The sequence below is a fragment of the Bradyrhizobium sp. UFLA05-112 genome (assembly GCF_053572325.1).
Map to the genome: position 1 here is coordinate 1 of NZ_JBANBK010000002.1, position 56,461 is coordinate 56,461.

At 64.5% G+C, this 56,461-nt stretch carries 52 protein-coding genes; 29 read left to right on the forward strand and 23 right to left on the reverse strand.

The window, feature by feature from the left end; all coding sequences use genetic code 11:
* Positions 1-468 precede the first annotated feature (468 nt).
* Positions 469-819 (forward strand): hypothetical protein, encoded by a 351-nt coding sequence (locus SO180_RS01225; protein WP_449377023.1) that lies wholly within the window; start codon positions 469-471, stop codon positions 817-819.
* 122 nt (positions 820-941) lie between these two features.
* Here the strand turns inward: SO180_RS01225 and SO180_RS01230 are convergent, their stop codons facing one another.
* The gene (locus tag SO180_RS01230) at positions 942-1,211 is read right to left on the reverse strand and encodes a hypothetical protein (protein WP_449377024.1); all 270 of its coding nucleotides are present in this window, start codon (positions 1,209-1,211) and stop codon (positions 942-944) included.
* A 280-nt stretch (positions 1,212-1,491) separates the two neighbouring features.
* Positions 1,492-2,475, reverse strand: coding sequence for an AraC family transcriptional regulator (locus tag SO180_RS01235; RefSeq protein ID WP_449377025.1), 984 nt, complete (start codon positions 2,473-2,475; stop codon positions 1,492-1,494).
* Between the two features lie 247 nt (positions 2,476-2,722).
* Between SO180_RS01235 and SO180_RS01240 the strand changes: the two genes are divergently transcribed.
* The 4 genes from SO180_RS01240 to SO180_RS01255 all read left to right on the forward strand — a co-directional run bounded on the left by SO180_RS01240 (position 2,723) and on the right by SO180_RS01255 (position 7,105).
* Positions 2,723-4,411 carry a hypothetical protein gene (locus SO180_RS01240; RefSeq protein ID WP_449377026.1) on the forward strand — a complete coding sequence of 563 codons (1,689 nt, stop codon included), beginning with the start codon at positions 2,723-2,725 and terminating at the stop codon, positions 4,409-4,411.
* 22 nt (positions 4,412-4,433) lie between these two features.
* A complete protein-coding gene (locus SO180_RS01245; RefSeq protein ID WP_449377027.1) occupies positions 4,434-5,147 on the forward strand; it encodes an outer membrane protein in 714 nt (237 codons plus the stop codon).
* A 222-nt stretch (positions 5,148-5,369) separates the two neighbouring features.
* Complete coding sequence (locus tag SO180_RS01250) at positions 5,370-6,887, forward strand: CYTH and CHAD domain-containing protein (protein ID WP_449377028.1); 1,518 nt, start codon at positions 5,370-5,372, stop codon at positions 6,885-6,887.
* Positions 6,884-7,105 carry a hypothetical protein gene (locus SO180_RS01255; RefSeq protein WP_449377029.1) on the forward strand — a complete coding sequence of 74 codons (222 nt, stop codon included), beginning with the start codon at positions 6,884-6,886 and terminating at the stop codon, positions 7,103-7,105. The genes SO180_RS01250 and SO180_RS01255 overlap by 4 nt, the downstream gene beginning before the upstream one ends.
* A gap of 57 nt (positions 7,106-7,162) precedes the next feature.
* Here SO180_RS01255 and SO180_RS01260 read toward each other — a convergent pair whose 3' ends face one another.
* The 9 genes from SO180_RS01260 to SO180_RS01300 form a co-directional block, all read right to left on the reverse strand.
* Entirely contained in the window at positions 7,163-8,368 is a 1,206-nt protein-coding gene (locus SO180_RS01260) for a mandelate racemase/muconate lactonizing enzyme family protein (RefSeq protein ID WP_449377030.1), read from the reverse strand.
* A gap of 51 nt (positions 8,369-8,419) precedes the next feature.
* Complete coding sequence (gene garD, locus SO180_RS01265; RefSeq protein WP_449377245.1) at positions 8,420-9,961, reverse strand: galactarate dehydratase; 1,542 nt, start codon at positions 9,959-9,961, stop codon at positions 8,420-8,422.
* A gap of 126 nt (positions 9,962-10,087) precedes the next feature.
* Entirely contained in the window at positions 10,088-11,536 is a 1,449-nt protein-coding gene (locus SO180_RS01270; protein WP_449377031.1) for an aldehyde dehydrogenase family protein, read from the reverse strand.
* Positions 11,537-11,614: 78 nt separating this feature from the next.
* Positions 11,615-12,958 (reverse strand): glucarate dehydratase, encoded by a 1,344-nt coding sequence (gudD, locus tag SO180_RS01275; protein ID WP_449377032.1) that lies wholly within the window; start codon positions 12,956-12,958, stop codon positions 11,615-11,617.
* 26 nt (positions 12,959-12,984) lie between these two features.
* A complete protein-coding gene (gene kdgD / locus SO180_RS01280; protein ID WP_449377033.1) occupies positions 12,985-13,929 on the reverse strand; it encodes a 5-dehydro-4-deoxyglucarate dehydratase in 945 nt (314 codons plus the stop codon).
* A 188-nt stretch (positions 13,930-14,117) separates the two neighbouring features.
* Positions 14,118-15,023, reverse strand: a complete 906-nt coding sequence (locus SO180_RS01285) for a LysR family transcriptional regulator (RefSeq protein WP_449377034.1) — start codon at positions 15,021-15,023, stop codon at positions 14,118-14,120.
* A 125-nt stretch (positions 15,024-15,148) separates the two neighbouring features.
* The gene (locus SO180_RS01290; RefSeq protein ID WP_449377035.1) at positions 15,149-16,501 is read right to left on the reverse strand and encodes an MFS transporter; all 1,353 of its coding nucleotides are present in this window, start codon (positions 16,499-16,501) and stop codon (positions 15,149-15,151) included.
* A 303-nt stretch (positions 16,502-16,804) separates the two neighbouring features.
* On the reverse strand, positions 16,805-18,751 hold the full coding sequence (locus tag SO180_RS01295) for an SGNH/GDSL hydrolase family protein (protein ID WP_449377036.1): 1,947 nt from the start codon (positions 18,749-18,751) through the stop codon (positions 16,805-16,807).
* A 112-nt stretch (positions 18,752-18,863) separates the two neighbouring features.
* Positions 18,864-19,946: a lysylphosphatidylglycerol synthase transmembrane domain-containing protein gene (locus SO180_RS01300; protein ID WP_449377037.1), complete on the reverse strand. Its 1,083-nt coding sequence runs from the start codon at positions 19,944-19,946 to the stop codon at positions 18,864-18,866.
* Positions 19,947-20,371: 425 nt separating this feature from the next.
* On the opposite strand from SO180_RS01300, the gene SO180_RS01305 reads away from it, so the two are divergent.
* From SO180_RS01305 to SO180_RS01315, 3 genes are all read left to right on the forward strand, one after another.
* The gene (locus tag SO180_RS01305) at positions 20,372-20,878 is read left to right on the forward strand and encodes a YciE/YciF ferroxidase family protein (protein ID WP_449377038.1); all 507 of its coding nucleotides are present in this window, start codon (positions 20,372-20,374) and stop codon (positions 20,876-20,878) included.
* Positions 20,879-21,177: 299 nt separating this feature from the next.
* Positions 21,178-22,578, forward strand: coding sequence for an MFS transporter (locus tag SO180_RS01310; RefSeq protein ID WP_449377039.1), 1,401 nt, complete (start codon positions 21,178-21,180; stop codon positions 22,576-22,578).
* 121 nt (positions 22,579-22,699) lie between these two features.
* On the forward strand, positions 22,700-25,096 hold the full coding sequence (locus tag SO180_RS01315; protein ID WP_449377040.1) for a putative bifunctional diguanylate cyclase/phosphodiesterase: 2,397 nt from the start codon (positions 22,700-22,702) through the stop codon (positions 25,094-25,096).
* 3 nt (positions 25,097-25,099) lie between these two features.
* On the opposite strand, the gene SO180_RS01320 is transcribed toward SO180_RS01315, so the two are convergent.
* A complete protein-coding gene (locus SO180_RS01320) occupies positions 25,100-25,534 on the reverse strand; it encodes a hypothetical protein (protein WP_449377041.1) in 435 nt (144 codons plus the stop codon).
* Between the two features lie 75 nt (positions 25,535-25,609).
* Here SO180_RS01320 and SO180_RS01325 point away from each other — a divergent pair, with 75 nt between their 5' ends.
* A complete protein-coding gene (locus SO180_RS01325) occupies positions 25,610-26,209 on the forward strand; it encodes a hypothetical protein (RefSeq protein ID WP_449377042.1) in 600 nt (199 codons plus the stop codon).
* An 87-nt stretch (positions 26,210-26,296) separates the two neighbouring features.
* Positions 26,297-26,869, forward strand: coding sequence for a YdcF family protein (locus SO180_RS01330; protein WP_449377043.1), 573 nt, complete (start codon positions 26,297-26,299; stop codon positions 26,867-26,869).
* 12 nt (positions 26,870-26,881) lie between these two features.
* Here the strand turns inward: SO180_RS01330 and SO180_RS01335 are convergent, their stop codons facing one another.
* The gene (locus SO180_RS01335; protein WP_449377044.1) at positions 26,882-28,225 is read right to left on the reverse strand and encodes an aminotransferase-like domain-containing protein; all 1,344 of its coding nucleotides are present in this window, start codon (positions 28,223-28,225) and stop codon (positions 26,882-26,884) included.
* 185 nt (positions 28,226-28,410) lie between these two features.
* On the opposite strand from SO180_RS01335, the gene SO180_RS01340 reads away from it, so the two are divergent.
* A complete protein-coding gene (locus tag SO180_RS01340) occupies positions 28,411-28,647 on the forward strand; it encodes a DUF1127 domain-containing protein (protein WP_449377045.1) in 237 nt (78 codons plus the stop codon).
* A 12-nt stretch (positions 28,648-28,659) separates the two neighbouring features.
* On the opposite strand, the gene SO180_RS01345 is transcribed toward SO180_RS01340, so the two are convergent.
* The 3 genes from SO180_RS01345 to SO180_RS01355 are packed head-to-tail and all read right to left on the reverse strand — an operon-like array spanning position 28,660 to position 30,167.
* Positions 28,660-29,121 carry a hypothetical protein gene (locus SO180_RS01345; RefSeq protein WP_449377046.1) on the reverse strand — a complete coding sequence of 154 codons (462 nt, stop codon included), beginning with the start codon at positions 29,119-29,121 and terminating at the stop codon, positions 28,660-28,662.
* A 33-nt stretch (positions 29,122-29,154) separates the two neighbouring features.
* Positions 29,155-29,580: a universal stress protein gene (locus SO180_RS01350; RefSeq protein ID WP_027528656.1), complete on the reverse strand. Its 426-nt coding sequence runs from the start codon at positions 29,578-29,580 to the stop codon at positions 29,155-29,157.
* Positions 29,581-29,627: 47 nt separating this feature from the next.
* Positions 29,628-30,167 (reverse strand): SixA phosphatase family protein, encoded by a 540-nt coding sequence (locus tag SO180_RS01355; protein ID WP_449377047.1) that lies wholly within the window; start codon positions 30,165-30,167, stop codon positions 29,628-29,630.
* 92 nt (positions 30,168-30,259) lie between these two features.
* Here SO180_RS01355 and SO180_RS01360 point away from each other — a divergent pair, with 92 nt between their 5' ends.
* From SO180_RS01360 to SO180_RS01400, 9 genes are all read left to right on the forward strand, one after another.
* The gene (locus tag SO180_RS01360; RefSeq protein WP_449377048.1) at positions 30,260-31,717 is read left to right on the forward strand and encodes an NAD(P)/FAD-dependent oxidoreductase; all 1,458 of its coding nucleotides are present in this window, start codon (positions 30,260-30,262) and stop codon (positions 31,715-31,717) included.
* A gap of 97 nt (positions 31,718-31,814) precedes the next feature.
* Positions 31,815-32,327, forward strand: a complete 513-nt coding sequence (gene msrB, locus SO180_RS01365; protein WP_449377049.1) for a peptide-methionine (R)-S-oxide reductase MsrB — start codon at positions 31,815-31,817, stop codon at positions 32,325-32,327.
* Positions 32,328-32,506: 179 nt separating this feature from the next.
* Positions 32,507-34,285 carry a flagellar hook-basal body complex protein gene (locus tag SO180_RS01370; protein ID WP_449377050.1) on the forward strand — a complete coding sequence of 593 codons (1,779 nt, stop codon included), beginning with the start codon at positions 32,507-32,509 and terminating at the stop codon, positions 34,283-34,285.
* 38 nt (positions 34,286-34,323) lie between these two features.
* Positions 34,324-36,192 carry a flagellar hook-associated protein FlgK gene (flgK, locus tag SO180_RS01375; protein ID WP_449377051.1) on the forward strand — a complete coding sequence of 623 codons (1,869 nt, stop codon included), beginning with the start codon at positions 34,324-34,326 and terminating at the stop codon, positions 36,190-36,192.
* Positions 36,193-36,212: 20 nt separating this feature from the next.
* The gene (locus tag SO180_RS01380; protein ID WP_449377052.1) at positions 36,213-38,096 is read left to right on the forward strand and encodes a flagellin; all 1,884 of its coding nucleotides are present in this window, start codon (positions 36,213-36,215) and stop codon (positions 38,094-38,096) included.
* 71 nt (positions 38,097-38,167) lie between these two features.
* Positions 38,168-38,947 carry a hypothetical protein gene (locus SO180_RS01385; RefSeq protein ID WP_449377053.1) on the forward strand — a complete coding sequence of 260 codons (780 nt, stop codon included), beginning with the start codon at positions 38,168-38,170 and terminating at the stop codon, positions 38,945-38,947.
* A gap of 9 nt (positions 38,948-38,956) precedes the next feature.
* Positions 38,957-40,537: a hypothetical protein gene (locus SO180_RS01390; protein ID WP_449377054.1), complete on the forward strand. Its 1,581-nt coding sequence runs from the start codon at positions 38,957-38,959 to the stop codon at positions 40,535-40,537.
* A gap of 1 nt (position 40,538) precedes the next feature.
* Complete coding sequence (locus SO180_RS01395; RefSeq protein WP_449377055.1) at positions 40,539-41,789, forward strand: ATP-grasp domain-containing protein; 1,251 nt, start codon at positions 40,539-40,541, stop codon at positions 41,787-41,789.
* Entirely contained in the window at positions 41,786-43,288 is a 1,503-nt protein-coding gene (locus SO180_RS01400) for a pyridoxal phosphate-dependent decarboxylase family protein (protein ID WP_449377056.1), read from the forward strand. Before SO180_RS01395 ends, SO180_RS01400 begins: the two co-directional genes overlap by 4 nt.
* 75 nt (positions 43,289-43,363) lie before the next feature.
* Here the strand turns inward: SO180_RS01400 and flbT are convergent, their stop codons facing one another.
* Positions 43,364-43,789, reverse strand: a complete 426-nt coding sequence (gene flbT / locus SO180_RS01405) for a flagellar biosynthesis repressor FlbT (RefSeq protein WP_449377057.1) — start codon at positions 43,787-43,789, stop codon at positions 43,364-43,366.
* Positions 43,790-44,116: 327 nt separating this feature from the next.
* Here flbT and SO180_RS01410 point away from each other — a divergent pair, with 327 nt between their 5' ends.
* The 4 genes from SO180_RS01410 (at position 44,117) to SO180_RS01425 (ending at position 48,615) form a co-directional block, all read left to right on the forward strand.
* Positions 44,117-45,724, forward strand: coding sequence for a flagellin N-terminal helical domain-containing protein (locus tag SO180_RS01410; RefSeq protein WP_449377058.1), 1,608 nt, complete (start codon positions 44,117-44,119; stop codon positions 45,722-45,724).
* A 246-nt stretch (positions 45,725-45,970) separates the two neighbouring features.
* Entirely contained in the window at positions 45,971-47,581 is a 1,611-nt protein-coding gene (locus SO180_RS01415; protein WP_449377059.1) for a flagellin N-terminal helical domain-containing protein, read from the forward strand.
* 290 nt (positions 47,582-47,871) lie between these two features.
* Positions 47,872-48,240 (forward strand): flagellar biosynthesis regulator FlaF, encoded by a 369-nt coding sequence (flaF, locus tag SO180_RS01420; protein WP_449377060.1) that lies wholly within the window; start codon positions 47,872-47,874, stop codon positions 48,238-48,240.
* A 9-nt stretch (positions 48,241-48,249) separates the two neighbouring features.
* Positions 48,250-48,615 (forward strand): hypothetical protein, encoded by a 366-nt coding sequence (locus SO180_RS01425; protein ID WP_449377061.1) that lies wholly within the window; start codon positions 48,250-48,252, stop codon positions 48,613-48,615.
* Here the strand turns inward: SO180_RS01425 and SO180_RS01430 are convergent.
* From SO180_RS01430 to SO180_RS01445, 4 genes are all read right to left on the reverse strand, one after another.
* A complete protein-coding gene (locus SO180_RS01430) occupies positions 48,612-48,974 on the reverse strand; it encodes a hypothetical protein (RefSeq protein ID WP_449377062.1) in 363 nt (120 codons plus the stop codon). The genes SO180_RS01425 and SO180_RS01430 overlap by 4 nt on opposite strands.
* A gap of 157 nt (positions 48,975-49,131) precedes the next feature.
* A complete protein-coding gene (locus tag SO180_RS01435; protein WP_449377063.1) occupies positions 49,132-49,665 on the reverse strand; it encodes a hypothetical protein in 534 nt (177 codons plus the stop codon).
* Between the two features lie 12 nt (positions 49,666-49,677).
* Positions 49,678-50,043 carry a flagellar assembly peptidoglycan hydrolase FlgJ gene (gene flgJ, locus SO180_RS01440; protein ID WP_449377064.1) on the reverse strand — a complete coding sequence of 122 codons (366 nt, stop codon included), beginning with the start codon at positions 50,041-50,043 and terminating at the stop codon, positions 49,678-49,680.
* Positions 50,043-51,167: a flagellar basal body P-ring protein FlgI gene (locus tag SO180_RS01445; RefSeq protein ID WP_449377065.1), complete on the reverse strand. Its 1,125-nt coding sequence runs from the start codon at positions 51,165-51,167 to the stop codon at positions 50,043-50,045. The genes flgJ and SO180_RS01445 overlap by 1 nt, the downstream gene beginning before the upstream one ends.
* Before the next feature lie 270 nt (positions 51,168-51,437).
* Here SO180_RS01445 and SO180_RS01450 point away from each other — a divergent pair, with 270 nt between their 5' ends.
* Complete coding sequence (locus tag SO180_RS01450; protein WP_449377066.1) at positions 51,438-51,851, forward strand: flagellar assembly protein FliX; 414 nt, start codon at positions 51,438-51,440, stop codon at positions 51,849-51,851.
* A gap of 185 nt (positions 51,852-52,036) precedes the next feature.
* Here SO180_RS01450 and SO180_RS01455 read toward each other — a convergent pair whose 3' ends face one another.
* Positions 52,037-52,408, reverse strand: a complete 372-nt coding sequence (locus tag SO180_RS01455; RefSeq protein ID WP_027526331.1) for a winged helix-turn-helix transcriptional regulator — start codon at positions 52,406-52,408, stop codon at positions 52,037-52,039.
* A 130-nt stretch (positions 52,409-52,538) separates the two neighbouring features.
* Between SO180_RS01455 and SO180_RS01460 the strand changes: the two genes are divergently transcribed.
* Together SO180_RS01460 and dksA are read left to right on the forward strand one after the other, a co-directional pair.
* Complete coding sequence (locus SO180_RS01460; RefSeq protein ID WP_449377067.1) at positions 52,539-53,150, forward strand: NAD(P)-dependent oxidoreductase; 612 nt, start codon at positions 52,539-52,541, stop codon at positions 53,148-53,150.
* Positions 53,151-53,364: 214 nt separating this feature from the next.
* On the forward strand, positions 53,365-53,730 hold the full coding sequence (gene dksA / locus SO180_RS01465; RefSeq protein WP_085966600.1) for an RNA polymerase-binding protein DksA: 366 nt from the start codon (positions 53,365-53,367) through the stop codon (positions 53,728-53,730).
* Positions 53,731-54,010: 280 nt separating this feature from the next.
* Here the strand turns inward: dksA and SO180_RS01470 are convergent, their stop codons facing one another.
* A complete protein-coding gene (locus SO180_RS01470) occupies positions 54,011-54,412 on the reverse strand; it encodes a winged helix-turn-helix transcriptional regulator (RefSeq protein ID WP_449377068.1) in 402 nt (133 codons plus the stop codon).
* 94 nt (positions 54,413-54,506) lie between these two features.
* Here SO180_RS01470 and SO180_RS01475 point away from each other — a divergent pair, with 94 nt between their 5' ends.
* On the forward strand, positions 54,507-55,535 hold the full coding sequence (locus tag SO180_RS01475; RefSeq protein ID WP_449377069.1) for an SDR family oxidoreductase: 1,029 nt from the start codon (positions 54,507-54,509) through the stop codon (positions 55,533-55,535).
* Between the two features lie 88 nt (positions 55,536-55,623).
* Positions 55,624-56,403: a 2-keto-4-pentenoate hydratase gene (locus tag SO180_RS01480; RefSeq protein WP_449377070.1), complete on the forward strand. Its 780-nt coding sequence runs from the start codon at positions 55,624-55,626 to the stop codon at positions 56,401-56,403.
* Positions 56,404-56,461: the final 58 nt, after the last annotated feature.

The window sequence follows — 56,461 nt, forward strand, 5'->3', positions numbered from 1 at the left end:
GCGCGCGCCATCTTCACACTCCAACGGTCGGGACGAAGAGCTGGCCTGCAATCGAACAAAGAGCTGACCAACCACCTTGACACACCAACTCCCCATGTGAGCAATCCAGAAATGCATCCGTTGAGATAATCTGGATTGCTTCGCTGAGCTCGCAATGACGGCGAAAGGTCCGCCATCGCATCTTCCAATCTACATTTCCAATCGCAGACGTGCAGTCTCGTTTTCGCGGCCTAGCCGCGTGATGGGAATGCAGTCCTGTTTGACTGCGGGCACATGAGTCCAAAGACGCATGCCGTCGATGTCCCCAACAGTAGTTCCCCGGAATGCGCTTTGGCGCCGGTTTTGCATAGTGGTCGGGAAAGCTGCTGGGGGAGCGAATCGCTATTTCTCCACGTCTGCCGCGGTTCGTGGCGGACGAATAGCGGCGCTTGCGCCCCGCGGCGGACACCGACCCGCGGAGACGAAGGAATGTTTGCAAGACATTGTACCGCACTCGTGCTTGGCGTGATCACGCTCGCCACGTCGGCGTTCGCGCGCGACGACGGGCGTTATGCCCATTCGCCGCTCAAGCCCTGGTTCGAGAGCCTGCACAGCCAATACGGGCAATGCTGCTCGGACGCCGACGGCTACGTCATCGCCGACGTCGATTGGGAATCCGACAACGGCCATTATCGCGTGCACATCGACGACGAATGGGTCGTGGTGCCTGACGGTGCCGTCATCACCGAGCCGAACAAGATCGGCAGGACCATGGTGTGGAAGCACTATGTCGACGGCCATCCGCGCGTCCGCTGCTTCATGCCGGGCAGCATGACCTGAGCATGGAACGCGCGGTGATGCGTCGTTTCCGGGGTGACGCGGGAACGCGGACCCCGGAATCCGGAGAAGTGAGGTGAGAGTCGGGATCGCGATTCGCGAGCCGCGGAATGAAAGCGTGTGAGTTAGCGCTGCTCGCTCGTCGCGGTCGCGCTCGCGAGCACCTTGACGCGCGGCGACAGCACGGCGATCTGCGCAGGCGAGGCGGGCATGCCTTGGACGGTTAGCGTCGGCGTGGAGGTCTGCTCCTGAACGTCGGCGGCGCCGAGCACCTGGACCTGCGTGGCCGAAATCGGAAATGACTTCACTTCGTAGGAGGGAAGCTCGCCGGCAAATGCTCCGGCGGTGCTGGCGATCGTCATGCCGGCAACGGCAATCATCGAAAGAATCCGCATACCCATTCTCCTTGGGAAGATAACCAATCGGAGGATTGGTCGCGATGACACCGGTGCAGGTTCGCAGATCTGCCAAACGTGAGCCAAGATATTTGGTTGCGCATACGAAGCGCGACGAAGCGATTCGGAAACGCTCCGCTGTTATGTTTCAGGACTGTTTCGTGAAGCCGCTCGCGAGCGAACAGGCTTCGGCTTCATCATGCGTTCCGCGCCAAGTCTCTACTTTTCGCACCGTCATGTCGGCATGAGGTCATCGCAATCCCTCACGGGAAGTCTCGCATCAGCGTCCCCGCAACGCCGCCATGCGGATGTCGGACGGCGTCGCTCCAAAGGCGCGTCGGAAGGTCCGGTTGAAATAGGAGATGTCGGAGAAGCCGCACTCGAAGGCGATCGCGCTGATCGTATGTGACGCAAATGCAGGATCGCGCAGCATCTGCAATCCGCGCTCGAGCCGGCGAGCGAGCAGGAATTCCGAGAACGTGGTGCCGTCGCGCTCGAACAGCTTCTGGACGTAGCGCGGTGTCACGCCGTGCCGCAAGGCCAGCGCCGCAACCGAGAGATCGCCGTCGCCGAGATGCTTGCGGATCTCCGCCTTGATCGATTGCAGCCGCGCGGCTGCAACACCGCGTTGCTGCGCCTCATGCGCCGCATCGGCATTGGCGCCGATCGCAAGCGCAGCGAGATCGACGATGTGGTTCGCTGCGACCTTCGCCAGTCCGACATCGTCGAGCGGGCCATTCTCATACAAGGTCTGCACGTAGCGGATCAGGAGCAGTAGCGCGCCGTTCTCGGCGGGGATCTGTCGCGCATAGGCCGCGCCGAGATCCGGGACCAGGGCCGAGACCTCCGGCCGTGGCAGCACGATGGTGATAAAGCTGCCGAAGCTGTGCATCGTGTTCGCGGATGGATCAGTACCCGATATCACCGAAGCGCTGCCGGGCCGGCCGATGATTTCGCGACCGAGTTGCTGTGTCGTGGCGGCTCCACTCATCAGCATGGACAATGCGAAGCCGTCCCTCGCACGGGCAAGGTGTTGCCGCGTGACGTGATAATGCGCAGGCGATCGCGATCCCGAGACCAACCCGACGCCGGGTAGGCCCTGGAACGTCACGCTGGCATGAAATGGTTGGTCGCTGATGGTCTCGATGTCGACGTTGGCGATGTTGCGGCCGTATATCTCGCGCCACATCGAAAGACGCTGGCGGGCCGGAAATGCATCAGTCGATGCCTGAACGGGAGAGAAGGACGGAGGAGGCGAGGTCATGCTGCGTAGTCGTGATCTACCGTCCGGCAGTTCGATGGCTTGGCCGCGTTGATAACGAATTCCGGCGCCATTTCAATCGCGATGGTCAGTGTGGCCGCAATACATCGTTTGTCACCAAAGCGTCAGATGAGTTCGCATCAGTCCCAACCAGTTCTCTCCAGTCCGAGCACGTGACGGCCTCGTGCGGATAGCTGTTCGCTCTCGCGTCGACGTTGACGCGATCGAAGCTGATTCTGGAGGAGTTGGAATGAGGTTGGGGCTCGGGATTCGCAAGGCGCTGCTGACGACGACGGCGGTCGCCGCGTTTGCTGCGTGTGGCGACACATCCGTCATGGCCGGCGATACCGAGGCCCTGCTCTCGCTGCTTGCCAGCAAGGGCGTGATCTCATCGAGCGAGGCGAGGGCGGTTACCTCCGCGCCACCTGCCGAGCAGGGCGATCGCCTGGTGGCAATCCTGCGCAAGAAGGGGGTGCTTGCCGACGGCGACATGCAGGCGCTGAAATCGAGGACGCGGCCGGTGAGCGTGGCCGCAACGGACGCCCGCCCAGCCGCGGCGTCCGTCGTGCCGCCGCCGGCCGCGACGCCTGCCGGCTCTGCGCCGATGCCGCGCAAGGCGGCGGCGTTCGAGGTCGGCGGCTTCGAGATCGCGCCCGTCGGCTACCTCGCTTTGACGGGCGTCAGCCGCAATACAAATACCGGCAATGCGACCACGACCAATTTCGGCGCGATTCCGTTCAACAACACCGTCAGCGGCAACAACACCGAGACGCGGCTGTCGGCGCAGAACACCGTGCTCGGTCTGCGCGCGCACGGCAACATCAGGGGTGTCGATCTCACCGGCTATTTCGAGGGCGATTTCAACGGCAACGACCCGGCGAACACGTTCGTCAATTCGAACAGCCACACCTTTCGGATGCGGCTAGCCTATGCCGACGTGAAGGCGGGCCAGTTCGAGACGAGTTTTGGCCAGACCTATAGCTGGCTGACGCCGAACCGCCACGGCATGGGTCCCGATCCCTCGGACATTTTCCTGACCAACAATATCGACCAGAGTTTCCAGGTCGGCCTACCCTGGGCGCGCCAGGCGGCGGCGCACTTCGCGTGGCACGCGACACCGAATTTCACCATCGGTGCCGGTATCGAAAATCCGCAGCAGTACGTTGGTAGCAACGAGGTGGTCTACCCGTTCGCTTTCAATGCGCAACTCGGCAATCAGTTCGACACCGGCGCAATTCCCGGCACGCCGAACCGGATGCCGGATGTGGTCGCCAAGGCAGCCTACGACAGCGACGTATGGTCCGGGACGCGGCTGCATCTCGAGGCAGCCGGCATGTGGCGGCATTTCCGGGCGAACAGCCTGGAGCAGAGTATCTCAAATTGGGTCTGGCACGATACGAATGGCTGGGCGGCAACGGTTGCGGGCAATCTCGAATTCTTCAAGACCTTTGCACTCGTGGGCAACGCGTTCTGGAGCGATGGCGGTGGCCGTTACCTTGGAGCGCTCGGCCCTGACCTCGTGCCGACAGTGACCGGTAGCGGCCCGGCGACGTACTCTGCCGCGCTTTCGACGGTTCGCTCGTACGGCTATCTTGCTGGCTTCGAGTGGCGCGTGCTGCAGCCAACAGTCCTGTCGGCCTATTACGGTCAGGCGTTCTTCGAGAACAACTACTTCCTGGATCCCACCAACCCGTCGCCCAATCGCTATGCCGGCTTCGGCTATCCGCAATCGTCGAATGCCGCCAACAAGCAGATCGAACAGTGGACGCTTGATCTCAAGCACACCTTCTGGGCTGACCCGCAATACGGCGCTATCACGGGCCTTGCGCAATACTCCTATCTGCGGCGTGAGCCCTGGTTCGTAGCCAACGGCGCGCCGCCTGAGGCGCATACGCACCTGTTCTTCACCGAGCTGCGCTACCAACTCCCCGGCAATTAGGCGAAATACGAGGATGAGACCAATGATCAAGCATGTAATTGCCCTCGCTTCGCTGTTGGGCCTGATCGCCGGCCAAGCCGCGGCGGCCGATCTCGCGGCGGTGCCCTATGCGCAGGTCGCGACTGTCGCACCACGGACCGGATTCCATGTCGGCGTCGCCGGCGGCTGGGGTCGCGGAACCTCGCGCCATGAGCAGACAAACTTCACGTTCGGCGGCGGCTTTGGTGATTCCGGGGATTTCGGTCAGACCGGGTGGATCGCCGGTGCCACGGTTGGATACGATTGGCAGTTCGGCTCATTCGTCGTGGGCGTCGAGGGTGACCTCTCGGCGGCCGACATCGACGGCAATACGTCGAAAGGTGGTTGCGCAGGTCCAATTCCGTGCCGGACGAGAATCACGTGGCTGCACACGGGCCGCGGCCGTGTGGGTGTGGCATTCGGCCAGTTCATGCCCTACATCACCGGCGGCATTGCGTTCGCCGGACTCAAGGCCAACAATTCTGTCGCAGAGAACTCCCAGACGGATGGTGTGCGGGGCGCGGTGGTCGGCGGCGGCCTGGAATGGATGTTCCTGCCGCAATGGTCGGCGAAGGCGGAGTATCTCTTCATCCCCTCGTTCACGACGACGACGCCGTCGGATTTGTACGGCACGCTGACCGAACGCAATGTCAGCCTGGTGCGGTTCGGCGTGAACTACCATTTCGGCTCGGACGGACCAGTGACGGCGCGATACTGATTGCAAGACGCGCAGGCCTGACTCGTATTGAAATGCCGGTAGCAAAATCTTGCTGCCGGCATTTCGCTCGATTGAGCAATCGTCCGAGACGGAACAGATTCGGACCGGCTCGATTATCCGACTTGCGGCAATTTTTTGTGCGTGCCTGCATGGCCGCGCATTTCGAGCGGGACTTAACCGCTTGTCGTCCGTTACCTGTCGCAGCGTACGGGTCCGAACAGGATGGCTGTCGAGACGGAACTGAAATTCCGCGTGCCGGTGCGCCATTGCAAGGCATTGGCGAACGGGCGCATGGCTGGCGGCAAGATCGGACCGCGATCCGAGAACGATCTGGTGTCGACCTACTTTGATACCAGAAAATACAAGCTGAAACGGCATGGCCTCACGCTTCGCGTGCGTGATGACGGTGATAAGCACATCCAGACCGTCAAATCGGCCAACGGTGCGCAGTTCGGCCGCGGCGAATGGGAGACGGAGATCAAAAACGGTGCGCCGAACCTCGACAAGGTGCAGGGCACTCCGCTCGAGCCGTTTGCATCCGGGAAGTTGCGTCGCAAGCTGAAGCCCGTGTTCGAGACATCGGTGCACCGCATCACGTTGCCGCTTCGTACCAGGAGAAGTGAGATCGAACTCGCCATTGATCGCGGACATATTGTCGCTGCGCAGCGCTCCAGCCCGGTCGAGGAGCTTGAACTGGAACTCAAGAGCGGCCGGCTCGTTGATTTGTTCCGCGTCGCAAGGTCGATCGAACGGAAATCGCAAGCCGAACTCGATCTGCGATCGAAATCGGATCGCGGTTATGCTCTGGCGCGCGGCGAGGAACATCCGGTTCTGTCCGCCGAAAGTATCGCCTTGAATGCCGACCTGAGGGCCGGCGAAGCCTTCCGGACCATCGGTCGCGCGACGGCACGCCATTTCTCGGGCAATGCCGACGCTGTCCGCAATGGCGATCCGGAAGGAATCCACCAGATGCGAGTGGGATTGCGCCGCCTGCGCGCGGCCATCTCATTGTTCTCGAACATCCTGTCCGGGACGGGCACGAACAGGATCAAGCAGGAACTGAAGTGGCTGACCAACGAACTCGCGCCCGCGCGTGAGCTCGATGTCTTCGTGACGGAGAATATCGAGCCTGCCACGCGCGATCTGTTGCTGCGCAGGGGCGGCAAGGCCATCAAGAAAGAGTTCCGTGCCAGGCGCGAGCGCGCCTTCGCGCGCGCAAGAGAAGCCGTCAATGCGCCGCGCTACCGGTCCCTGCTGGTCGATACGCTGCAATGGATCGAGGCCGACCAAACGATTGCGACAAAAGATGCCAAGGCGCCGATCGGCAAATTCGCCGGCAACCTGCTGCATCGCCGCATCAGGAAGCTGCGCAAGCAGGGTCGGCATCTCGACGAGATGTCTGCCCGGGAACGGCACAAGCTGCGCATCAGGGCCAAGAAGATCAGATATGCGCTCGAGTTCTTCGAAAGTCTTTTTCAGTCCAGGCGCGAACGGAAGCAGATGGCAGGGCTGTCCAGGCATCTGAAGAAGATTCAAAACGCGCTTGGCTCGCTCAACGATTTCGTCGCGCATCGCGACTTGGCTGTCGACGCAGCGCTCAAGGCGCGGGCGCCACGCCATGAGGGGCGCGCGCGTGCATTTGCTTCGGGCGTGGTACTCGGCCGGGAGGATCAGGCGGTCAAGCCGCTGGTGAAGGTTGCGGAAAGGGAAGTGCGGGGGTTGGAGCCGATCAGCGGATGAACTGGTTCGGCACTTCGCGGGCGCGCGTCGGCTATTCGGTTGGCTCCTCGCTGGTCTACCTGACCGGCGGTGTCGCCTACGGCAATGTCAGGACCACCCTTGTCGACACCAACAATTTCGGTCTGTTCGTGTTTGCCCACACCAGCCAGCTCCAGGAGCACATCTTCCGCTCCGGGCTGAACTATCATTTCAACACGCCGGTGGTGGCGAAATACTGAGACGACGCCATCGCGCATCCTGACTGCGCCTCGGACAGAGGTACGGTCGCGAGCCGATCACGCGCCGAGTTTGGACTCGCGTACCGTCGCGTCCGGCCTCTCGCGCAAGTCGGGATTGAGCGCGAGCCCGAGGCCGGGACCGCGCGGCGCCGACACCATGCCGTTGCGGACGACGGGAAGCTCCGTCACGAGATCGCGATACCAGGTGGAGAGGGTCGCGCGGACGACCTCCTGGAAGATCGCGGTTGGCGCATGGAGGGCGAGATGCAGGCCCGCCATCAGCGCAACCGGGCCGGTGCAATCGTGCGGCGCGACCGGCTTGTTGTAGGCCTCTGCAAGTGCCGCGATCTTGCGCGCCTCGCTCAGGCCCCCGCACCAGGCGATGTCGAGCATCACCACGTCGAGCGCTTCCGACGCAAGCAGGTTGCGGAAGCTTGCGGCACCCGCAAGCGTCTCGCTGCCGCATATCGGCGTCTTCACCCGGCGCCTGAGATCGGCGAGGCCCTGCGCGTCGTCCATCTTGCAGAGCGGATCCTCAACCCAGAACACGCCGTAATCTTCGAGCGCGCGGCAGATGCGTTCGGCGGTGTGGGCACCCCACAGGCTGTGCAGCTCGCACATGATGTCGATGCGGTTGCCGACGGCAGCGCGGACCTTGCGGAACGGCTCGAGGCCGGTCTTGAGATCGGTCAGCGTGATCGAGTGGCCACCATTGGCGGCGAAGGGATCGAATGGCCAGATCTTCATCGCGCCGTAGCCTTCACTCACGAGGCTCTCGGCGAGCGCGCCGGCGTCGCGCATGAAGGCAATCTGGTCGTCATAGGGGCCGAGTGCGGCATCGTCAGCGCCGATCTCGCGGCGTTTCGCGCTCTTGGTATTGTAGGCATAACCCGCGCAGGTGTTGTAGGCGCGAATCTCCAGCCGGCTCGCGCCGCCGAGCGCTTCGTGCACGGGAATGCCGTGGCGCTGGCCCTTGATATCCCACAGCGCGATGTCGATGGCGCTCGCCGCGCGGACCTCTGCGCTGACGCTGTGAAAGCCGAGATAGGGCGTTAGCAACTGGCGGGAGATCGCCTCGATCCGCCGGGAGTCTTGGCCGAGCACCAGGGGCGCCGCAAGCTCATGCACGGCTGCCTCGACCGCCTGCGCTCCGCGAAAGCTCTCACCGAGGCCGGTAAGCCCTTCGTCGGTCTCGACCTCGACCCAGATCAAGTTCGGCCGCTCGTCGATGCGGATGGTGCGCAAGGCGGTGATACGGGACATTGAGAGTCCTCTTGATTGTTGCTGTCCTGTCGCCGGCGCGACGCGGCGGTGTCACGTCACGGGCGCGGGATTGAACAGCGTCAGGTCGTTGTGGATGCCCCAGCGATCCGACCACGGCTTCGTGCGGCCGCTGGCGACGTCGAGGATCAGGCGGAACAGGTCCCAGCCGGTTTCCTCGATGGTCTTCTCGCCGGTGGCGATGCGACCGGCGTCGAAGTCGATCAGATCCTTCCAGCGCCGCGCAAGCTCGCTGCGCGTCGCGACCTTGATCACGGGGGCGGCGGCGAGGCCGTAGGGCGTGCCGCGGCCGGTGGTGAAAACCTGCAGGGTCATGCCGGAGGCGAGCTGAAGCGTGCCGCAGATGAAGTCGGAGGCGGGCGTTGCCGCGAACAGCATGCCCTTCTGCGTCGCCTTCTCGCCGGGCGAGAGCACGCCTGCGATTGCACTCGAACCGGACTTGACGACCGAGCCGAGTGCCTTCTCGACGATGTTGGCAAGGCCGCCCTTTTTATTGCCGGGCGAGGTGTTGGCGCTGCGGTCGGCGCCGCCGCGGGCGAGGTAAGAGTCGTACCAGGCCATCTCGCGCACCAGCGCGCGGCCGACGTCCTCGTTGATGGCGCGGCGGGTGAGGAGCTGGATGGCGTCGCGCACCTCGGTGACTTCCGAGAACATCACGGTGGCGCCGGCGCGCACCAACAGATCCGCGGCGTAGCCGACGGCAGGATTGGCGGTGACGCCGGAGAATGCGTCGCTGCCGCCGCATTGCAGGCCGATGACGAGATCGGAGGCGGGGCACGTCTCGCGCTTGCGGGTGTTGAGGATTTTCAGGCGCGCCTCGGCCTGCGTCATGATCGCACCGACGATCGCACCGAAGCCGTCGAAGGCTTCATCCTGCATGCGCACGATGGCGTCGTTTACGCCCTCTGGCACCAGCCGCTCGGGCGCAAGCTTCTCGCAACCCAGGCTAATAACGAGAATCTCGCCGCCGAAATTCGGGTTCAGCGCGAGGTTTTGCAGCGTGCGGATCGGCACGACAGCGTCCGGCGCGGCGATGGCGACACCGCAGCCATAGGCGTGGGTGAGGGGAACGACGTCGTCGACGTTTGGGTATTTGGGCAACAGCTCGGCGCGGATGCGCTTCACCGCATATTCCATCGTGCCCTTGACGCATTGCACGGAGGAGGAGATGCCCAGAATGTTCTTGGTGCCAACCGATCCGTCCGGATTGCGATAGCCTTCGAAGGTATAGCCTTCGAGCGGGGGAAGCGGAGCGGGGACGGCGGTCGAGATTTCCAGCTTGTCGAGCGCAGGGGCTTCCGGCATGCGGATGCGCGCCTCATCGACCCATTCGCCGGCTGATATCGGCGAGAGAGCGTAGCCGATCACCTCGCCATAGCGGACGATTGGCGCGTCTTGCGCGATATCGACCAGCGCCGTCTTGTGGCCTTGCGGCACGAAGGCGCGCAGCGTCAGCCCGCAGGCAAAGCGGGAGCCGGCGGGGAGCCCGAAATCATTGACCACGATCGCGACATTGTCGCGCTCGTTGAGCTTGACGTAGAGAGGCTGTTCTTTCGCTGCGACTGACTGGTCCATCTGCTCTTGCCTCATGAACTGAAATCGTAGGGTGGGCAAAGGCGCGACGCGCCGTGCCCACCATGCTTCACCCCGAACATAAGCGGTGGGCAAGCTTCGCTTTGCCCACCCTGCGACGATGGCCTATCAGCCAGGGAACGTGTAGCCGGTCTTCACCGTGGTGTAGAACTCGCGGGCGTACGAACCCTGCTCGCGCGCGCCGTAGCTCGAGCCCTTCCGGCCGCCGAACGGCACGTGATAGTCGACGCCGGCGGTCGGCAGGTTGACCATCACCATGCCGGACTCGCTGTTGCGCTTGTAATGCGTGGCGTATTTCAGGCTGGTGGTGCAGATGCCGGAGGCAAGGCCGAACTCGGTGTCGTTGGAGATCGCCAGCGCCTCCTCGTAGTTCTTGGCGCGGATGACGGCGGCGACGGGGCCGAAGATCTCCTCACGCGCGATGCGCATGTTGTTGTTGGCCTCGGTGAACAGCGCCGGCTGGAGATAATGGCCCGGGGTCTCGCGCTTGAGCAGCTCGCCGCCCCAGGCGAGCTTGGCGCCTTCGTCCTGGCCGATCTTGATATAGCGCAGGTCCTGATCGAGCTGGCTCTGATCGACCACCGGGCCGATATGGACACCAGCCTTGAGTGCGTCGTCTACCGACAGGCCGTTCAGGCGCTCGGCCACCGCCGCGACGAAGCGGTCGTGGATGCCTTCGGTGACGATCAGGCGCGAGGAGGCCGTGCAGCGCTGGCCGGTCGAGAAATAGGCGCCGTTGACGGCGACCTCGACGGCGGTCTTGAGGTCGGCGTCGTCGAGCACGACCAGCGGATTCTTGCCGCCCATCTCGAGCTGGAATTTCTTCATGGGGTTGGAGAGCACGCAGGCCTGCGCGATCTTGCGTCCCGTCTGCACCGAGCCGGTGAAGGAGATCGCGGCGACGTCCGGATGATCGAGCAGCGTCTGGCCGACCACGGAGCCGGAGCCGACGACGAGGTTGAACACGCCTGCCGGAATGCCGGAGCGGGTGATGATCTCGGACAACGCATGGCCGGAGCCCGGCACGAGTTCAGCGGGCTTGAACACGACCGTGTTGCCGTAGCAGAGCGCGGGCGCGATCTTCCAGGCGGGGATCGCGATCGGGAAGTTCCAGGGCGTGATCATGCCGATGACGCCGACGGGCTCGCGGGTGATCTCGACCTCGAGGCCGGGACGGACAGAAGCGCCTTTCTCGCCGATCAGGCGCAGCGCTTCACCGGCGAAGAACGCGAAGATCTGGCCGGCGCGGGCGACCTCGCCGATGCCTTCGGGCAGGGTCTTGCCTTCCTCGCGGGCGAGCAGGCGGCCGAGTTCTTCCTTGCGGGCGAGGATTTCGGTCGAGATCTTGGTCAGCGCGTCATAGCGCTCCTGCGGCGTCGAGCGCGCCCAGGCCGGGAAGGCGGCCTTGGCAGCCGCAATCGCTTTCTCGGTCTGCGCCTTGTCGGCCTTGGCATATTCGCCGACGACGTCGTTGGTGTTGGAGGGGTTGATGTTTTTGGTGATGCCGGAGCCGTCGACCCATTCACCGCCAATGAAATTCTTCAGGATCGCAGTCATCTTTTTCCTCCATACTTAAGGGGCATGATCCTCATCGGAAAACCGGTGTCCACTTTTCCGGGATCATGCCTGAAGTTTTTAGCGCACGAGGCAAGGACGCTTGTCGTCGAACGTCCAGCCGGGGATCAGGTACTGCATGGCAATAGCGTCATCCCGGGCACCGAGTCCATGCTGCTTGTAGAGGCCATGCGCGGCTTCGATGGCTGCCCGGTCGATTTCGATGCCCAGGCCCGGTTTGTCGGGAATGGCGATCTTGCCGCCCTTGATCTGGAGCGGCTCCCTGGTGAGCGCCTGGCCGTCTTGCCAGATCCAGTGGGTGTCGATGGCGGTGACCTTGCCGGGCGCGGCGGCGCCGACATGGGTGAACATGGCGAGCGAGATGTCAAAATGGTTGTTGGAGTGCGAGCCCCAGGTCAGTCCGTTGTCGCGGCAGGTCTGGGCAACGCGCACCGAGCCTTGCATGGTCCAGAAATGGGGGTCGGCCAGCGGGATATCAACCGCGCCGAGTCTCAATGCGTGAGACAGCTGGCGCCAGTCGGTGGCGATCATGTTGGTTGCCGTCGGCAGTCCGGTGGCACGGCGGAACTCGGCCATGATCTCGCGGCCGGAGAAGCCGGCTTCGGCGCCGCAGGGGTCCTCGGCATAGGCAAGGATGCCGTGCATGTTCTTGCAGAGGCTGACCGCCTCATCGAGCGACCAGGCGCCGTTCGGATCAAGCGTGACGCGCGCATTGGGAAAACGCTTGGCGATCGCGGTGACGGCCTCGATCTCCTGCTCGCCGCGCAAGACGCCGCCCTTCAGCTTGAAATCGGCAAAGCCATAGTGATCGTGGGTCGCTTCCGCGAGCCGCACGATTGTCTCGGGCGTCATCGCTTCCTGATGGCGCAGGTTGAACCAATCCGGCTTGCCGCTCTCGCCTTCGACATAGGCGAGGCTCGTCTTGCGGCGGTCGCCGACGAAGAAGAGATAGCCGAGCGTCTCGACGCTCTTGCGCTGCTCACCCTCGCCGAGCAGCGCTGCGACTGGCAGGCCCAGATGTTGGCCGAGCAGGTCGAGCAGCGCGGATTCCACCGCTGTCACGGCGTGGATCATCACGCGCAGGTCAAAGGTCTGCTTGCCGCGGCCGCCGGCGTCACGGTCCGCAAAGGCGGTGCGGATGTCGGCGAGGATGTTGTTGAGGGCGCCGACCGTCTTTCCAACCACGAGATCGCGGGCGTCTTCCAGCGTCTTGCGGATCTTTTCGCCGCCCGGCACCTCGCCGACGCCGGTATGTCCGGAGTTGTCGGTGAGGATGACGATGTTGCGGGTGAAGAACGGCGCATGCGCGCCGCTCAGATTGAGGAGCATGCCGTCGCGGCCGGCGACCGGGATCACCTGCATCGACGTGACGATTGGCGCGCCGGAAATTCCGCTCTCGACCATCTTCTGCTCCTCCCTTTTGTCTTTCGTTATTCTGCTGCCTGTTGTGCCGATTGCGCGGCGGGCAGGTTTTGCACGAGCGCGGTGAGTTCCGCCATCTCCTGCTCGTTGAGATCAGTGAGCGGCGGACGGACCGGACCGGAGTCGCGGCCGATCACCTTCATGCCGGCCTTGATGATCGAGACCGCATAGCCCTTCTTGCGGTTGCGGATCGCGATCAGCGGCAGGATGAAGTTCTTCAGGCCTGCATTGATCGTCTCGTGATCGCGCTTGCGCACGGCTGCGTAGAACTTGGTCGCAAACTCCGGCACGAAGTTGAACACGGCCGATGAATAGGTGGTGACGCCCATGTCGAGATAGGGCAGGGCGAAGGTCTCGGCTGTCGGCAGGCCGCCGACATAGGTCAGGCGGTCGCCGAGCTTGGTGTAGACGCGGGTCATCAGCTCGATGTCGCCGATGCCGTCCTTGTAGCCGACGAGGTTCGGGCAGCGCTCGGCGAGGCGGGCGAGCGTGTCGGGCTGGAGGATGGCATTGTCGCGGTTGTAGACGATGACGCCGATCTTCACGGAAGCGCAGACCGCCTCGACATGGGCGGCGAGGCCGTCCTGCTCGGAATGGGTGAGATAGGGCGGCAGCAGCAACAGGCCGTCGGCGCCGGCCTTTTCCGCGCCGATCGCGATCTCGCGCGCGGTTGCGGTGCCGTAGCCGGTGCCGGCGAGCACGGGCACGCGGCCCTTGGTCTCGTCGACGGCGACCTTGACCACCTGCGGAACCTCGGCCGGCGTCAGCGAGAAGAACTCGCCGGTGCCGCCGGCGGCGAACAGGCCAGCGACGTCATAGCCGCACAGCCAGTCCATGTTGGCGCGGTACGTCGCCTCGTCGAAGGAGTAGTCCGCCTTGAACGGCGTGACGGGGAAGGACAGGAGGCCGGAGCCGATCTTCTGGGCCATCTCCTGCGGGGTCATCTTGCTCATGGGCGCTGCTCCCTCTGGGTTTTGAAGGCGGCGCGCGGACCTGCGCGCCGGATGTTTTGGAGGACGCGCGGTGTGGCGTCCGATGTCTCGGAGGTCGCGCTGTAGACGCGCGTCCATGGGCCGTTACTTAAGAGACCGTTCGATGCGCGTCCAAGCCAAATCCTATATCGAATGATACAAATTCAGCATCAATCTTCCATGGTCTCCGACGCGGCCAATTCGCCTGCGATTTTCACCAGTGCCGACAGCAGCGGGTTCTCGTCATCGCGCCGCCAGACCATGAAGAGCTCGACCGGAATGCGCGTGCGGAGTTTGAGCGGCCGCAGGCGGACGTCGGAGATCTTCAGGCTCGCGGCCGCCGCCGGCACGATGGCAAGCCCGAGCCCCGCGCGCACCATGGCGAGGATCGAGTGGATCTGGCTCAAGTGCTGGACATAGCGTGGCAGCACGTCGGCGCGGGTGAAGAGCGCGACCAGCAGGTCGTGGAAATAGCGGCTCTCATAGGGCGAATACATCACGAAGGGCTGGTCGTCGAAGTCCTTGATGGTGACGCTTTCGGCATTCGCCAGCGGGTGCTTCTTCGGGATCGCGGCGAGCAGGGGCTCGGCGACGACGCGGCGGCTCGCAAGCTCCGGCCGCGCGATCGGCGGCCGGAGCAGGCCGGCATCGATCTGGCCCGAAGCCAGCGCCTCGAACTGGTCGCCCGAGACCATCTCCTTCAGCGAGAAGTCGACTTCGGGGAGTTTTGCGCGGCAGGCGGCGACGAGCTCGGGCAGGAAGCCGTAGGCGGCCGCGGCCGTGAAACCGATCTTCACCGAGCCGGTCTTGCCGAGCGCGATGCGGCGGGCGACCTGCGAGGCGCTCTCCGCGAGCTTCAGAATACGCCGCGCTTCAGGCAGGAAGCTGCGTCCGGCCGGCGTCAGGCGCACCGAGCGGCTGGTGCGCTCCAGGAGCGGTGCGTCGATGATGTGCTCGAGCACCTGGATCTGCCGCGACAGCGGCGGCTGGGTCATGTTGAGCCGCGCGGCGGCGCGGCCGAAATGCAATTCCTCCGCCACGGTGACGAAGCAGCGGAGTTGGTTGAGGTCGAACATCGATACTGGCCTTAGATGGATAAGGCGTTTCCCCGGCACTTCTAGCATCGATGACCTCCGAAACAAAGACGGCGGCCGTGAAGCCGCCGTAAGTTGCCTGGTCTGCTCCGCTTTTGCCGGAGCGCTCAGGAGGAACGCTTGAGCACGACCCGCTGGATCTGGCCGACGACCACGAGATAGGCGAACGCTGCGACCAGCGCGTTGACGCCGACGAAGACGAGGGCGCCGTTGAACGAGCCGGTTGCGGCCACGATGTAGCCGATCACGATCGGGGTGGTGATCGAGGAGAGGTTGCCGAAGGTGTTGAACAGGCCGCCGGAAACGCCGCCGGCTTCCTTGGGCGAGGTGTCGGAGACGACCGCCCAGCCGAGTGCGCCGATGCCCTTGCCGAAGAAGGCGAGCGCCATGAAGCCGATCACCAGCGCCTGGCCATCGACATAGTTGCAGCCGATGATCGCCATCGACAGCAGCATGCCGCCGACGATCGGGATCTTGCGCGCCATGGTCAGCGAGCCCGTCTTGCGCAGGATCGCATCCGAGATGATGCCGCCGAGCACGCCGCCGATGAAGCCACACAAGGCCGGCAGCGTCGCGACGAATCCCGCCTGCAGGATCGACAGCCCACGCTCCTTGACGAGGTACACCGGGAACCAGGTCAGGAAGAAATAGGTCAGCGTGTTGATGCAGTACTGGCCGAGATAGACGCCGAGCATCATGCGGTTGGAGAGAAGCTGGCGGATGTGGTCCCATTTCGGGCCCGAGTCCGGTGCGCGCTCGTCTTTCAGATCGTCCTTGGGCGCGTCGAGATCGACCAGCGCGCCGCCTTCCCTGATGTAGTCGAACTCGGCCTCGTTGATGGAAGGGTGCTCCTTCGGGCCGTAGATGGTCTTGATCCAGACCAGGCCCATGACGACGCCGAGCGCGCCCATCACGAAGAACACGTAGCGCCAGCCGTAATCATGGGCGATCCAGCCCATCAGAGGCGCGAAGATCACGGTTGCGAAATACTGCCCGGAATTGAAGAAGGCCGATGCGGTGCCGCGCTCATTGCCCGGGAACCAGGCCGCCACGATGCGGGCGTTGGCAGGGAAGGAGGGCGCCTCCGCGATGCCGACCAGAAAGCGTAGCGCGAACAGCATGGCGACCGCGGTTCCAGCGCCGAGGAAGCCGACCCAGCCCTGCATCAGCGTGAACAGCGACCAGACGATGATGCTGAAGGCATAGACGATGCGCGAGCCGTAGCGATCGAGTAGCCAGCCGCCCGGCACCTGCGCGATCACATAGGACCAGCCGAAGGCCGAGAAGATGTAGCCCATGGCGACGGGATCGAGATGGAGCTCCTTGGAGAGTGCGGGACCTGCGATCGACAGCGTCGCGCGGTCGGCATAATTGACGGTGGTGACCAGGAACAACATGGTCACGATGAACAGCCTGACGCGGGACCTCTTCACGTCCGCTGCGGACACCACTGCGCTCATGCGCGCGCCTCCTCGAATTTGAATGTTTCCTCGAGAGGATTCCTAGAGTGGCGCCCACGAAAGTGCCAAGTTGAAGGGAGTATCGATTGATACCGTTTTTGGATTGATCGAACGGCAGGGCCGCGGAAACGAAGGCGTCGCGGGCGAGAGATCGTAGCCACACGCACTGCTGTCATTCCCGGCGAAAGCTACGCCTCGGCTTATCCGCGTTCGTCACGGCCTCTGGAATACTGGATCGTCCGCCCCAGTGCGCAAGTGCGCACAAAGGCGGACGATGACACCGAGAGTGTGCTTGCAGTGCGCCTACCGCTGCAGGCCTGGCAGCAACGGCGCCAGCAGGCCGCGGGTGAAGCCGGGAGGCACGGCGTCGAGGCCGAGCACGGTGCTTGCGGCAGGCAGGGCCGCGTCCGCCATCGCGGCGTGGCCCTCTGCGGACGGATGCACCGCGCCGCCATAGACGGCGGAGAGCACGCCCCAGGCGGCGTCGTGAATGTCGTTCGGCTGGCTCGCGGCGGGCAGGCCTTGCGGATAGGTCATTGCGGCGAAGTAGCTGTCATTGGCGTCGCGGATCCAGCGGGCGCGCGGCAGGTAGGCGCGATATTCGGAGGCGCCGCGGCCGCACAGCATCGGCTGGCTCGCAGCGGTGACGATGTCAGGGTTAAAGCTCTGGCCGTTCTCGGCAAAACAGGCGCGGTCGAATTCGGGGTCGGAGCCTGAATGCGCGCAGAAGCCATGGTCGGCGAACAAACCTTGGTGCGTATCGACGAAGGTCATGCGATCGGATTCGGGATCGCGGCACAGCGCGCCTTGCGTGCAGGTCGCGAGTCCCTTGAGCTGCGGCAGGAATTCGGTGTCGACATAGGTCGAGACCCGGGCGAGCCGCTGCGGATCGGCGTTGAAGGCCGGATGGATGTCGAAGCCGGCGCGGCCGCCACGGCACGGCACGCCGCCGTCCGCGAGCGCCGGATTGGCGTAGGAGACATAGACGACGTGCGAGAGGTCGCCGTCGACCAGCGGCTTCAGGGCCTCGCGCAGCTTGACGAAATTCCTGGGCAGCTCGCGCGCGAGCGCATCGCGTGAATCGTCGACACCAGCCATCACGCCGGAGCGCGTGAACAGCGCGCGTTCCGTCGCGGTGTCCACGATCACGTCGGCGACGAGGCCGGAGAAATAGACGTCGTTGGCGCCGATCGAGAGCAGCACGAGGTCAAGCCTGCGGTCCGGCTGGCGTTTCCTCGCCGCAGTGAGTGCCTCGCGCAACTCGGCCACTTGCGCATTGACGCTGGTTTGGCAGGTGCCGCTCTTGCCGGGCGGGCATTCGCGCGCACGCTGCGAGCCCAAGAGCCCGTCGCTGATGCTCGCGCCGGTGCAGGCGAGCGGCAGATAGGTCACGGCGATGTGGGGATAGCGGACCGCAAGCGCGAGCGCGGTGCGGCTCTGGTAGCTGTAGAGCGAGCGATGGCAGGCGGCGTTGAACCAGAGTGCGCCGTAGCGCTGCCAGTTGGCGAGCGTGTCCGGCGCCTCGCAGGCTCGCCCGCCCTTGAAGCCGGCGCGGCTCGGCCGGTAGTACTGTCCGCCGGAGGTGCCGAGATAGGAGCGGAAGCAGAAACCGTCGTCGGACAGCGCGATGGGGCGGTCCGGATTACCCTCGCCGGAGGCGATGCTGTCGCCTAAGCCCGCAACGAAGATGTCGCGGACCTGGATCTCGGTCTGGATGCGTTGGGTCGGGTCGGAGCCCGAGGAGACGTCGACGGTCGCCACCGTCTGCTTGCCGTAGCGGACGCGCAGGTTCACCGGCTCGGCGCAGTCGAAGGTCGAGGCCTGCGGCCCGTCGCCGTCGTCGAACGACCAGGCGCAGGTGGCGCCGACCGGCACGGCGCCGGTCAGGCGCACGGTCACCGGGTGGTCGATCGGGGTGATGTAGTTCTCTTTGACGTTGTCGCGGGTGCAGGGCTGGTTGACCCTGCCCTGGAGGTCGATGCAGAGGCGGTTGACCATGTTGCGGGCCCAGCCGCGGCCCTCGCTTTGCATCTCCAGCGACTGCTCGGCGGCGAGGATGCTGCGGTTGCGGGCGTTCTCGACGTGGAGAAGGAAGTCGCGCTCCTCCCGGAACAGGCGGAAGCGGTTGCGCACCTCCCAGGTGATCTGGAGGCTGCCGTCCTGCGCGGCAGCGCGTTCAGGCGGCAAAGCGCCTAACATCCCGGCAAGCAGGGCGCCGGCGAGGAAGGTGCGGAGGTTGGCTCGGATCATAGCCCGCGCTTTCAACGTCAAAGTTGAGGCGGAAATAAGAGAGGCTTCCTCGCCCCGCCTTCGACGTTTGTCTGACCGGTTTAGCTCTTGCCGTCCAGGGTTTTGCCTCCGTCTAGCGCTTGCTGGCCTGCCGCAGCGACCGTTCGCGCTCCATCTGCGTCACCTGCTTGGGCAGGTTGGCCTGCGCGCAGGCCTCAGCCAGCCGCCGGCGCTCCTGCCACGGCTCCACGACGTTCATCCAGAGTTCGCGCGCTCCCATGATGGAAATGGCGAGGCCGAACGGGATCATGAAATAGAGGATGCGGAAGACCAGGAGGGTCGCGAGCAACTGCTCGCGGCCGAATTCGGGGAGCGCTACCAGCATGGCGGCGTCGAATACGCCGATGCTGCCGGGGGCGTGGCTGGCAAAGCCCAGCAGCGTCGCCAGGATGAACACCACCGCGAGCGACATGAAATCGATCGGCGGGGTGGACGGCACCAGGAGGTACATCGCCATGGCGCAGAAGCCGAGATCGACCACGCCAATCAGGATCTGCACGAGCGTCAGCGGCGCCGACGGCAGCACCACCTTCCAGCCCTTCTGACCGAGCTCGCGGCGCTTCTCCCCCATCGACAGCCATACGAGGTAAGCGGTGATCGAGGCGAGGCCGCCAAAGGCGATCAGGCGGTTGATCGCGGAGGGGAGCTGGTCCATCGCGGACGCGGCATCGGGGTGGATCGCCATGCCGATCGACAGCACGAAGATGTTACCGAGCCAGAAGGTGAGTCCGGAGAGGAAGCAGATCTTTGCAACGTCGATCGCATTCAGCCCGTAGTCCGAATAGATCCGGAAGCGGATCGCCCCACCGGTGAAGACGGTCGCGCCGATGTTGTGGCCGATCGAATAGGAGGTGAAGCTGGACAGCGCTGCGATGCGGTAGGGGACGTGCTTCTTGCCGATCGTTCGCAGTGCGAAGAAGTCGTAGAAGGTCAGCGTACAGAAAGCGAAAAAGACGCAGAGCGCCGCAAGGCCGATGTTGCCGCGGGGGATCTCGGTTAACGCGGTCAGGATGACGCCGGTGTCGATGCCCTTGAGGGTGCGCACCAGCGTGGTGATCGCGAAGGCGATGATCATGACGCTCGCGGCAATGCCGAGCCGACGCCAACCGATCCATCTCTTGAAGCCGCGTTTCATCGCGGGCAGCACGTCCTGCATTCATCCTCCCGGCGGGGCACACTTAACCATAAAGCCTACCCAATCGAGCTGGGAGCTGATCGAGTGCGATCGCGCCCGAAGGTTGGCACTGATCGCAAGGCATATCCTAGTTCCTTAAGGCAAAAACAGCGCTTTGTGCAGCCCTTGACAACGGAAGCTTCTGCGCTGGGATAGCCCTTTTTGTCATACGTCCTACACATTGCCGCGCGTTAAGGATTACGAGTCGCGACATTGCCGTATCGTTGCCAGCATTTTGCCAAACCGCAGCGCGGTTCGCCTTGTTCCAGCTCAAGGTTTTCAATCCCTTCGGAACGTCCCTCGTGTGTCTCGGTTAGCGCCGTATCAACAACCGAACACGGCGCGATGGCGGCCTGTACGCACGCAGGCGGGCGCCGCTCTGTTCCCGAAGCGCAAGGATTGGAACGATGGGACTGTTCACCAAGGACATCAAGAGCATGAACGACCTGTTCGTGCATCAATTGCAGGACATCTATTACGCCGAGCAGCAGCTCACCAAGGCGCTGCCGAAAATGGCAAATAAGGCGACCGATCCGCAGTTGAAGCAGGGCTTTTTGACGCACCTCGATGAAACCAAGCAGCATGTGAAGCGGCTGGAAGAGGTGTTCAAGATGCATGGCGTCGAGGTGAAGGCGATCGATTGCCCGGCGATCGACGGCATCATCGAGGAAGCCAATGACACCGCCGGCGAGGTCGCAGACAAGGCGGTGCTGGATGCGGCCCTCATCAATGCCGCGCAGGCCGCCGAGCACTACGAGATCGTCCGCTACGGCAGCCTGATCGCCTGGGCCAAGCAGCTCGGCCGCAATGACTGCGCGGCGGTGCTCGCCAAGACGCTGGAGGAAGAGAAGGCGACCGACAAGAAGCTGACCATGATCGCCGAGACCAAGGTGAACCTGCGCGCGGCGAGCTAGGCCCACGTCGTCGCGACAGCGCCGCAGAAGTCGAGCGCGGCGTTTTCGCGAGATGTCTCCCCGCGAGGGCGAGGGCGGGGGATCCAGTATGCCGCGGCGCCTCAGTATACCGCACCGCCTCTGGAATACCGGATCGCCCGCCCCAGTGCGCAAGCGCGCATAAAGGCGGGCGATGACACCGAGAGGTGGCGAATTCGTTCCTCAAGCGAATAACTCAGCATTCATAATTCGACCTGTATCGAATCATGCTTGGGGCTAGACCTGTATCCTTCGCATGGGGCTGCAATCGGGATGGCAGCATGCGGACCAATATAGCCCATACCAATATCGACTACGCGTCCTCGGGAAACACGCAGCGCTCGCGCCTTGCCACCTCGCTGACACTCGCGGCTATGAGTCTTGGCTATGGCGTGGTGCAGCTCGACGTCACCATCGTCAACACCGCGCTTCATGCCATGGGTACCGCGCTTGGCGGCGGGGTCGCCGAGCTGCAATGGGTGGTGAGCGCCTACACCATCGCCTTTGCCGCCTTCATCCTGACCGCCGGCGCGCTCGGCGATCGCGTCGGCGCCAAGCGCGTCTTCATGGCGGGTTTCGCCCTCTTCACCGCGGCCTCGCTCGCCTGCGCGCTGTCGCCGAATGCCATCGTCCTGATCGGCGCGCGGCTGATCCAGGGATTGGCGGCGGCGATCTTGGTGCCGAATTCGCTAGCCCTGCTCAACCACGCTTATCCGGACGAGAAGCAGCGCGGCCGCGCCGTCGCGGTCTGGGCCGCAGGCGCCAGCCTTGCCTTAACCGCAGGGCCGTTCGTCGGCGGCGGCCTGATCACGCTGGTCGGCTGGCGGGCGATCTTCCTGGTCAACCTGCCGATCGGGCTGGTCGGCCTCTGGCTGACCTGGCGCTACACCGATGAGACCACGCGCTCGCTCGCGCGCGAGATCGATCTGCCCGGCCAGTGCGCGGCAATCGGCGCGTTAGGCGCGCTCGCCGGCGCGATCATCGAAGGCGGCGCGAAGGGCTGGTCGCATCCTGCCGTGATCGCGGCCTTCGTCGCGGCCGCCGTCCTGGCCGTGCTGTTCGTCTGGCGCGAGCAGCGCACGGCGCAGCCGATGCTGCCGCTGTCGCTGTTTGGCAACCGCATGTTCGCGCTGACCTCACTCGTGGGCCTGCTCGTGAACGTCGCGATCTACGGCCTGATCTTCGTGCTCAGCCTCTACTTCCAGGAGGTCAACGGACTGTCGGCCTGGTGGACCGGGCTTGCCTTCGTCCCGATGATGGGCGCGGTGCTGCCGGTGAATCTGCTGGCGCCGCGCATTTCCGAGCGCATCGGAGCCTGCAGGACCATGATCGTGGGCGCGGGCGTCTCGGCGCTGGGCTGCCTCGGCATGCTCGGCATGACTCCCGACACCAGCTATTGGGCGATCGCCGTGCAGATGATCGCGATCAGCGGCGGCCTCGGCCTTTTGGTGCCACCCCTGACCTCGACGCTGCTCGGCAGCGTTGAGAAGGCCCGCTCGGGCATCGCGGCCGGCGTGCTCAATGCGACCCGGCAGACCGGCAGCGTGCTCGGCGTTGCGCTGTTCGGCTCACTGGTTGCGGGGAACTTCATGACCGGCCTGCACGCTTCGCTGATCATTGCGGCAACTGTCCTGCTGCTGGCCGCGACGGCGATATGGCATAGCGCGGCAGCCGATGGTTAACCCTGAGTATGCTGCCTGCGCTCACAGCTTTCGTTCACCATGAGCCGAACCGGCATGTAGCCGGTTACCGACTGTCCATCTCTCGTCTCTTTAATGCAGGTGCCGAAAATGGACCTGCGATATGTACCAAGTTCTTTACTGTCTGACGGATCAGCATGACTGGGGCCTGGTCGCGCTGGGCGGCGCGGTCTGCTTGCTCGCCAGCGCGGCGGCGATCAGCCTGTTTCATCGGGCGCGCGCCACACAGGGCTCTGCGCGTCTGGTCTGGCTTGCGCTCGACGCCATCGTCAGCGGTTGCGGCATCTGGGCAACGCATTTCATCGCGATGCTGGCCTACGGGCCGGGCGCCGGTGCGGCCTACAACATTCCCGTGACGGTCCTGTCGCTGATCTTCGCGATCTCCGTGACCTTCGTGGGCCTGAGCATCGCGGCGTCATCGACGCGCACGCCATGGATACTTCTCGGCGGTGCCATCGTCGGCGGCGGCGTCGCGGCCATGCACTATACTGGCATGGCGGCGCTGGAGATGCCCGCGCACGTCGGCTGGGTGAGCGGCACGGTGACCGCCTCGATTCTGTTCGGAATCGTGTTCGGCGCGGCTGCCATCTATGTCGCGGCGCGGCGCGATGACCTCTCGCATGCTCTGAGCGCCACCGGCTTGCTCACGCTCGCCATCGTCTCGCATCACTTCACGGCGATGGGCGCCGTCGAGCTGACGCCGGATCCGACGCTCGCCACCAGCGGGTTGTCGATTGCGCCGGCGACGCTCTCCTTGCTCACCGCGAGCGCCGCGGCCGCCATCATCGCCATCGCACTCGTCGCCGCGATCCTCGATCGCCGCGCCAAGGGCCAATTGGGGCGCCAGCAGGTCGTGCTCGACACCGCGCTCGAGAACATGTCGCAGGGGCTGTGCATGTTCGACGGGGACGGCAGGATCCTGCTATTCAACGAGCATTATGCCTCGATGATGGGCCGGACCGGCATGACGTTGATCGGGCGTACGCTGCTCGAGGTCCTCGTGGAACAGAGGGCGATGGGCAAGTGGGAGGGCAACCCGGAGGAGTTTTTCGGCCGGCTGGTCGCCGACGCCCGCGAAAGCCGCGGCACCACCATGATCGTCAATCGCTTTGGCCGCTCGATCCGCGTCGTCAACCAGCCGATGCAGGGCGGCGGCTGGGTCGCGACCTTCGAGGATATCACCGAATGGCTGGCGGCGCAGGAGAAGATCTCCCACATGGCGCGCCACGACGCGCTGACCAATCTGCCGAACCGCGTGCTGTTCCACGAGCAGCTCGAGCAGGGCCTGCGCCTCGCCAGGCCCGGCGACCAGCTCGCGGTGCTTTGTCTCGACCTCGATCACTTCAAGGACATCAACGATTCACTCGGGCATCCGATCGGTGACGCGCTGCTCAAGGAGGTCGGCCGCAGGTTAGCTGCCTGCGCCGGCGAGAGAGACACCGTGGCGCGGCTCGGCGGTGACGAGTTCGCCGTGGTCCAGCTCGGTAAGGAGGAGGCGGCGGCGACCGCGCTCGCCGGACGCCTGGTCGAGGTGATTTCCGCGCCCTATGAGATCGCCGACCATCAGATCATCATCGGCGTGTCGATCGGCATCTCGCTGTCGCCACAGGACGGCAGCAATCCGGACGAGCTGTTGAAGAACGCCGACCTCGCGCTGTACCGCGCCAAGGCCGATGGCCGCGGTACCTATCGCTTCTTCGAGACCGGCATGGATGCCCGCGCGCAGGCGCGGCGGCTGCTCGAAATGGATTTGCGGGCGGCGCTAAGCAGGAACGAGTTCGAGGTCCACTACCAGCCGATCCGCGACGTTGCCAGGGACCGCGTCGTGGCCTTCGAGGCACTGAGCCGATGGAATCACCCGCAGCGCGGCCTGATCTCGCCGGCCGCCTTCATTCCGCTCGCGGAAGAGACCGGCCTGATCGTGCAACTCGGCGAGCAGGTGCTGCGCAACGCCTGCGCCGATGCGGCCACCTGGCCCGAGGAAATCTGCGTCGCCGTCAACCTGTCGCCGGTGCAGTTCAAGAACCCGAACCTGGTCGCTTCGGTGACCGAGGCGCTGACCGCCTCGGGGCTTGCTGCCGGGCGCCTCGAGCTCGAGATCACTGAATCCGTGCTGCTCCAGAACAGCGAGGCAACGCTTGCGATCCTGCATGAACTACGCGCGCAGGGCGTGCGGATCTCGCTCGACGATTTCGGCACCGGCTATTCCTCGCTCAGCTACTTGCGCAGCTTCCCTTTCGACAAGATCAAGATCGACCGCTCCTTCGTGTCCGAGCTCTCGACGCGCGAGGATTCCATGGCAATCGTCCGTGCCGTCACCGGCCTCGGGCGCAGCCTCGGGATCGCGACCACGGCGGAGGGCGTCGAGAACGATGCGCAGCTCGAGCTCCTGCGGCGCGAGGGCTGTACCCAGGCGCAAGGCTATCTGTTCAGCGCGCCGCGGCCGGCGTCCGAGGTTGCGATGATGCTGGCGAAGCCCCGCCTGCGTGCCTCAGCCTGAACGTCAGGCCTTGCGGAGCGCGAAATGCGCGCCGCAGAACGCCATCACTGCGCCGAGGCACAGTGCGGCAAGGCCTGCAAGCACGCCGGAGATGGTCGGGATCGGGCTGGGTGCGGAGGCCGCCTGTCCGGCGCCGGCGAGCAAGAGCACGCCGACCGCGATCAGGAACTGCCGCATCCTTTGCGGGATCTGGCCCGAAACGGCGCTCTGCATCAGTGTCGCGGTGAAGTAGCCGCCCGAAAAGCCGACGGTGGCGATCAGCCACCACGCGATCGCCGCACCCGCGGGCATGAACTCATGCGTGTCCGAGCGCCAGAGCCCGCCGAGGTCGAGCCCGTAGCGCGCGCCCAGCATATGCACCGCGAGCGCGAGCAGCACGCCCGAGATCATCGCGCCGCCGAGAATCAGGTGACGGGGAAAAAAGATCGTCTCAGCCATGCCTGGTTTGTAGAATGGGCGAGGGGGGCGTGCAAGCCGATCAGGCCGAGCGCAGAGTTGATAAAGGTCGACGAGATGTCCGAGCTACAGGCCGTCGCGCAAGTCGTGAGCGAGCAAGTCACGAGCTACGCCTACAAGGCGTCGCTGATCGGCTCGGCGCACCGCTTCGAGCTGACGGATGAGGGCCTGTCGTGGCAGATCGCCGGCCGCTCCGGCCTGTGGCGCTATGGCGAGATCTCGGCGATCCGGCTGTCGTACCGACCCGTCTCGATGCAGCAGCACCGGTTTCGCGCCGATCTCCGCCATGCAGATGGCGGCCGCATCGCGATCCTGTCGACGACCTGGCAGACCGCGGCGCTGATGGCGGCGCAGGATCACGGCTTTCGCGATTTCATCGTCGCGCTGCACGCGCACATGGCAAAAGCGGGTAGCCGCGCCAAGCTGACCGCGGGCCTCGGGCGCACCGCCTACACGGCGGCGCTCGCGCTTCTGGCGATGCTGGCGGTGGCGATGGCCGGGCTTCTCATCCGCGCGATCGCGACCGGCGAATGGACGGGCGCGCTGTTCATCGTCGGCTTCGCCGCGCTGTTCACCTGGCAGATCGGCGGCTTCATCCGCCGCAACCAGCCGCGCAGCTACGGCTTTGACCGGTTGCCGGAGGCGCTGCTGCCGTAGCGGCGGCTGCAATCGCCGGTCATCAAACGTGACTTCGCGGAATCGGGCCCATGTCGCATTCTCATCGTCATGGACCGCAGCAGCCGAATGCCGACAGCGGACGAGATCGCCGCAATCAATGCCACGCATCTGATCGAGACGCCGCTTCGGCCAGCCGACCTGCTGTTCCTGTTCGGCACCCGCGAGGACGTCGCGCTGCGCGCCGGCACCGCGGCCCGGCTTTGGCGCGACGGCTATTTCCGCTGGTCGATCGTCAGCGGAGGAGTGACGCCGGGCTCGGAGCAATCCGAGTGCAAGCTCATCAAGGCCGCGATGGTCGAAGCCGGCATTCCGGCGGGCCGCATCCTCGAAGAGCACCGGGCGATGAATACGGGGGAGAACGTCGTCTTCTCGCTGCCGGTCATCGATGCTGCGCTCGGGCTGCAAAATATTCGCAGCGTGATCTGCCTCGGCAACACCTGGACGGCGCGTCGCTATCCCATGACGCTGCATCGGCACTGGCCGGAGGTGACGAAGATGCTTCTGACGGTCGATAGTTTTGCGACGCCGCGCGGGCTCTGGCACACCGATGCCGAGTTGCGCCGCCGCGTCCTGCATGAATGGGACAAGATCGAACCGTACAAGGCGAAGGGGTTCATTGCGGAGTGGCCGGTGACGTGAGAGGCCGGCGCGCTACTCCGTCGAATCAAAGTCCTCTTCCTTCGAGCGCAGCATCGCCGAGAGCGTGCGCAGGCCCGCGTCGAGCTGCTCGAAACTTGGTGCGCCAAGCGCCAGGCGGACAGCGTTGGGGGCATGCCCGTTGGCGATCGCGAACGTTGTGGACGGCGTCAGCGCGATGTCGCGGCGGCCGGCCGCGGCGACCAGCGTCTGCGAGCGCCAATGCGACGGCAGCGACAGCCACAGATGATAGGCCTTCGGATCGGCCTGGATATCGAAGCCGGCGAGGCGCTGCGCCGCCAGGTGCTGGCGTTTGCCCGCATCGATGCGTTTGAGGCGCGACAATTCGGCCGCGGTGCCGTCGGCCATCAGCCGCTGCCCGGCCGCGAAGGCATAGCCGGATGCGGTCCAGCCGCCCGAGCGCACCGAGGCCAGCACGCTTTCACGCAAATGCGGGGGGGCGACGATGAAGCCGAGCGCTAGCCCCGGCGCGACCTTCTTCGACAGGCTGTCGAGCACGAGGCAACGGTCCGGCGCGAGCGCGGCGAGCGGCACCTCGTCGGCGAGGAAGCTGTAGACGGTGTCCTCGATGATTGGCAGGTCGAGCTTCTCGGCGGCGCGCAGCACGTCGTTGCGGCGGCCGAGCGGCATGGTGATGCCGAGCGGGTTCTGCATCGTCGGCTGCAGATAGAGCGCGGCAAGATTCGCCTCGCGATGCGCTTTCTGGATCGCGTCCGGACGCACGCCGTGCTCGTCCATCGCGAGCGGCACCAGCGTGATGCCGAGGCGTGCGGCGATGCCCTTGATGAAGGGATAGGTCAGCGCCTCGACGCCGCAGCGTCCGCCCGCAGGCACGAGTGCGGCAAGCGCGGCGGCAATGCATTGCCGTCCGTTCGAGGTGAAGACGAGATGGTCGGCGTTCGGCGCCCAGCCCTTGCGTGCGAGGTATGATGCGGAAATGCTCCGAGCTGCCTGCGTGCCGGTGCTGGTCGCAGGCCGCAGCGCGACCTCGAGCGCCTCGGGGCGCTCGAGACCGGCGAGGCTCTTTGCGATCATCGCCGATTGCTGCGGCAGCAACGGATAGTTGAACTCGAAGTCGATCCGCGCGCCGCGCGGCTCGGCGGGAGCTGCGACGCCGCGCCGCGCCTCGCCGGAGATGAACGTGCCGCGGCCGACCTCGCCGACGACGAGCCCGCGACGCAGCAGCTCCGTATAAACACGGCTAGCGGTCGAGACCGCAATGCCACGCTCATAGGCGAAATTGCGCTGCGGCGGCAGGCGGTCGCCCGGCTTTAACGTCCCGTTAGTGATGTCGGCGGCAACGGCATCGGCCAGCTTCACGTACTCGAACTTCGACATTATTGCACCGAGAGCAATGTTTCACTTGCACCGAGAATTGTACTGGAGCATTTTGGTTCCATCAAGTCCCGCGATTGAACCCCGGCTGCGCGAGCAATCCGAGGGCAATGAAGGAGCAGGCGCCGACCGGCGTCTGTGCCAGCGGCATCGCTTTCGCCGCACGGGACGATTGCCGGAGAAGAAACATGACCACCATCTCGCAAACTGCCGGGCAGCCTCTGAGCCCACCCTCGTCACGCGGATTCTTCCGCTCCCTCGTCAACGGCGCCGCTGCGCTGCTCGACTTCCTGGAGCGTCGCGCCGCCGTCAAGACGCTGAACGAACTCGACGACCGCGCGTTGCGCGACATCGGGATCACGCGCTCGCAGATCGAGGATGCGGTTTACGGGCAGGTGAAAGCCGAGCTGGCGCGCTACCTGTAACCAACTGCGGGGTCAGGCGACTGCGGCCCGTCCCCATGCTCCGCCAAAAGCTCGATCGTCCTCGGAACGGTCGGGCTTGCGGCGTGGCCTCGTTGAGGCGCCGTGTGCGCGCCGGTGTCGACGGTCGAGACGTCGCATGTGCGTGGCGACCTTGTCGACGAGTGCCGCGATCCGTGCTGACGCCTGCTTGACGACGAACAGGATCGTCGTGACTCGGCTCAGCACGCCAAGCAGGAACAGCACCGAGAAGACGTCGAGATAAGCGAGGAGATCGCCGACCAGCATCAGCTCGGGCGGGATCGGGATCCTGTGGTAGTAGGCCAGAACCAGAATGACGACGGGGATAAAGGCGATCACCTGCCGCACTGTCAGCCTGTCCAGAGCCGCGGCCAATTGCACGACCAGCACCTCCCAGAGCGCATCGCCGATCGCGAGCGGGACTTCGTAACTCCATTTGCGCCACCAGTCCCGCATGCAATTGCTCCGAGGTGTTTATCTGAGCAGAAGCTAGTGCCGGACCACCAGCACCGAGCATTTGGCGTAACGCACGACGTGCCCGGCATTTGAGCCAAGGAAATAGGTCCGCATCGCCGGACGGTGCGAAGTCATGACGATGAGGTCGGCCTTCATGTGCGCCGCTTCCTCCAGGATCTCGTGATAGATACCGCCCTGGCGTACCACGCTGGAGATACGCGGGGCGTCGATGCCGGACTCGCGTGCGACGATGGCGAGTGCTTCCTCGGAGGTCTGGCGCTGCTGCTCGTCGAAATCGGCCGGCACGTATTCGGCCAGCATCACCGGCGTCATCGGCAGCACGTTGAGTAGGCGCACCGTGCCGTTCCAGGTCTGCGACAGCGTGGCAGCCGTCGCGATCGCAGGTTTTGCGAGGTCGGTGTCGGCGAGATCGATGGGCACGAGAATGGACTTGAACATCTGCGCCTCCCTGTCTTTCAACGACCCGGGACGGCGCCCTGTCGCCCCTAAGCCTGCTTCAGCAACTTGGGGCTGACGAACAGCACCAGCTTCCCGCGGCGGTACGCTACGTCACCCCAATCCTTGACGTCAAAGTCGAAGACCGCAAGCCCCGCCGTCGGCAGGTTGTGGGCGAGCGCCTTGCGGCCGGCCTCGTCGCCGCCGCTGCCCATCAGCATCAACGCAACTTCATGCATGCCGGGATTGTGACCGACCAGCATCAGGTTTTTCGGCGAGGCGGGAATGGTTGCGGTGCGAATGGTTTCCAGGAGTTGTGCAGGGTCGGCGCCATAGAGTTCCGGCAGCAATTCGACCTGGGGCTCCGCGACACGGTTTTTCATGCTCTCCCAGGCGACGTCCCAGGTCTGCCTGGCCCGGACGGCCGGTGACACCAGCACGGTATTGGGGAACGGCGGATGATGGGCAATCCAGTCGCCCATATGGGCTGCATCCCGATGGCCGCGGTCGTCGAGGCGGCGGTCCTGGTCACGGCCGCTCGGTGCGTCAGTCTCGGTCTTGGCGTGACGCAGCAGCATCAAACGGCGCATGGCATTCTCGAATCATTTCGGTCTTATTTAATCTACAGGCAATGGTTCAGGACAAGGTGACAAGCGCCTGACCGGTGCCTTAAGAAAACGACATGAGCGAGACTTACACAAGCATGTCCCAGCAAGAAGCCGGCTTTCGCGAGCGGCTGACGTTCGATCTCGACGCCGATATCTGCGTCATCGGCGCGGGGCTCGCCGGGCTCACGGTCGCACTGGAGGCGGCTCGGCTCGGGGCCAGCGTGGCGGTGCTGGAGGGGCGGCATGTCGGCTGGAACGCCTCCGGCAACCAGCTCGGCACCGTGATGCCGGGTTTTGCGCTGCCGCTCGCCGACCTGATCGAGCGCGTTGGTTTCGAGGACGCGCGCGAGCTCTGGGCGCTGTCGAAGGAGGGCGCCGAGTTCGTGCGCGCCAACGCCACCGAAGCGGCGATGCCAGGGATCGGCGTGACCGGCGGCGTGCTCGAGGTCTCCAATGTCGATGCCGGCGACCGGCTGATCAGCCGGCTCCAGATGCTGAACGAGGATTTCGACACCGAGGCCGAGGGCTGGCAGGCTAACCGCGTGCGCGCGGTGCTCAGCACCGACCGCTATTTCCACGGTGTCTATTATCCGAGGGCGTTCCAGGTCGATGGTCGAAAATATGTCCACGGGCTCGCGGCCTTGGCGCGGCGGGCCGGCGCGCGCATCTTCGAGGAAACGCCGGTCGTCAGCATCGATCATTCCGGCATCCGCAAGCGCATCGTGACGCCGTCGGCGCGCCTGCGCGCCACGCATATCGTGCTCGCTGGCAACATCCATCTCGGCGCGCCGCTGAAGCGCCTGTCAGACACGCTGCTGCCGGTCTGGCGCTATGCCGGAATCACCGCACCGCTCGGCGAGCGCCTCTCCGAAATCCTCGCCTTCAAGGGATCGGTGATGGATACCGACGGCATCGATCATTTCCGCGTCGTCGATGGCGACCGCTTGATGTGGGAAAGTCCGGAAACGACATGGGCCGCGAGTCCGCAACGCTTCGCCGGCGCCATCAAGCGCCGGATCCGCACGATCTTTCCTGATCTCGGCGAGGTCGAGATCGCCGAGATGTTTGGCGGGGCAACCGGCCAGACCGTGCACGGCATGCCGCAGATCGGGCAGCTCCGCAAAGGCCTGTGGGTGGCAAGCGGCTTCGGCCGCCAAGGCATGAATACCTCGGCCATGGCCGGTCAGATCATTGTCCGCAGCATCCTCCGGGGCGACGAGCGCTGGCGCCTGTTCTCGCCCTTCGATCTGGTCTGGGCGGGTGGGATCACGGGGCGGGCGGCCGGCCAATTGATCGGGCTCTGGGGCAGGGCGAGCTCGGCCGCGGCCGGCTCGCTCGCCCGTTACCGCGAGCGAGGGCGGGTCAAGGAGCGGGAACGCGAGGCGAAGCTGGCTCGGGCCAACCGGGCCGCCGGCACGGGCCCGCGGCGCCCGCCGCCCGGCGCGGTGCGCCCGGTTCGGCCCTCGCCACGGCCGGAACCGGTGCCGCATGCCGAGGAAGCCGAGCCGCAGGAGCAGGGCGTCTCGCAATAATTTGAGAAAAAACTCCGCCTGACGGTGTAACGTCGCGCGTTCAAGCCCGTATCTCAGCGCGTGGACAGATGAACAGTTCCCTCGCACGGAGAAAGAGATGTTTGACCGCCGCATCCTGTTGACGTTCGTCGCCGGCCTGTTCGGCCTGACGGCGTTCCGCTGGCTGAGAGCGACCCCGGCCAAGGCTGGAGAGAAGGCCGCGGAGAAATTCGAGATCGAGAAGACGGAGGCCGAGTGGCGTGCCCAGCTCACGCCGCAGCAATATGAGATTCTGCGTAACCAGGGCACCGAACGGCCCGGTTCCAGCCCGCTGCTGAAGGAACATCGCAAGGGCGTCTTCGCCTGCGCCGGCTGCGACCTGCCGTTGTTCGCCTCCGACACCAAGTTCGAGAGCGGCACCGGCTGGCCAAGCTTCTACCAGCCGATCGAGGGCAATGTCGGCAAGACCGAGGACCGGACCTTCGGCATGGTTCGCACCGAGGTGCATTGCCGTCGCTGCGGCGGCCATCTCGGCCACGTCTTCGACGATGGCCCAAAGCCGACCGGATTGCGCTACTGCATCGACGGTTTTGGGCTCGTTTTCCACCCCGCGGCAGCGTCCGCGACGTAAGGGTAAGGCCGGCAATTGTTGCCGCCCCGGCAATTGTGCCCCGGTCTCACGGCCGGGGCATGTGTATTTAAGGCATTGATTTTATTCAGATACCCGCATTGGCATAGGCCTTGCGACGTCTCCATTCGATTGCGGCCAAGGGTCGGCCGGCCGCCGAGATCGATTTTGGAGACAAAGTTATGGGTATCTTCGATGCAATGAACACCTCGGTGGGTGGCCTGCAGGCGCAGTCCTACGCGCTTCAGAACATTTCCGGCAACATCGCGAACTCATCCACCACTGGCTACAAGGGCATCGGAACCAGCTTCGAGGATCTCATTCCCGACGCCGAGGTGCCCAGCAAGCAGGTCGCGGGCGGCGTCACCGCGCACGCGCAGGCGACCATCACGACGCAGGGCACGATCTCCTCGTCCAGCGTCGCCACCAACATGGCGATCACCGGCGACGGTTTCTTCTCGGTGCAGAAGGCGAGCGGCGTCGTCGACAACGTGCCGGTGTTCGACGGCGTCAACTACTATACTCGCCGCGGTGACTTCCAGGTCAATGCCAACGGCAATCTCGTCAACGGTGCCGGCTACTACCTGATGGGCGTCGCGGTCGACCCGAAGACCGGCAACGCGCTCGGCAACGTGCCGACGGTGCTGCAATTCCAGAACAACTTCGTCCCGGCGCAGGCAACCACCTCAATCCAATATGCAGCGAACCTGCCAACCCAGCCGAACACCTTGGCGAGCTCGACGGCGACGAGCGGCTCCCTCGTGGCCTATGGTGGCCTCAATCCGTCCGACTTCGTGTCGAGCCCGTTGCCCTATGTCGATGCGACGATCTCCGGCACGGCCGTCAACAACAAGGCTGCTGCTCCCATCACCTCCGCAACGAAGCTGTCGGGCGCCGCGGGTAGCGACTCCTTGACGACGGACTTCGCCGCTGGCGACACTATCGTGGTCGACGGCACCACGATCACCATTACCGCGGCCGGCACTGGCCTGCAGGATTCGACCCACGTCCGCGCGGACGATACCGTCGGTGATCTGCTCTCGGCGATCGGCGGGATCACCGGCGTGGCACCGACGATCAGCGGCGGCGCCATCACGCTTCACACCGGCGCCATGCTGGACCTCACCGTCACGAGCACGCCGTCGGCCGACCTTTCCGCGCTCGGTTTCAGCTCGGTATCGCAGGCCCGCGGCACCGGCAACAGCGTCGTGACTAGCAACGACGTTGCGACCTTCACCAAGGAGTCCATCAGCGGCGGCGCGGTGACCGCGTACAATGCTTCCGGCACGCCGGTGAACCTGCAATTGCGATGGGGCAAGGTCGACAGCGCCTCACTCGGCGCCGGGCACACCGACACTTGGAACCTGTTCTATCAGTCGGACGCCAATGCGACCGGCACGCAGACGGCATGGATCAACACCGGCACCAATTTCACCTTTGCCAGCGACGGCTCGCTCACCTCCCCGAGCGGTTCGGGCATCACCATCCCCAACGTCACCGTCGGCGGCCAGTCGCTGGGCTCGGTCGCCTTCAACATCTCCTCCGGCGGACTGACGCAATATGCCAGCACCAGCGGCGCCGTCACCATCAACACCATCACGCAGAACGGCTACGCCGCCGGCCAGCTCCGCTCAGTCGCCGTCAACAACAACGGCATCGTGGTCGGCACCTTCTCCAACGGCCAGAACCTCGATCTCGCCGCGGTGACGTTGTCGCACTTCAACGGCACCAACTACCTGAAGGCGATGGACGGCGGCGCCTACGCCGTCACCGACCAGTCGGGCCCGGCGATCGATGGCGCTTCCGGCAGCATCAGCGGCTCGTCGCTCGAGGGATCGAACACCGACATCGCCGACGAATTCACCAAGCTGATCGTGACCCAGCAGGCCTATTCGGCCAACACCAAGGTCATCACGACGGCGAACTCGATGGTGCAGGATCTCCTGAACGTGTTGCGCTGATCAGCGCTGACGCAGCGTAACCAGAGGCGGGCAGTAACATGGGTTTGAGTTCATCCCTCGCCAGCGCAATGAGCGGCCTGCGTGCCAACCAGGCCGCGCTTTCGATCGTCTCCTCGAACGTCGCCAATTCGCAGACGCCGGGTTACGTCGCCCAGTCTCCGAATCAGATCGAGGTCACCACCGGCAATTTCGGCTCGACGGTGACGACCACCGGCGTCAGCCGCGACCTCGATGCCTACGTGCAGGGCCAGCTCCGCACCGAGACCGGCGGCGGCGGCTATGCCGACCAGATGGCCAACATCCTGAAGCAGCTTCAGAATGTCTACGGCAACCCCGGCGGCAGCGGCACGCTCGAGACCGCGCTGAACGATTTCACGAGCTCGCTGCAGGCGTTGTCGACGAGCGCAGGCGCGTCGTCGGCGCAGACCGTCGCGGTTGCCGCCGCGCAGTCGCTGGCGCAGCAGCTCAATCTCACGACCAAGGGCATCCAGTCGCTGCGCAGCAATGCCGAGCAGGATCTCGGCACCTCGGCGCAGCAGGCCAACGCGGCGATGCAGCAGATCGCCGACATCAATACCAAGCTGCAAGGCCTGAGCTCGAGCGATCCGTCGGCCGCGACGCTGATGGATCAGCGCGACCAGGCGATCAACACCCTGTCGAAATATGTCGACGTCCGCGTCGTCACCGACGGATCGAACCAGGCCAACGTCTACACCAACACCGGTATCCAGCTCGTCGGCGCGGGGCTGGCCTCGAAGTTCACCTTCTCGTCCGCGGGCGCGCTGACGGCGAACTCGCTCTATGACAGCAATCCGGCCAAATCCGGCGTCGGCGCGTTCAACATCTCGCTGCCGAATGGCTCGTCGATCGACGTCGTCGCCAACAACGTGGTGTCGTCGGGACAGATCGCCGCCGATCTCAAGCTGCGCGACCAGACGCTGGTGCAGGCGCAGACCCAGGTCGACCAGCTCGCTGCGACGATGGCGAGCGCCATGTCCGACAAGACCACGGCCGGCACGGCCGTCGCCGGCCCGCCGTCCGGCTTCACGGTCGACATTTCCAATACGGCGCCTGGCAATTCGGTCAACCTGACCTACACCGACACCGCGACCAACACCCAGCGCCAGATCACGATCGTCAACGTGACCGATCCGGCGGCGCTGCCGTTGCAAAATGCCACCAATGCCAATCCGCTCAAAGTCGGCGTCGACTTCTCCGCGCCGATGGCCACGATCCTGTCCACGCTCAACACCGCGCTCGCCGGCAGCGCACATCTGTCGTTTGCAGGCTCCGGCACGACGCTCCAGATCACGGACGACGGTACCGGTTCGAGCACGGTCAAGTCGGCCTCGGTGACCAAGACGATCTCCGCGCTCCAGTCGGGCAATGCGCAATTGCCGTTATTCACCGACGGCAGCGCGCTATACACCGGCGCGATCACCTCATCGGGATCGCAGATGACCGGACTTGCGGGACGCATCGGCGTGAACGCGGCGGTAGTGACCGACCCGAGCAAGCTCTCGGTCTACAACACCACGCCGGTGACGCCCGCCGGCGATACCACGCGCTCGGACTTCCTCTACACGCAGCTCACCAGCTCGGTGTTCTCGTACTCGCCGACGACGGGGCTGGGCTCGTCGAGCCAACCGTTCAGCGGCACGGTCTCGAGTTATCTGCAGCAGTTCCTGAGCATCCAGAGCAATGCCTCGACCCAGGCGACAGCGTTGCAGCAGGGCCAGAGCGTCGTGGTCTCGACGCTCCAGGCAAAGTTCAACTCGACATCCAGCGTCAACATCGACTCGGAGATGTCGAATTTGATCCAGCTCCAGAATGCGTATGCCGCCAACGCTCACGTGATGTCGGTGGTGCAGAGCATGATGAACACGTTGCTCCAGGCTCAGACGTAACTAGTACAGGGCTCTGAAACATGTCGATCAGCAGCATCAACTATTCCTCGTCGGTCCTCGGCGCGCAGATCCGCAACATCAATCAGCAGCTCACCGACCTGTCGACGCAGCTCTCTACCGGCAAGCTCTCGCAGAATTATTCCGGCATGGGGACCAACGAAGGCTTTGCGATCGCCTCGCGCGCGCAGCTTTCGAACATCGCCGCCTATACCGACACGATCACCAACGTCAACGTCAACATCAACCTCGCCAACACCGCGCTCCAGTCGCTGACGACGATCCGCAACACGGTGCAGACGGGCTCCGCCAGCACCGCCCAGGATCTCAACGTCAACGGACAGACCATTGCGCAGAACACCGCCGCTGCCCAGTTCGCCTCGATGGTCGGCGTCCTCAACACGCAGTCGGGCAACCGCTATCTGTTCTCCGGGACCGCCTTCAACACGCAGTCGGTCGCGGACGCTGGCACCATCATCAACGGCACCACGACACAGGCGGGCCTGAAGACCATCATGGCAGAACGCCAGGCGGCCGACCTCGGCGCCAACGGCATGGGTCGGCTGGTGCAGACGCAGCCGACGCCGAGCTCTGTGCAGGTGTCCGAGGACGTCGCGGGATCGCCGTTCGGGTTGAAGATCGCTGCCGTCTCCTCGACGCTGACAGGCGCGACAGTCACGGGTCCGAGCGGCTCGCCGGTGTCGTTTTCGGTGGACCTCAACGGCACCAATCCGAACAATGGCGACAAGCTTAGCGTCCAGTTCACGCTACCGGACGGCTCGACCGAGCAGATCGACCTGACCGCCTCGACCGCCACGCCGACGCCGGCCGGCAGCTTTGCGATCGATACGACAACCCCGGGCAACACCGCCACGAATCTCAACACCGCGCTGAACACCGCGATCCAGAAGCTCGCCAACACCTCGCTGGTGGCGGCATCCGCCGTGGCCGCCGGCGACAACTTCTTCAACACCGCGAGCTCGGCGATCGGCGCTGCCAAGACCAACCAGGCGGCGCCACCCGCACCGATCAGCGGGACGACGGCATTGTCCGGCACGGCTCCCTCGGACTCGATCTCGCCGGGCTTCACCGCCGGCGACACCATGACCGTCAACGGGACCACGCTCAGCTTTGTTGCATCGGGCGCGACCGGCAACCAGCTCAACGTCACCGACAGCATCCAGACCTTGCTTACCAAGATCGACCAGATCACGGGGACCTCGAAGCCGTCGACCGTCCATGGTGGCGCGATCACGATCAACACCGACGATGCGGCGAGCCTGAGCATATCGGGCTCGACTCCGGGCGCGGTGGCGGCACTGGGCGCGCTGGGTTTCAGCTCGTCGCCGATCACAGCCACGCAGCCGCCGCTGCGCGTCGGCTCCTCGCCCGCGAGCTCGGCCACCACGCTGGTGAACGGCTCCGCCAACACCGTGAAATGGTACCAGGGCAATGACGGGCCCGGTTCGCCGCGCTCGACCGCGGTGGCGCGGGTCGACGATTCCGTCACGGTGCAATACGGCGCGCAGGCCGATGAGGATGCGATCCGCAGTCAGTTGCAGGCGATTGCCGTGTTCGGCACGTTCTCGACTTCGCCGACCGGCCAATATTCCGGGGCGCAGGTCGCGGCCCTGAGCCTGCGCACAACGCAGGCGCTGACGCCGCAACCTGGGCAACAGAAGATCGAGGATATCCAGACCGATATCGCGATGGCCCAGAACACGATGAAGGACGCGACCACGCGTCAGACCCAGGCCAAGGCGCAGCTTCAGACCATCATCGACCAGGCAGAGTCGGCGTCTCCCGACCAGGTTGCGAGCGAGATCCTGGCGCTCCAGAACGCGCTCCAGGCGTCCTACCAGACCACGGCAAACCTGGCGCAGCTCTCACTCGTCAAGTTCCTGTAAGGGAGCGTTAAGGCTCCATTAACCATGCCTGTTTACCTCTTGGTGAGGACTTGGGGCACGCGGGGCCATCGATGTCGGATCGGATGCAGCTTGTGGTGGCAACGCCGTGTTTCGGCGGGCAGGTGTCGAGCATCTATGCGAGCTCGGTCTTCGCGCTCCAGCGCGCCGTGCACGGCATGTCCAATCTCGAGCTCAAGGTGCTCTTGCGCGACGGCGACGCGCTGATCACCCGCGCGCGGGCCAATCTGGTCGCAATGTTCCTCGACGATCCCAAGGCGACGCATTTCCTGTTCGTCGACGCCGACATCGGCTTTGCGCCCGAGCAGGTGTTCCGGCTGATCGAATGCGGGGCCGACGTCGTCGCCGGCTGCTATCCGATCAAGCGGATCAACTGGGACAAGGCCAAGCGGGCGATCCAGGCCGGCAGGGCCGACGTGCCGGCGGCTTCGCTCGACTACGTGCTCGAGATCGAGGATGCCGACCGCATCGTCGTCGTCAACGGATTTACCCGCGTGCGTTACGCGGGGACCGGCTTCCTGATGATCCGCCGTCACGCGCTGGAAGCGATGTGTCGGCATCCGAATTACGCGGGCCTGCAGTTCTTCCGCGAGCATTCGCACGACACGCTGGCTACGAGCCAGAACCGCTTCGCGCTGTTTGAATGCATGATCGATCCTGCGACCGGCACCTATCTCTCTGAGGACTTCGCCTTCTGCAAGCGCTGGACCGATATCGGCGGCGAGATCTGGGCCGATATCCAGAGTTCGCTTGATCACGTGGGACCGTCAGTGTTCCACGGCGACATCACCTCGCAATTCGCGCCGGCATCCGCCGCCGCAGACGCCGCGTGAGCTTTCCGGATGAGCGCCGGCGTACCCCGCCTTCGAACTGAAGACGGCCCGCGATACGGGCTGCGCGACCTCTTCACGCCGCTGGAGACGCTGCTGGCCTCCGGTGGCGACCAGCGCCTGGCGCTCGATCCGCGGGACGGTCTCAACGCCTACGCCTGCGCGCCGCAGCCGACGCCCGAGATCTGGAATTTCGCATCCTCGACCGCGTCCTCGATCTCGCAAGTGGCCTATGACCGCGCCGCGCTCGCGCGCGAGGAGCTCGTGCACAAATCGTTGTTCGACGAGGTGGAGATCGCCTTCGACGCCCGCCTCGAGGACATGCGCGACGAATTGCGCGGCCATCTCCAGCTGTCGCCGCGGGTGGATGTCGTGTTCTCGCCTTCCGGCACGGATGCGCAGCTTCACGCGCTGTTCCTGGCGCGTGCCGTGCTCGGCGCGCCGCCGGTCACCATCGTCGTCGGCTCCGACCAGACGGGAAGCGGAACCGCGCTCACCGCGCGCGGGCGCCATTTCAGCTCGGCGACGGCGAGCGGTGTGTCGGTCCGCAAGGACAGTCCGATCGCAGGTCTTGGCGGCGACAGTATCGCGCTGCCGCTGATGGCTGAGGCGGACGCCGATTCCGCGGTGCTTCGCGCAATCCAGACGGTGGTCGCGCAAGGCGCGCCCGTGCTGCTTCAGATCATGGACTCTTCGAAGCTCGGCTGGCGTGCGCCGAGCGAGGACTGTCTCGACGAGATCGCAAAACGTTGGCCGGGCAGGGTTCAGATCGCGGTGGATGCCTGCCAGATGCGGCTGGGGCGGCGACGGCTGCGCTTCTATCTCGATCGCGGCTACCTGGTGCTGGTCACCGGCTCGAAATTCTTCGGCGGGCCGGCCTTCAGTGGCGCGCTCCTGGTGCCCAAGGGATTTGCGCGCGCGCTCGGTCGCTTGAATGAGATTGCACCGGGCTTCCTTGATTACGCCAGCTTCTTCGATTGGCCGAGGGGCTGGAACGGCCTGCGATCACGTTTCGAGCGCCGGCCGAATTTCGGTCAGTGGCTGCGCTGGGAGGCGGCGCTGGCAGAGATCGCCCGCTACTACGCGCTGCCCGGTGCCTTCCGTGCCAAAGCGCTCGGTGAGTTCAAGGCCGGCATCGACGACATGATAGCCTTGACGCCCTCGCTCGGCGCGATCGCGTCCACCGCGCACCGAAGTGGCGTGGACGACGAGGAGTTCGTGCACGAGACGATTTTTCCCATCATGCTTCTGCGCGATGGCCGGCCGGTATCGATCGCCGACACCAACGCGGTCTATCGTGCGCTTGCGCGCGACCTGAACGACGATGGCGTCGGCAGTGCCGCGGACCGGCAGGTGGTGGCGCAGCGTTGTCTCGTCGGCCAGCCAGTGCGGCTGGAGCGGCCGGACGGCACCCAGGCCGCGCCGCTGCGGCTCTGCATCAGCGCGCAGCTCGTGACCGACGCCTGGTCGGCGGATGCAGCGCAAGCGCAAAAGAATCTTCAGCAGATTCTCGATCGCATCGCCCAGGTGCTGATCAAGATCGAGCTGCTGCTCGGCCGCACGAACAGTGCGGCATCTACATCCGGAGCCTGACATGCAGTCCGAAGTTTCGCATCCGCCCGGCGTGAGCGCGCCGCAAGTTGCCGATCGTATCGGCTTTGCGCGGTTGACGCACCAGGCATTCGTCGGCGTCGATCTGCGACCGCTACGCGATCAGCTCGTGAGCAAGATCGCCGACGGCACCGCGCAGGCCGGCGAGGGGCTCGACCTGTCGTTGATCGCGCAGCTTCTCGGTGACAAGGAGGCGGGTCTTGCGATCCAGGCCGAGGTGCTCGCCTTCCACCAATTGTTCCGCTCGCCTTGCGCCGTTGCAAAGCCCGCGCTGCGCGTGCTCGCGCTTGCTGCGGCGATCGACATGGGTGGCAACACCCCGATCGAATTCCTGCTCGAAAGCTCGGACATCGAGTTGTTGACGCTCTACGTCGTCAAGGGTGTCGGCCTGCCGGAGCCGCTTCCGGATCACGACGTCGCCATCGTCGTCGCATCCGATTCCGAGGAATGTCGCGAGGCGTTGGCTGCGATCGACAATGCCGCCTCGCGCTGGCCGCGGCCGCTTCTCAACCGTCCGGACCGCATCGCCAATCTCGACCGCGACAAGCTGCATCGCCTGCTCGCAGGAACGGCGGGCCTCGACATCCCCACGACGGTCTGCGCGACGCGCGCGCAATTGTCGGAACTGTCGCAGGCGCGGATCCGGTGCGAGGACATCACGAGCGAATTGCACTTCCCGATGATCGTGCGGCCGCGCGGCACGCATGCGGGCGTGGGACTGGCGAAGGTCGATGATGCCGCAGCGCTTGCGGATTATCTGGCCGCGCGGCAGGAGCAGGAGTTCTTCGTCGCGCGCTTCGTCGACTATTCCAGCGCTGACGGATTGTTCCGCAAATATCGCCTCGCCGTCGTCGACGGCAGGCCGTACGCCTGCCACATGGCGATCGCAGATCGCTGGGATATCTGGTACCTCAACGCCTACATGGCCTTCAGCGAAGAGAAGCGCGCGGAGGAAGCCGTCTTCATGCGCGACTTCGACGCAGCCTTCGCGAGCCGTCATCGCGCGGCGCTCGACAAGATGATCGCTCGCGTGGGACTCGACTATTTCACCATCGACTGTGCCGAGAACAGACGCGGCGAGCTTCTGATCTTCGAGGCTGACAACACGGCCGTGGTGCACAACATGGATTCGTCGGACGTGTTTCCGTACAAGCAGCCGCAGATGCGCAAGATCTTTGCCGCATTCACGGCGATGCTGTCGCGACATGCGAAGGCGGACGGGAGCGTTGCATGAACGAGATCATACGGGGCGATATCCAGGGCGCATCTGGAAACACGTCGCTCGATCCGCAGGACTGGAATGCGTTTCGCGCGCTCGCTCACCGTATGCTGGACGAAACGATCGACTCCATTGCCAATGTGCGTGAACGGCCGGTGTGGCAGCCTGCGCCGGATAGCGTTCGCGCGCAACTGAAGGCGGATGTGCCGCGCGCGGCAACCGATCTTGGCGATGTCTATCGCGAGTTCTCCGATGTGATCGCGCCTTACGCGACCGGCAACGTCCATCCCGGTTTCATGGGGTGGGTGCATGGCGGCGGCACCGCGGTCGGCATGCTCGCGGAGATGCTGGCGGCCGGGCTCAACGCCAATCTCGGTGGTCGCGATCACATGCCGATCGAGGTCGAGCGCCAGATCACCGCATGGATGCGCGAGCTGTTCGGCTTTCCCCAAGGTGCCAGCGGCATCTTCGTCACGGGAACGTCGATGGCCAACCTGATGGCGGTGCTGGTGGCGCGCACGAGCGCGCTGGGTTCGCTTGCGCGTCAGCACGGCATCGGCAATGACGGCGCGCTGCTCACAGCCTACACGTCAAAGGCCGCGCATGGCTGCATCGGCAGGGCGATGGACATCGCGGGGCTCGGCATCGATGCGCTACGCCAGATCGATGTCGACGCCGAGCACCGCATCGACGTCGCGGCACTGCGCGCGCAGATCGCCGTCGATCGCGAGGTCGGTTTCAAGCCGTTCCTCGTCGTTGCCTCGGCCGGCACCGTCGATATCGGCGCCATCGATGATCTCGCCGCTCTCGCCCAATTGTGCCGCGAGGAGGGAATCTGGTTCCACGTGGACGGTGCGTTCGGTGCGCTGGCAATTCTTTCACCCGAACTTGCGCCGCGCCTTGCCGGCATCGAGCTTGCCGATTCCATCGCGCTCGATTTCCACAAATGGGGGCAGGTGCCCTATGATGCCGGCTTCCTCATGGTCCGCGACGGTGAGAAGCATCGACAGGCCTTTGCGCAGCCTGCGGCGTACTTGCGGCGCGAGGCGAGGGGGCTGGCTGCGGGGTCGCATTGGCCGTGTGATTTCGGTCCTGATCTGTCGCGAGGTTTTCGTGCGCTCAAGACCTGGTTCACGCTGAAGACTTTCGGTACCGACCGGCTGGGCGCCATGATCGCGCGCACCTGTGCGCTTGCCAAATATCTGGAGGCTCGGATCATCGCCGAGCCTCGGCTCGAATTGTTGGCGCCCGTCAATCTCAACATCGTCTGCTTCCGCTATCGTTCCGACGACGAGGTCAATCGCGAGATCGTTGCCGACATCCAGGTATCGGGCATTGCCGCGCCCTCGAGCACGACGCTGGGCGGCAAGTTTGCGATCCGCGCGGCGATCGTCAATCACCGCACGGATCTAACGGACATCGATGCGCTCATTGCCGCCTTGCTGGATTTCGGCGCGCGACGATCGGGCGACGGCTTGATCGAGATCGACGCACCGCCGCTTGCGGCGCAGTAATCGCTCAAGAGCGCCCGAAACCGCCCCGGACCTGGTCCGGGGCGGTTTCGTTTTGAGATCTGCGAAGCGCCTAGTCTAGGCGGCGGAGCTGACATCGCTCTTCGGATGCGTGGCTTCGAACTGCTCCCGCAGCTTGTCCTCGTAGGCGATCAGCTTGCGGGCATCCTTGAGCGCCCGGTAGAGATCGCCGGTCATGATGTTGTTGTTGATGCCCTCGATGATCGGCCAGGCGCTCGGCACGGCGGTGACGATGTCGCGCACCAGGTTGAAATAGGTGCCGTGCTGGCTCTGCGGATCCGGCGAGATGTACATCAGCTGCACCGCCAGATAGACGAGCCTGGCCGGCGTGTTGGCGGTCTCGGGCGTGAGGATGTCGCGCTCGCGCAGGATCGGCACGTTCTCGCCGTCGATCAAAAGGCGGGCGCGCTGGTCGGTGTTGGTGATCACGCAGTTGCCGACGATGATGCGTTCGTGCGGTCTGAGCTCGACTTTGAGAGCCATGCCTGTTCTCCATCAACGCTTTTGTAAATGAGCGACTGGCGCGCCCAATCAATGACGGCTGTCGGCTCTGATTGGGCCTGATCCTTGCCGAATGTGGTTAACGCGCCGTAAACGCCGACGGACGTTGCCGAAAAGCGAATGATTTCAATTGGCTGACGACGGACAAGGGCCTGACTTGGGCCGTTGCGGGAGGCCGTTTCGGCCCGACGGGGACAAAAGCGGGGGTTTCATTTCACGGATTGTTAGAAGCTTGGACGCACCGTCCGGCGGTCGTTTGATCAATCTCGGTCAAACAGGACGCGTAGCTAATACCAGAAAGGTAACAGTATGTCCGGTATCGTTCTCTCCGCATCGGTTCGTCAGAACCTGCTCTCCCTCCAGTCCACCGCCGACCTCCTCGCCACCACCCAGTCCCGTCTGTCGACTGGCCGGAAGGTGAACTCGGCTCTCGACAATCCGACCAACTTCTTCACCGCCCAGGGCCTCGATAACCGCGCCAGCGACATCGGCAACCTGCTCGACGGTATCGGCAACGGCGTGCAAGTGCTGCAGGCCGCCAACACCGGTATCACCTCGTTGCAGAAGCTGGTCGACAGCGCGAAGTCGATCGCCAACCAGGTTCTGCAGAGCCCGACGGGCTACTCCACGAAGTCGACCGTGACCTCGACCGCGATCACGGGTGCAACCGCCAGCAACCTGCTGGGCACCGCCTACACCAACAACACGGTCGCCGGCACTGCCGTGCTGAACGACAACACCGGCACTGCGGTCAATATCACAGCAGCCACCCAGCTGGTTGGCACCGCGGGTGCGTCATCCGACGACCTTAGCACCGCCATCACCAACGGTTCGGTCCTGACGGTCAACGGCAAGACCATCACGTTCGACAACACCGTGACCACCTCGACCCAGGACGCCGCCGGCAACTTCACCATCGGCATCAAGTCGGGCAGCACCTTGACGGTGGGAACCGTGCTTTCCGCGATCGATACCATCACCGGGACCGGCACGGCTTCGACCGTCGCGAGTGGCAAGGTCACTCTGAGCACCGGCACGACCTCTGATCTCACGATCTCGGGTTCGGGCAACGCGCTCGCCGCGCTCGGTCTCTCCGCCGGCACGACCGCTCGCGTCCCGCCCGCCATCTCGGGCCAGACGCTGACGATCGCCGCCACCGGCGGCGGCACTGCCACCAGCATCACCTTCGGCACCGGTACCGGCCAGGTCTCGACGCTGAACGGGCTCAATTCGGCGCTCGCGGCGAACAACCTGCAGGCCTCGATCGACTCCACGGGCGTGATCTCCATCACGACCACCAACGACGCGGCGTCCTCGACGATCGGCACGGTCGGCGGCTCGGCCATCACCAGCGCCGGTCCGTTCCACAGCGCCACCGTGTCGGCTCCGGTCGCCGATCCGACCTCGCAGGCCCAGCGTGCGAGCCTGGTTGCGCAGTACAACAACGTGCTCGCGCAGATCAACACGACGGCGCAGGATGCGTCCTTCAACGGCGTGAACCTGCTGAACGGCGACACGCTGAAGCTGACGTTCAACGAAACCGGCAAGTCGACGCTGAGCATCACCGGTGTGACCTTCAACACCGCCGGTCTCGGCATCTCGAGCCTCACCTCGGGCACCGACTTCCTGGACAACGCTTCGGCCAACAAGGCGCTGACCGTGCTCAATGCGGCCAGCACCACGCTGCGCTCGGAAGCATCGACGCTGGGTTCGAACCTGTCGGTCGTGCAGATCCGCCAGGACTTCAACAAGAACCTGATCAACGTCCTGCAGACCGGCTCGTCCAACCTGACGCTGGCCGACACCAACGAGGAAGCGGCCAACAGCCAGGCGCTGTCGACCCGCCAGTCGATCGCAGTGTCCGCGCTGTCGCTGGCCAACCAGTCGCAGCAGAGCGTGTTGCAGCTTCTGCGCTGATACGCGGCGAAAATCGCTAGCCAAACCATCGCGGCGGGGCATTTGCCCCGCCGCTTTTTTTCGTCTCGCGATACGACTGCCTGGCAAGGGGCGGGTCGCGGAATTAACCAATCGTTAACCCTGCCGCTTAAGCCGCCATTAACCTTAATTTAAAGGACACCCCCTAAAACTGGACAAAAGCCAGTTCTCCAGATCGGCGAGCCCCGATTCGTACCCGGTTTCGCGTCTCAACAGGAAGATCCGCCAATGTCCAACATCGTTCTTTCGGCATCGGTTCGCCAGAACCTGTTGTCGCTTCAGTCGACGGCAGACCTGCTCGCGACGACGCAGGAGCGCCTTGCGACCGGAAAGAAGGTGAATACCGCGCTCGACAACCCCACCAACTTCTTCACTGCCCAGGGGCTCGACAATCGCGCCAGCGACATCAGCAATCTCCTCGACGGCATCAGCAATGGCGTTCAGGTGCTGCAGGCCGCCAACACCGGCATCACCTCGCTGCAGAAGCTGGTCGACAGCGCCAAGTCGATCGCGAGCCAGGTGCTGCAAAGCCCGACGGGCTATTCGCCCAAATCCAACGTCACGTCAGCCGTGATTACCGGTGCGACCCCCAACAATCTGCTCGGCACGGCCTATACCAACAACACGGTCACCGGCACCGCCGTCAACAACGACAACACGAGCGGCGCGCAGCCGATCACCGCGGCGACCAAGCTGATCGGCACCGCCGGCGCGGGTTCCAACGACCTCGGAACCGCAATCACCAACGGCTCGGTTCTGACCGTCGACAACAAGACCATCACCTTCTCGACCTCGCAGACCACCTCGACCACCGATTCCTTTGGCAACGTCACCATCGGCATCGGCTCCGGCAGCAACTTGACGGTGCAGACCGTGCTGTCCGCGATCGACAGCATCACCGGTGCCGCGACGGCCTCGACCGTCAACGGCAGCGGCCAGCTGGTGCTGAGCACCGGCACGACGCAGGATCTGACGATCTCCGGCTCAGGCAACGTGCTCACGGCGCTCGGCCTCGCCGCCGGCACCACCGCCCGCGTCCCGCCCCCGCTGAGCGGCGAGACGCTGACGATCGGTGCAACCGGCGGCGGCACCGCGACGAGCATCACCTTCGGCACCGGCACCGGGCAGATCTCGACGCTCAATCAGCTCAATGCGGCGCTGGCGGCGAACAACCTGCAGGCAACGATCGACACGACGGGGCACCTCAACATCGTGACATCCAACGATGCGGCTTCCTCGACGATCGGCACGATCGGCGGCACGGCTGCGGCGAGCGGTCAGCCCTTCTACGGCCTGACCGCGCCAGCCCCTGTCGCCGACCCGGATTCTCAGGCCACCCGTGCGAATCTCGTCGCGCAGTACAACAACGTGCTGGCACAGATCAATACGACTGCGCAGGACTCCTCCTACAATGGTGTGAACCTGCTGAATGGCGACACGCTGAAGCTCGTGTTCAACGAAACTGGAAGATCCACCCTGACCATTCAGGGCGTAACGTTCAACTATGCCGGCCTCAGCCTTGCGCCACTGACCCAGAGTGTTGATTTCCTCGACACCAATTCGGCGAACGCCGTCCTTACGTCGCTCAATTCGGCCAGTACGACGCTTCGTGCAGAAGCATCGACGCTCGGTTCGAACCTGTCGATCGTGCAGATTCGCCAGGATTTCAGCAAGAACCTGATCAACGTGCTGCAGACCGGTTCCTCCAGCCTGACCCTCGCCGATACGAACGAGGAGGCGGCGAATAGCCAGGCGCTGTCGACGCGGCAGTCGATTGCGGTCTCCGCTTTGTCGCTGGCCAACCAGTCGCAGCAGAGCGTACTGCAACTGCTCAGGTAGTCCCGGAGCTGACGGGCTTGGTTTGAGATTTCGCGGCGAGGCTGGTGCCTCGCCGTTCTATTTGAATGAGATCGCTAAGACTCGATTAGCTGAGATCGATGTATGATAAGTGCTGTCATTTACAGCGCATGCGCTCGCATTTAGCTTTGACGTGAAGGAAGAACCCGCGACCCGTACTTGTCCGGAGTGCTTCCACACTCTCACGTAAGCAAATCTTAAGCGGTGCTGCCTAGGGTTGGGAAACAAATCCTTAAGCCTTTAAACGGGCGGGGAAGCCTCCAGGGTGATCAATGTCGAGTTCTGCTGCTTCGGCCTACGCGCGTGTCGCCACGACCACTGCATCTCCTCGCGACGTCGAGGCGCAGACACTGCTGAAGGCCGCGAACAAGCTGCAGGACGCGATCAATAACGCCGATCCGCTCAGCGAGCAGACGATGCAGGCGCTGATGTTCAACCGCAAGCTCTGGACCATCTTCCTCAGCGAAGCGATGCGCGACAACAATCCGCAGCCGCTCGAGGTCCGGCAGAAGATCGCCAATATCAGCGTGTTCGTGCTGAGCCAGACCGCTGCGCTGCAGGCCAGCCCGCAGTTCGATCACTTCCGTCCGCTGATCGAGATCAACCGTAACATCGCTGCCGGTCTGTCTGGCCGGCCGTAGGAGGTCCTGGTGGCCGACGTGATGAGCATCCTGTCGAGCTCGTACAAAGCGGCCGGCATGTCGGTTCCGAGCAAGACCAAGTATGTGCCGGTCGACGCGACACTCTATCAGGGCACCTGGTCTGGCACATATTCCGACGGCAAGAAGTTCTCGCTCACCATTTCAGAGGTCAGCGGCTTCCGCGCCCAGGTCAAGTATCAGAGCGGCGGCACGACGCAGTATCAGCAGGTCCTGATCAAGGACTCTTCGTTTCGCTTTGGCAATACGAAGTTCACGCTGAGCGGAACCGGCACGGCGCAGATCAAGAACGTCGTCACCGATCCCGTGACCAACTCGACCTATCTGGATACGGCCCAGGCCACGCTGAGCACCTAGGCGCTGCGGTCGGTCGAGACCGGACGCGAGAGCTCGGACTTGCTCAGATCGAGGGCGTGGAAATAGGCGCGACGGCGCAGCATCGCGTCGTCTGGAAATTGCGTTACCACCGCGTCGGTCTTTTCATTGACGACCTGAAAGACGAACGAGGCCGCGGCCTGGTTGAACACGACCTGGCGCGAGACGTTCTCATTGCCCTGCAAATCATTGCGCGCGGCCGCGCTCGCATCGCTTGCGGCCACCGTCTGGCTTGCCGGCAAATCAGTTTGCACGGCATCGTTCGCCGCCGCGCTCGACGTCGATATAGGCAACGTAGCGGCCGGTATCCCCACCGGCCTGATACTGAAATCTGTACTCACGGCAGCCTCCTGGCCTTGCCCCCGAGTCAAATCCCACCCCGTCCAATCGCGCAACTATGGGGAACTACTATTAAAGGTCCGGTTACGGAACATGGCTAACGGCGCGCCTGATTCGCGGCGCGGATTTTCATCAAATCGGCCCTATCGGGACGCGTTCTCAGAGCGAGCGGCTGACCGAGAGCGGCGTGATGTGGCGCGGACCCGGTGCCGCGCGCCGGCCGGCGGCGGTGTAGGTGTTCGGCACGTTACGCTTCTGGATCTCGGCGTTGACGCCGCGGATCACGCTTTCGGACACTGCGTGCGCGGTTGCGAGCACGGTGAGGTTGACCTGAAGCATGGCGCGGAAGGCATCGTGATGGCGATGCAACGTCGAGAGCAGCTCGGGCGCGGATTTCGCAAGCTGGGTCTGGTTCGCCTTGAGCTGGCTGACGGCGCCGACGTAGCGGCGGGACAATTCCTGCTTCTTCGATTCAAATGCCAGCGCTTCGCGCAGGCGGCCGGCACGCACCAGCTCGGTCTCCCGCTCGATCAGCCCGAGCAGCGCGCTCATCGCGTCCATCAGGTCCTCGGCGAGCTTGCGGGCCTCGGCGCTGCCCGGTGCGCTCGCGCTGCCCGGTGCGCTCGCGCTGCCGGGTGCAGCGGCAGCGCGAGGGGCGGGCACCGGCTGACGTGACGCGTTGAAGTGGTTCATGTCGTTTGGACCTTATGCCGTGCGGACGGTTTTCGCCTGCTGCAGGATGAGGGTGCGGTAGACTTCGCTGGCCACGCCGACGCCGCCGGCATTGGCGAAATTCTTCGCGTACTGCTCGGTCAGCATCGAGCGCCACACGCCGGTGCCGACCGTGTCGCCGAACGGGCCTTCACCCTTCAGGCCCGACGTCATCTGCGAGAACATCGCGTTGAGGAACATGCCCTCGAAGTCGGTCGCGGTCTTCTGGGCCTTGGCCTGCTGCTGTGGCGAGACCTTTTGCAGGGCGCTCGCGAGCTCGAAGTCGGGCCGGCCGTTGCGGCTCTGCACCGAGAAGGCAGAGGAGGCGATGGTGGGCGTGCTGATCGCGCCGGTCTGCATCACATCACCTCGATGTCGGCTTCGATCGCGCCGGCGGCCTTGATCGCCTGGAGGATGCTGATGAGGTCGCGCGGGCCGATGCCGAGGCCGTTGAGGCCGTCGACGAGCTGCTGGAGCGAGACGCCGTCCTTGACGACCGCGAACTTCTTGCCGTCCTCGGTGACGCTGACGCCGGTGCGTGGGGTGACCACGGTGCGGCCGCGCGACAGCGGATTGGGCTGGCTGACCTGCGGGCTCTCGGAGATCGTGACGGTAAGGTTTCCTTGCGCCACCGCAACGGTCGCGACACGGACGTCGCGGCCCATCACGATGATGCCGCTTCGTTCGTCGATGATGATCTTGGCGGCGAGATCAGGATCGACCTGAAGCTGCTCGATCTCGGTGAGGAAGGCGACGACGTTGCCCTTGAACTCCGTCGGGATCGAGAGCTGCACGGTGGAGGGATCGATCGGCTCGGCGCTCTTGACGCCGAGATAGTCGTTGATGGCGGCCGCGATGCGCTTTGCCGTGGTGAAGTCGGCGTTGCGCAGTGCCAGCCGGACGTTCGGCAGGCGGTTCAGCGCGAACTCGATCTCGCGCTCGATGATGGCGCCGTTGGCGATGCGCCCGACCGTCGGCACGCCGCGGACGATTTTTGCAGCTTCGCCCTCAGCCTGGAAGCCGGAGATCGCGAGCGAGCCCTGGGCGACCGCATAGACGTTGCCGTCTGCACCGAGCAGGGGGGTGACGAGCAGTGTGCCGCCCTGCAAGTTCTTGGCATCGCCGAGCGCGGACACGGTGACGTCCATGCGCGTGCCCTGCGTCGCGAAGGCCGGCAGATTGCCGGTCACCATGACGGCGGCGACGTTGCCGGTGCGGATGGTGGCGCCGCGGATGTTGACGCCCATGCGTTCCAGCATCGCCTGCAGCGACTGCTTGGTGAAGGGGATGTTGTTGAGCGTATCGCCGGTGCCGTTGAGGCCGACGACGAGGCCATAGCCGATGAGCTGGTTCTGCCGGACGCCTTCGATATTGGCGAGGTCCTTGATGCGCGAGGTCGCGCTTGCAGGCGCGGCCGTGAGGGCCAGCGCTGACAGCGCGGCACATGCCACCCCCAATAACCTTGCCCAACGCACGCCTGGCATCCTCTGCTCCCCGAGGCTCCTTTGGATCTCGGACCTGTTCGACACTCCCATGACGAGCTGGTCCGAACCTCTCTATGCGAGCGCTGTGCCAGCGTGGTGCGATGAAGCTAGTTGATTGAATAGGTTGATTAAATTGAACTGCATCGGCGCCAGCCGATGTTCGCCTTACGGAGCGAAACTGCCGCCTGTCGGCAGATTTTGCCGGGCTGTTTACGCCTCATTAACCATAATGCGGCGAAGCTGCGGTCAACGATCACGCGGATTCCTGCGATGCGCATCTACGGACCGAACGGCACCACGCTTGGAGCGCCCGCCAGCCAGGCCAGGCGGACGAGCTCCGGCAGCTTTGTGCTGCCCGACACCTCCTCGACGCAGGAGACCAAGTCCGCGTCCGCGCCGAAGGCCGCCGCCAACATCGATGCGCTGCTTGCGCTGCAGGGCATCGAGGAGGACCCGGTCGAGCGGCGCAAGCGCTCGGTCGCCCGCGGCAAGACCGCACTCGACGTGCTCGACGATCTCAAGATGGGACTGCTGTCGGGCAACCTCGACGCCTCGACGGTGATGCGCCTGCGCGATGCGGCAGCGAACCTCAAATCGTCATCCGGCGATCCCGGCCTGGATGCCGTGCTCTCCGAGATCGAGCTGCGCGTCGAGGTCGAGCTCGCAAAGGCCGGGCAGGGCTGAGCCGCGGTTCTCAGCCGCTGTGAAGACTCTCTCCTCGCGTCGTCGCCCGGCTTGACCGGGCGACCCAGTACGCCGTGGCCCTTGTTACGTATCTCGCTGCCTCTAAAATACTGGATGCCCCGCTTTCCTTCGCGGGGCATGACAGCAGAGTTTTGCGGCGGCTGCTTACGCACCTTGAACGGTAGTTAGGCCGCCTCCTGCTTCTGCTGCGCGTCGTAGCGGCGCTGTGCAGCGAGGACGTCCTTCAGGTTCTGCTCGGCCCAGTCGCGCAGGGGATCGACGGCGGCCGCTAACGTCAGCCCGAGCTGCGTGATCGAATACTCGACCGTCACCGGAACGGTTGCGATGGCGCGGCGCTTGATCAATCCGTCGCGTTCGAGTGATTTGAGAACCTGGCTCAACATCTTCTGCGAAATGCCTTCAATCGTCCGGCGCAACTGATTGAAACGCATCGCATCCTCACGCAGCAGCAACAGGATCAGCACCGCCCATTTGTCGCCGACGCGATCGAGGATCTGGCGTGTAGGGCAATTGGCTGCGTAGACATCGGGCTTCATTGTCTTCGTTCCTCGCGATCTGTTCCGGTTACTCCTGCGTAAGCAGGTAAGCCGAAAGTGCTCTCTTAACACCAGCATTCTTTGCGATATCTAGTCACCACTAGTTACCACAGAAGCAAAGGAGCCTTCCATGAAAATCGCAGTCACTGGGGCCTCGGGCCGGGCCGGTTCGGAGATCACCAAGGAGCTGTCCCGCCGCGGCTACGCCGTCACCGCCATTGCCCGGAACCCGGAGAAGATCGCTCAACTGCCGAACGTCACCCCGACCAAGGGCGATGTCCTCGACCAAGCCGGGCTCGCCAAGCTCTGGGCCGGGCATGACGTCGCCATCAGTTCCGTTCACTTTCTCGCCAGCGACCCGCACAAGCTGATCGGCGCCGCCAAGGACTCGAAGGTTGGCCGCTACCTCGTGGTTGGCGGTGCCGGCAGCCTCGAAGTCGCCCCCGGCGTGAAACTGGTCACAACCCCCGGTTTTCCCGCCCAATACAAGGCCGAAGCGGAGAAAGGTTCCGCGTTCCTCGACCTGCTGCGGCAGGACAAGGAGCTGAACTGGACCTTCATCTCGCCCTCGGCCCTGTTCGTGGAGGGTGAGCGGACCGGCAAGTTCCGGCTTGGGACCGACCAGCTTCTCGCAGATGCGAGCGGAAAGAGCTGGATCACATTCGCCGATTACGCCATTGCGCTGGCCGACGAGATCGATCGGCCTTCGCACCTGCGGAAGCGTTTCACGGTCGGTTATTGAGTGGATAACCGCCCCCAGGCGCTTGCCGATAAAGCTGCCGGTGCAAGGACTTGGGGGCGGTAACGCCAAGATCAGGGAAATATTGTCTGTCACAGGAGGCCGCTATATAAGCCCGGCTCAACGGACCCTGTCCGTTGCGAGTCGTTGCTTAAAAAAGAATAGGCCGCCCTTGGAAAAGTTGAAAAATTACCGACCGACCGAAAAAGAGCCTTTCATGAACGACCGGCAGAAGGAGTACTTCCGTTTGAAGCTCCTCGCCTGGAAGGATGAGATCCTCAAAGAGTCCAAGCTCACCCTGCAAGCCCTGCAGGAGGAGAACGTGAACCACCCCGATCTCGCTGATCGGGCTTCGTCCGAAACCGACCGTGCCATCGAACTCCGCGCCCGCGACCGCCAGCGCAAGTTGATCGCCAAGATCGACGCCGCGCTCCAGCGCATCGAGGACAACACCTACGGCTATTGCGAAGAGACCGGCGAGCCGATCTCGTTGAAGCGGTTGGAAGCCCGCCCGATCGCAACGCTGTCGGTGGAAGCGCAGGAGCGCCACGAGAAGCGCGAGAAGGTCTATCGCGACGAATAGGAGTTGAGCCGCAATCCGCGGTTCCTCATGAACGATGCATCTGGCGCGTAGCGTCGCGCCGTGCTTGAGTTTTTGCGCCGATCAGGGCGCGCACCGAAGCCCGCGGTGACAATCGCGAAAAATGAATCGCGATCAAGGGGCTAGACGCAACTCCTTCCGGCTCACGTGAGCTCGCATGCGAAAGAGCCTTCACTTCGGGTGAGGATGTTTTTGCGAGTCGGAGCAACGGGATCGACTCGACTGCTAAAGATGCGACCGGCGGCACGAAACATCGCCGTCATCACGCATCCTGCGCGAGCGCGGGGCGCGCGCCGCCATAGAGCCTGGACCAGCTCAACAACTCCTTGAAGGCAGGCAGCAGGCCATAGGCCGCATCGGTCAGCTCATACTCCACCCGCAACGGCTTTTCGGCAAAGGCGGTCCGCGAGACGAGGCCGTCTCGCTCGAGCTCGCGCAGCTGCGTGGTCAGCATGTGCTGGGTGATGCCGGCGACCGACCGCCGCAAGGCGCCGAAGCGCATGCTCCCGTTCATCAGCGCGAACAGGATCTCGAGCTTCCATTTGCCGCCGACCGCATGGATCGCGCGCTTGAAGTCGCCGAGCAGGATGGGATCGGGGGCGCAGTCGCAATCGCCGTCGCAAAGCGAGGTGGTCGGGTTTTCCATACCGGTCTCGAATTTCATTCTACTTGTGCGTTCCGCAGATAGTGACCAGATGCGGCCGGCAGCAGGGTCCGGTCGGACAAATTTGCCGGCCCGCGAGCGAAGGGTTTGCGACATGAGCACTGTTCTGGTCACGGGTGGATCGGGTTTCGTCGGCATCCATGCCGTCCTGCAATTGCTGGCCGCAGGCCACGAGGTGCGGACCACGGTCCGCCGACCGGACCGGCAGGCTGATGTGCTGGCGATGCTGCGCGAGGGCGGTGTCGATCCGGCCGAGCGGCTCACCTTCTTCACCGCCGACCTGACCAGCGACGAGGGCTGGCGTGAGGCGGTTGTAGGCTGCGACTACGTCCTGCACGTGGCCTCGCCGCTTTCGACCACGGTCCCCAGGGACGAGAACGAGATGATCATCCCGGCCCGCGACGGGACGCTGCGGGTGCTGCATGCCGCGCGCGAGGCGGGCGTCAAGCGCGTGGTCATCACCTCGTCGCTGGGCGCGATCGGCTACGGCCATCCGCCGCGCACCACGCCATTCGACGAGAGCGACTGGACCAATCTCGACGGCGACGACGTCCAGCCCTACGTCAAATCCAAGACGTTGGCCGAGCGGGCGGCCTGGGATTTCGTCGCCCACGAGGGAGGCGGACTGGAGCTCGCCGTCGTCAATCCCACCGGCATTTTCGGTCCGGTGCTGGGGCCGGATTTCTCCGGCTCGATCGAGATCGTCAAATTGCTGCTCAACGGCGCCATGCCGGCGGTGCCGCGGATCTATTTTGGTCTGGTCGACGTACGTGACGTGGTCGACCTGCATCTGCGGGCAATGAGCGCGCCCGAGGCCAAGGGCGAGCGTTTCATCGCGGTCGCTGGCGAGACGCTGTCGCTCCTGGACATCGCCAATGTGCTGAGGCGGGAGCTGGGGCCGGCGGCGCGCCGGGTTCCACGTTTCCAGGCGCCGGACTGGCTGGTGCGCCTCGCGGCGACCGGCGTTCCCATGCTGCGCTACACCTTGCCGATGCTTGGCAAGGTGCGGCGGTCGACCAGCGCCAAGGCGGTGCGGCTGCTCGGTTGGCAGGCGCGCTCCAACGACGAGGCGATCCTGAGCTCGGCCGAGAGCCTGATCCGGCTTGGCCTCGTCAAGGCGTGACCGGCCGGGCGCAGCCGCAGCGCTTGTCAGGCGGGGGCGGGGATGCTGAAGTGCTGCCTCGAGTTGCGTAGCGTGGGAGTCGGCGCCGATGGACAGAATTCTCGCAGCCGCGAAGGAGATCGCGCTAGCGCGCCGCAACCACGCTCCGCTCGCGCCGCTCGAGGTTCCACCCAGGGATGAGGCGGAGGGTTACAAGATCCAGGGCGCGCTGCACGACCTGCTGCTGCCCCATGTCGGCGCGCTGGTCGGCTACAAGATCGGCTGCACCAGCCAGGTCATGCAGGACTACATGCAGATCGACCATCCCTGCGCCGGTGGCGTGTTCGAAAAGGTCGTATATGACAGCCGCGCAAAACTGGCCGCTTCCGACTATGTGCGCGTCGGCGTCGAATGCGAGATCGCCGTGCGGCTCAAGCGCGACCTTGCCCCTAGCGAGGCGCCGTTCACCGCCGAATGGGTGGGAGAGGCGGTCGATGCCTACGCTCCCGCAATCGAGATCGTCGACGACCGCTACGTGAAGTGGGAGACCATGGGCGCGCCGACGCTGATCGCGGATGATTTCTTCGCCGCCGGCTGCGTGCTTGGCGCCACACTCGACCGTGCCAATGTACCCGATCTGCGGGCAGTCGCTGGCCGCGCCCTCGTCAACGGCGAGGAGGCGGGCAAGGGCATCGGCGCCGACGTGCTCGGCCATCCCCACAACGCACTCGCCTGGCTCGCCAATCATCTCGCCGCCGAAGGCAAGGGCCTGCACGCCGGCCAGCTCGTGCTCACCGGCAGCCTCGTGAAAACGCTGTGGCTGAAGGCGGGCGACAAGGTGCGGATGGAGCTGGACGGACTGGGCGTGGTGGAGGCGAAGTTCACGTGAGGGCTATAGCCTCCTCTTCCGCAGTCATTCCCCGCGAAGGCGGGGAATCCAGTACGCC

What these genes read in the sequence shown, in the direction of transcription:
- SO180_RS01225 (WP_449377023.1), top strand. Translation starts at nt 469, where the DNA reads ATGTTTGCAAGACATTGTACCGCACTCGTGCTTGGCGTGATCACGCTC.
- SO180_RS01230 (WP_449377024.1), bottom strand. Translation starts at nt 1,211, where the DNA reads ATGCGGATTCTTTCGATGATTGCCGTTGCCGGCATGACGATCGCCAGC.
- SO180_RS01235 (WP_449377025.1), bottom strand. Translation starts at nt 2,475, where the DNA reads ATGACCTCGCCTCCTCCGTCCTTCTCTCCCGTTCAGGCATCGACTGAT.
- SO180_RS01240 (WP_449377026.1), top strand. Translation starts at nt 2,723, where the DNA reads ATGAGGTTGGGGCTCGGGATTCGCAAGGCGCTGCTGACGACGACGGCG.
- SO180_RS01245 (WP_449377027.1), top strand. Translation starts at nt 4,434, where the DNA reads ATGATCAAGCATGTAATTGCCCTCGCTTCGCTGTTGGGCCTGATCGCC.
- SO180_RS01250 (WP_449377028.1), top strand. Translation starts at nt 5,370, where the DNA reads ATGGCTGTCGAGACGGAACTGAAATTCCGCGTGCCGGTGCGCCATTGC.
- SO180_RS01255 (WP_449377029.1), top strand. Translation starts at nt 6,884, where the DNA reads ATGAACTGGTTCGGCACTTCGCGGGCGCGCGTCGGCTATTCGGTTGGC.
- SO180_RS01260 (WP_449377030.1), bottom strand. Translation starts at nt 8,368, where the DNA reads ATGTCCCGTATCACCGCCTTGCGCACCATCCGCATCGACGAGCGGCCG.
- garD (WP_449377245.1), bottom strand. Translation starts at nt 9,961, where the DNA reads ATGGACCAGTCAGTCGCAGCGAAAGAACAGCCTCTCTACGTCAAGCTC.
- SO180_RS01270 (WP_449377031.1), bottom strand. Translation starts at nt 11,536, where the DNA reads ATGACTGCGATCCTGAAGAATTTCATTGGCGGTGAATGGGTCGACGGC.
- gudD (WP_449377032.1), bottom strand. Translation starts at nt 12,958, where the DNA reads ATGGTCGAGAGCGGAATTTCCGGCGCGCCAATCGTCACGTCGATGCAG.
- kdgD (WP_449377033.1), bottom strand. Translation starts at nt 13,929, where the DNA reads ATGAGCAAGATGACCCCGCAGGAGATGGCCCAGAAGATCGGCTCCGGC.
- SO180_RS01285 (WP_449377034.1), bottom strand. Translation starts at nt 15,023, where the DNA reads ATGTTCGACCTCAACCAACTCCGCTGCTTCGTCACCGTGGCGGAGGAA.
- SO180_RS01290 (WP_449377035.1), bottom strand. Translation starts at nt 16,501, where the DNA reads ATGAGCGCAGTGGTGTCCGCAGCGGACGTGAAGAGGTCCCGCGTCAGG.
- SO180_RS01295 (WP_449377036.1), bottom strand. Translation starts at nt 18,751, where the DNA reads ATGATCCGAGCCAACCTCCGCACCTTCCTCGCCGGCGCCCTGCTTGCC.
- SO180_RS01300 (WP_449377037.1), bottom strand. Translation starts at nt 19,946, where the DNA reads ATGCAGGACGTGCTGCCCGCGATGAAACGCGGCTTCAAGAGATGGATC.
- SO180_RS01305 (WP_449377038.1), top strand. Translation starts at nt 20,372, where the DNA reads ATGGGACTGTTCACCAAGGACATCAAGAGCATGAACGACCTGTTCGTG.
- SO180_RS01310 (WP_449377039.1), top strand. Translation starts at nt 21,178, where the DNA reads ATGCGGACCAATATAGCCCATACCAATATCGACTACGCGTCCTCGGGA.
- SO180_RS01315 (WP_449377040.1), top strand. Translation starts at nt 22,700, where the DNA reads ATGTACCAAGTTCTTTACTGTCTGACGGATCAGCATGACTGGGGCCTG.
- SO180_RS01320 (WP_449377041.1), bottom strand. Translation starts at nt 25,534, where the DNA reads ATGGCTGAGACGATCTTTTTTCCCCGTCACCTGATTCTCGGCGGCGCG.
- SO180_RS01325 (WP_449377042.1), top strand. Translation starts at nt 25,610, where the DNA reads ATGTCCGAGCTACAGGCCGTCGCGCAAGTCGTGAGCGAGCAAGTCACG.
- SO180_RS01330 (WP_449377043.1), top strand. Translation starts at nt 26,297, where the DNA reads ATGCCGACAGCGGACGAGATCGCCGCAATCAATGCCACGCATCTGATC.
- SO180_RS01335 (WP_449377044.1), bottom strand. Translation starts at nt 28,225, where the DNA reads ATGTCGAAGTTCGAGTACGTGAAGCTGGCCGATGCCGTTGCCGCCGAC.
- SO180_RS01340 (WP_449377045.1), top strand. Translation starts at nt 28,411, where the DNA reads ATGACCACCATCTCGCAAACTGCCGGGCAGCCTCTGAGCCCACCCTCG.
- SO180_RS01345 (WP_449377046.1), bottom strand. Translation starts at nt 29,121, where the DNA reads ATGCGGGACTGGTGGCGCAAATGGAGTTACGAAGTCCCGCTCGCGATC.
- SO180_RS01350 (WP_027528656.1), bottom strand. Translation starts at nt 29,580, where the DNA reads ATGTTCAAGTCCATTCTCGTGCCCATCGATCTCGCCGACACCGACCTC.
- SO180_RS01355 (WP_449377047.1), bottom strand. Translation starts at nt 30,167, where the DNA reads ATGCGCCGTTTGATGCTGCTGCGTCACGCCAAGACCGAGACTGACGCA.
- SO180_RS01360 (WP_449377048.1), top strand. Translation starts at nt 30,260, where the DNA reads ATGAGCGAGACTTACACAAGCATGTCCCAGCAAGAAGCCGGCTTTCGC.
- msrB (WP_449377049.1), top strand. Translation starts at nt 31,815, where the DNA reads ATGTTTGACCGCCGCATCCTGTTGACGTTCGTCGCCGGCCTGTTCGGC.
- SO180_RS01370 (WP_449377050.1), top strand. Translation starts at nt 32,507, where the DNA reads ATGGGTATCTTCGATGCAATGAACACCTCGGTGGGTGGCCTGCAGGCG.
- flgK (WP_449377051.1), top strand. Translation starts at nt 34,324, where the DNA reads ATGGGTTTGAGTTCATCCCTCGCCAGCGCAATGAGCGGCCTGCGTGCC.
- SO180_RS01380 (WP_449377052.1), top strand. Translation starts at nt 36,213, where the DNA reads ATGTCGATCAGCAGCATCAACTATTCCTCGTCGGTCCTCGGCGCGCAG.
- SO180_RS01385 (WP_449377053.1), top strand. Translation starts at nt 38,168, where the DNA reads ATGTCGGATCGGATGCAGCTTGTGGTGGCAACGCCGTGTTTCGGCGGG.
- SO180_RS01390 (WP_449377054.1), top strand. Translation starts at nt 38,957, where the DNA reads ATGAGCGCCGGCGTACCCCGCCTTCGAACTGAAGACGGCCCGCGATAC.
- SO180_RS01395 (WP_449377055.1), top strand. Translation starts at nt 40,539, where the DNA reads ATGCAGTCCGAAGTTTCGCATCCGCCCGGCGTGAGCGCGCCGCAAGTT.
- SO180_RS01400 (WP_449377056.1), top strand. Translation starts at nt 41,786, where the DNA reads ATGAACGAGATCATACGGGGCGATATCCAGGGCGCATCTGGAAACACG.
- flbT (WP_449377057.1), bottom strand. Translation starts at nt 43,789, where the DNA reads ATGGCTCTCAAAGTCGAGCTCAGACCGCACGAACGCATCATCGTCGGC.
- SO180_RS01410 (WP_449377058.1), top strand. Translation starts at nt 44,117, where the DNA reads ATGTCCGGTATCGTTCTCTCCGCATCGGTTCGTCAGAACCTGCTCTCC.
- SO180_RS01415 (WP_449377059.1), top strand. Translation starts at nt 45,971, where the DNA reads ATGTCCAACATCGTTCTTTCGGCATCGGTTCGCCAGAACCTGTTGTCG.
- flaF (WP_449377060.1), top strand. Translation starts at nt 47,872, where the DNA reads ATGTCGAGTTCTGCTGCTTCGGCCTACGCGCGTGTCGCCACGACCACT.
- SO180_RS01435 (WP_449377063.1), bottom strand. Translation starts at nt 49,665, where the DNA reads ATGAACCACTTCAACGCGTCACGTCAGCCGGTGCCCGCCCCTCGCGCT.
- flgJ (WP_449377064.1), bottom strand. Translation starts at nt 50,043, where the DNA reads ATGCAGACCGGCGCGATCAGCACGCCCACCATCGCCTCCTCTGCCTTC.
- SO180_RS01445 (WP_449377065.1), bottom strand. Translation starts at nt 51,167, where the DNA reads ATGCCAGGCGTGCGTTGGGCAAGGTTATTGGGGGTGGCATGTGCCGCG.
- SO180_RS01450 (WP_449377066.1), top strand. Translation starts at nt 51,438, where the DNA reads ATGCGCATCTACGGACCGAACGGCACCACGCTTGGAGCGCCCGCCAGC.
- SO180_RS01455 (WP_027526331.1), bottom strand. Translation starts at nt 52,408, where the DNA reads ATGAAGCCCGATGTCTACGCAGCCAATTGCCCTACACGCCAGATCCTC.
- SO180_RS01460 (WP_449377067.1), top strand. Translation starts at nt 52,539, where the DNA reads ATGAAAATCGCAGTCACTGGGGCCTCGGGCCGGGCCGGTTCGGAGATC.
- dksA (WP_085966600.1), top strand. Translation starts at nt 53,365, where the DNA reads ATGAACGACCGGCAGAAGGAGTACTTCCGTTTGAAGCTCCTCGCCTGG.
- SO180_RS01470 (WP_449377068.1), bottom strand. Translation starts at nt 54,412, where the DNA reads ATGAAATTCGAGACCGGTATGGAAAACCCGACCACCTCGCTTTGCGAC.
- SO180_RS01475 (WP_449377069.1), top strand. Translation starts at nt 54,507, where the DNA reads ATGAGCACTGTTCTGGTCACGGGTGGATCGGGTTTCGTCGGCATCCAT.
- SO180_RS01480 (WP_449377070.1), top strand. Translation starts at nt 55,624, where the DNA reads ATGGACAGAATTCTCGCAGCCGCGAAGGAGATCGCGCTAGCGCGCCGC.